At 69.0% G+C, this 54,979-nt stretch carries 56 protein-coding genes and 1 riboswitch (1 of these 57 only partly in view); of the genes, 25 read left to right on the top strand and 31 right to left on the bottom strand.

Going from position 1 to position 54,979, the window contains the following annotated elements; translation table 11 throughout:
* Together ACFOY2_RS32065 and ACFOY2_RS32060 are read right to left on the bottom strand one after the other, a co-directional pair.
* Positions 1–325, bottom strand: partial view of an NAD-dependent epimerase/dehydratase family protein gene (locus tag ACFOY2_RS32065; RefSeq protein WP_379531833.1) — the 5' portion only. Its footprint begins 725 nt before the window's first position; the window shows 325 of its 1,050 coding nt (coding positions 1–325); the start codon lies at positions 323–325; the stop codon falls past the left edge of the window.
* 52 nt (positions 326–377) lie between these two features.
* Entirely contained in the window at positions 378–1,559 is a 1,182-nt protein-coding gene (locus ACFOY2_RS32060; RefSeq protein ID WP_379531832.1) for a zinc-dependent alcohol dehydrogenase, read from the bottom strand.
* A 213-nt stretch (positions 1,560–1,772) separates the two neighbouring features.
* On the opposite strand from ACFOY2_RS32060, the gene ACFOY2_RS32055 reads away from it, so the two are divergent.
* The 4 genes from ACFOY2_RS32055 (at position 1,773) to ACFOY2_RS32040 (ending at position 7,481) form a co-directional block, all read left to right on the top strand.
* Positions 1,773–2,816, top strand: coding sequence for a polyprenyl synthetase family protein (locus ACFOY2_RS32055; protein WP_379531831.1), 1,044 nt, complete (start codon positions 1,773–1,775; stop codon positions 2,814–2,816).
* 12 nt (positions 2,817–2,828) lie between these two features.
* Positions 2,829–3,770 (top strand): 4-hydroxy-3-methylbut-2-enyl diphosphate reductase, encoded by a 942-nt coding sequence (locus ACFOY2_RS32050; protein WP_379531830.1) that lies wholly within the window; start codon positions 2,829–2,831, stop codon positions 3,768–3,770.
* A 30-nt stretch (positions 3,771–3,800) separates the two neighbouring features.
* Positions 3,801–5,210, top strand: coding sequence for a family 2B encapsulin nanocompartment shell protein (locus ACFOY2_RS32045; protein WP_379531829.1), 1,410 nt, complete (start codon positions 3,801–3,803; stop codon positions 5,208–5,210).
* Positions 5,211–5,306: 96 nt separating this feature from the next.
* Positions 5,307–7,481 carry a terpene synthase family protein gene (locus ACFOY2_RS32040; RefSeq protein ID WP_379531828.1) on the top strand — a complete coding sequence of 725 codons (2,175 nt, stop codon included), beginning with the start codon at positions 5,307–5,309 and terminating at the stop codon, positions 7,479–7,481.
* Here ACFOY2_RS32040 and ACFOY2_RS32035 read toward each other — a convergent pair.
* On the bottom strand, positions 7,466–7,810 hold the full coding sequence (locus ACFOY2_RS32035) for an STAS domain-containing protein (RefSeq protein ID WP_379531827.1): 345 nt from the start codon (positions 7,808–7,810) through the stop codon (positions 7,466–7,468). The genes ACFOY2_RS32040 and ACFOY2_RS32035 overlap by 16 nt on opposite strands.
* A 335-nt stretch (positions 7,811–8,145) precedes the next feature.
* The gene (locus ACFOY2_RS32030) at positions 8,146–8,412 is read right to left on the bottom strand and encodes a hypothetical protein (protein ID WP_379531826.1); all 267 of its coding nucleotides are present in this window, start codon (positions 8,410–8,412) and stop codon (positions 8,146–8,148) included.
* A 429-nt stretch (positions 8,413–8,841) separates the two neighbouring features.
* Here ACFOY2_RS32030 and ACFOY2_RS32025 point away from each other — a divergent pair, with 429 nt between their 5' ends.
* Positions 8,842–9,321, top strand: coding sequence for a C40 family peptidase (locus ACFOY2_RS32025; RefSeq protein WP_379531825.1), 480 nt, complete (start codon positions 8,842–8,844; stop codon positions 9,319–9,321).
* 188 nt (positions 9,322–9,509) lie between these two features.
* On the opposite strand, the gene ACFOY2_RS32020 is transcribed toward ACFOY2_RS32025, so the two are convergent.
* The gene (locus tag ACFOY2_RS32020; RefSeq protein WP_357806894.1) at positions 9,510–9,776 is read right to left on the bottom strand and encodes a hypothetical protein; all 267 of its coding nucleotides are present in this window, start codon (positions 9,774–9,776) and stop codon (positions 9,510–9,512) included.
* Positions 9,777–10,177: 401 nt separating this feature from the next.
* On the opposite strand from ACFOY2_RS32020, the gene ACFOY2_RS32015 reads away from it, so the two are divergent.
* On the top strand, positions 10,178–10,681 hold the full coding sequence (locus tag ACFOY2_RS32015; protein WP_379531824.1) for a hypothetical protein: 504 nt from the start codon (positions 10,178–10,180) through the stop codon (positions 10,679–10,681).
* A 128-nt stretch (positions 10,682–10,809) separates the two neighbouring features.
* Here ACFOY2_RS32015 and ACFOY2_RS32010 read toward each other — a convergent pair whose 3' ends face one another.
* Positions 10,810–11,253, bottom strand: a complete 444-nt coding sequence (locus ACFOY2_RS32010; RefSeq protein ID WP_379531823.1) for a MarR family winged helix-turn-helix transcriptional regulator — start codon at positions 11,251–11,253, stop codon at positions 10,810–10,812.
* Positions 11,250–11,867 (bottom strand): DJ-1/PfpI family protein, encoded by a 618-nt coding sequence (locus ACFOY2_RS32005; RefSeq protein ID WP_379531822.1) that lies wholly within the window; start codon positions 11,865–11,867, stop codon positions 11,250–11,252. The genes ACFOY2_RS32010 and ACFOY2_RS32005 overlap by 4 nt, the downstream gene beginning before the upstream one ends.
* Positions 11,868–11,927: 60 nt before the next feature.
* On the opposite strand from ACFOY2_RS32005, the gene mads6 reads away from it, so the two are divergent.
* Together mads6 and ACFOY2_RS31995 are read left to right on the top strand one after the other, a co-directional pair.
* A complete protein-coding gene (mads6, locus tag ACFOY2_RS32000) occupies positions 11,928–13,274 on the top strand; it encodes a methylation-associated defense system protein kinase MAD6 (protein ID WP_379531821.1) in 1,347 nt (448 codons plus the stop codon).
* Entirely contained in the window at positions 13,271–13,789 is a 519-nt protein-coding gene (locus ACFOY2_RS31995; RefSeq protein WP_379531820.1) for a GNAT family N-acetyltransferase, read from the top strand. Before mads6 ends, ACFOY2_RS31995 begins: the two co-directional genes overlap by 4 nt.
* Positions 13,790–13,791: 2 nt before the next feature.
* On the opposite strand, the gene ACFOY2_RS31990 is transcribed toward ACFOY2_RS31995, so the two are convergent.
* The gene (locus ACFOY2_RS31990; protein ID WP_379531819.1) at positions 13,792–16,470 is read right to left on the bottom strand and encodes an AfsR/SARP family transcriptional regulator; all 2,679 of its coding nucleotides are present in this window, start codon (positions 16,468–16,470) and stop codon (positions 13,792–13,794) included.
* 110 nt (positions 16,471–16,580) lie between these two features.
* Between ACFOY2_RS31990 and ACFOY2_RS31985 the strand changes: the two genes are divergently transcribed.
* On the top strand, positions 16,581–17,489 hold the full coding sequence (locus tag ACFOY2_RS31985; RefSeq protein ID WP_379531818.1) for a M23 family metallopeptidase: 909 nt from the start codon (positions 16,581–16,583) through the stop codon (positions 17,487–17,489).
* 21 nt (positions 17,490–17,510) lie between these two features.
* Here the strand turns inward: ACFOY2_RS31985 and ACFOY2_RS31980 are convergent, their stop codons facing one another.
* On the bottom strand, positions 17,511–18,317 hold the full coding sequence (locus ACFOY2_RS31980; protein WP_379531817.1) for an FKBP-type peptidyl-prolyl cis-trans isomerase: 807 nt from the start codon (positions 18,315–18,317) through the stop codon (positions 17,511–17,513).
* Positions 18,318–18,433: 116 nt separating this feature from the next.
* Between ACFOY2_RS31980 and ACFOY2_RS31975 the strand changes: the two genes are divergently transcribed.
* Positions 18,434–19,483 carry a DUF2293 domain-containing protein gene (locus ACFOY2_RS31975; RefSeq protein ID WP_379531816.1) on the top strand — a complete coding sequence of 350 codons (1,050 nt, stop codon included), beginning with the start codon at positions 18,434–18,436 and terminating at the stop codon, positions 19,481–19,483.
* Here ACFOY2_RS31975 and kynU read toward each other — a convergent pair.
* The 3 genes from kynU to ACFOY2_RS31960 form a co-directional block, all read right to left on the bottom strand.
* Positions 19,476–20,669: a kynureninase gene (gene kynU / locus ACFOY2_RS31970; protein WP_379531815.1), complete on the bottom strand. Its 1,194-nt coding sequence runs from the start codon at positions 20,667–20,669 to the stop codon at positions 19,476–19,478. The two genes, ACFOY2_RS31975 and kynU, sit on opposite strands and share 8 nt — an antisense overlap.
* A gap of 78 nt (positions 20,670–20,747) precedes the next feature.
* On the bottom strand, positions 20,748–21,560 hold the full coding sequence (locus tag ACFOY2_RS31965; RefSeq protein ID WP_379531814.1) for a 2-keto-4-pentenoate hydratase: 813 nt from the start codon (positions 21,558–21,560) through the stop codon (positions 20,748–20,750).
* Positions 21,553–22,962 (bottom strand): aldehyde dehydrogenase family protein, encoded by a 1,410-nt coding sequence (locus tag ACFOY2_RS31960; protein ID WP_379531813.1) that lies wholly within the window; start codon positions 22,960–22,962, stop codon positions 21,553–21,555. The genes ACFOY2_RS31965 and ACFOY2_RS31960 overlap by 8 nt, the downstream gene beginning before the upstream one ends.
* A 110-nt stretch (positions 22,963–23,072) precedes the next feature.
* Between ACFOY2_RS31960 and ACFOY2_RS31955 the strand changes: the two genes are divergently transcribed.
* The 4 genes from ACFOY2_RS31955 (at position 23,073) to ACFOY2_RS31940 (ending at position 25,671) form a co-directional block, all read left to right on the top strand.
* A complete protein-coding gene (locus ACFOY2_RS31955; RefSeq protein ID WP_379531812.1) occupies positions 23,073–23,777 on the top strand; it encodes a dienelactone hydrolase family protein in 705 nt (234 codons plus the stop codon).
* A gap of 74 nt (positions 23,778–23,851) precedes the next feature.
* A complete protein-coding gene (locus ACFOY2_RS31950; protein ID WP_379531811.1) occupies positions 23,852–24,394 on the top strand; it encodes a VanZ family protein in 543 nt (180 codons plus the stop codon).
* Positions 24,395–24,546: 152 nt separating this feature from the next.
* Positions 24,547–25,299: a GntR family transcriptional regulator gene (locus tag ACFOY2_RS31945; RefSeq protein WP_379531810.1), complete on the top strand. Its 753-nt coding sequence runs from the start codon at positions 24,547–24,549 to the stop codon at positions 25,297–25,299.
* Positions 25,300–25,428: 129 nt separating this feature from the next.
* Positions 25,429–25,671 carry a hypothetical protein gene (locus ACFOY2_RS31940; protein ID WP_357806850.1) on the top strand — a complete coding sequence of 81 codons (243 nt, stop codon included), beginning with the start codon at positions 25,429–25,431 and terminating at the stop codon, positions 25,669–25,671.
* A 168-nt stretch (positions 25,672–25,839) separates the two neighbouring features.
* On the opposite strand, the gene ACFOY2_RS31935 is transcribed toward ACFOY2_RS31940, so the two are convergent.
* The gene (locus ACFOY2_RS31935; RefSeq protein WP_379531809.1) at positions 25,840–26,802 is read right to left on the bottom strand and encodes a hypothetical protein; all 963 of its coding nucleotides are present in this window, start codon (positions 26,800–26,802) and stop codon (positions 25,840–25,842) included.
* A 150-nt stretch (positions 26,803–26,952) separates the two neighbouring features.
* Between ACFOY2_RS31935 and ACFOY2_RS31930 the strand changes: the two genes are divergently transcribed.
* A complete protein-coding gene (locus ACFOY2_RS31930; protein WP_379531808.1) occupies positions 26,953–27,474 on the top strand; it encodes a gamma carbonic anhydrase family protein in 522 nt (173 codons plus the stop codon).
* Here ACFOY2_RS31930 and ACFOY2_RS31925 read toward each other — a convergent pair.
* Entirely contained in the window at positions 27,446–28,351 is a 906-nt protein-coding gene (locus ACFOY2_RS31925; protein ID WP_379531807.1) for a hypothetical protein, read from the bottom strand. The genes ACFOY2_RS31930 and ACFOY2_RS31925 overlap by 29 nt on opposite strands.
* Before the next feature lie 53 nt (positions 28,352–28,404).
* Between ACFOY2_RS31925 and ACFOY2_RS31920 the strand changes: the two genes are divergently transcribed.
* Complete coding sequence (locus tag ACFOY2_RS31920; protein WP_379531806.1) at positions 28,405–29,721, top strand: hypothetical protein; 1,317 nt, start codon at positions 28,405–28,407, stop codon at positions 29,719–29,721.
* Positions 29,722–30,205: 484 nt separating this feature from the next.
* Here the strand turns inward: ACFOY2_RS31920 and ACFOY2_RS31915 are convergent, their stop codons facing one another.
* The 7 genes from ACFOY2_RS31915 to ACFOY2_RS31885 form a co-directional block, all read right to left on the bottom strand.
* Positions 30,206–30,487, bottom strand: coding sequence for a metal-sensitive transcriptional regulator (locus tag ACFOY2_RS31915; RefSeq protein WP_043615428.1), 282 nt, complete (start codon positions 30,485–30,487; stop codon positions 30,206–30,208).
* A gap of 25 nt (positions 30,488–30,512) precedes the next feature.
* On the bottom strand, positions 30,513–31,580 hold the full coding sequence (locus tag ACFOY2_RS31910; RefSeq protein WP_379531805.1) for a glycosyltransferase: 1,068 nt from the start codon (positions 31,578–31,580) through the stop codon (positions 30,513–30,515).
* Positions 31,577–32,380, bottom strand: a complete 804-nt coding sequence (locus tag ACFOY2_RS31905) for a hypothetical protein (protein WP_379531804.1) — start codon at positions 32,378–32,380, stop codon at positions 31,577–31,579. Before ACFOY2_RS31905 ends, ACFOY2_RS31910 begins: the two co-directional genes overlap by 4 nt.
* A gap of 148 nt (positions 32,381–32,528) precedes the next feature.
* Positions 32,529–34,634, bottom strand: a complete 2,106-nt coding sequence (locus ACFOY2_RS31900) for a (Fe-S)-binding protein (protein ID WP_379531803.1) — start codon at positions 34,632–34,634, stop codon at positions 32,529–32,531.
* Between the two features lie 106 nt (positions 34,635–34,740).
* A complete protein-coding gene (locus ACFOY2_RS31895) occupies positions 34,741–35,322 on the bottom strand; it encodes a TetR/AcrR family transcriptional regulator (RefSeq protein ID WP_379531802.1) in 582 nt (193 codons plus the stop codon).
* A 3-nt stretch (positions 35,323–35,325) separates the two neighbouring features.
* On the bottom strand, positions 35,326–36,096 hold the full coding sequence (locus tag ACFOY2_RS31890; RefSeq protein WP_379531801.1) for a class I SAM-dependent methyltransferase: 771 nt from the start codon (positions 36,094–36,096) through the stop codon (positions 35,326–35,328).
* The gene (locus ACFOY2_RS31885; protein ID WP_379531800.1) at positions 36,093–36,902 is read right to left on the bottom strand and encodes a sugar phosphate isomerase/epimerase family protein; all 810 of its coding nucleotides are present in this window, start codon (positions 36,900–36,902) and stop codon (positions 36,093–36,095) included. Before ACFOY2_RS31885 ends, ACFOY2_RS31890 begins: the two co-directional genes overlap by 4 nt.
* Positions 36,903–36,983: 81 nt before the next feature.
* Between ACFOY2_RS31885 and ACFOY2_RS31880 the strand changes: the two genes are divergently transcribed.
* From ACFOY2_RS31880 to disA, 5 genes are read left to right on the top strand one after another with little or no spacing between them, the layout of a single operon-like run.
* Complete coding sequence (locus tag ACFOY2_RS31880; RefSeq protein WP_379531799.1) at positions 36,984–37,682, top strand: class I SAM-dependent methyltransferase; 699 nt, start codon at positions 36,984–36,986, stop codon at positions 37,680–37,682.
* 41 nt (positions 37,683–37,723) lie between these two features.
* Positions 37,724–38,092 (top strand): MerR family transcriptional regulator, encoded by a 369-nt coding sequence (locus tag ACFOY2_RS31875; RefSeq protein ID WP_379531798.1) that lies wholly within the window; start codon positions 37,724–37,726, stop codon positions 38,090–38,092.
* A gap of 2 nt (positions 38,093–38,094) precedes the next feature.
* Positions 38,095–38,400, top strand: a complete 306-nt coding sequence (trxA, locus tag ACFOY2_RS31870) for a thioredoxin (RefSeq protein WP_379531797.1) — start codon at positions 38,095–38,097, stop codon at positions 38,398–38,400.
* 47 nt (positions 38,401–38,447) lie between these two features.
* Entirely contained in the window at positions 38,448–39,854 is a 1,407-nt protein-coding gene (gene radA, locus ACFOY2_RS31865; RefSeq protein ID WP_379531796.1) for a DNA repair protein RadA, read from the top strand.
* A gap of 40 nt (positions 39,855–39,894) precedes the next feature.
* Positions 39,895–40,971, top strand: a complete 1,077-nt coding sequence (disA, locus tag ACFOY2_RS31860; protein WP_379531795.1) for a DNA integrity scanning diadenylate cyclase DisA — start codon at positions 39,895–39,897, stop codon at positions 40,969–40,971.
* A gap of 7 nt (positions 40,972–40,978) precedes the next feature.
* Here the strand turns inward: disA and ACFOY2_RS31855 are convergent, their stop codons facing one another.
* Together ACFOY2_RS31855 and ACFOY2_RS31850 are read right to left on the bottom strand one after the other, a co-directional pair.
* Entirely contained in the window at positions 40,979–41,485 is a 507-nt protein-coding gene (locus ACFOY2_RS31855; protein WP_379531794.1) for a hypothetical protein, read from the bottom strand.
* Positions 41,486–41,567: 82 nt separating this feature from the next.
* Entirely contained in the window at positions 41,568–42,254 is a 687-nt protein-coding gene (locus ACFOY2_RS31850) for a hypothetical protein (protein WP_379531793.1), read from the bottom strand.
* A gap of 196 nt (positions 42,255–42,450) precedes the next feature.
* Here ACFOY2_RS31850 and ACFOY2_RS31845 point away from each other — a divergent pair, with 196 nt between their 5' ends.
* Positions 42,451–43,206, top strand: a complete 756-nt coding sequence (locus tag ACFOY2_RS31845; protein WP_379531904.1) for an A/G-specific adenine glycosylase — start codon at positions 42,451–42,453, stop codon at positions 43,204–43,206.
* Positions 43,207–43,383: 177 nt separating this feature from the next.
* On the opposite strand, the gene ACFOY2_RS31840 is transcribed toward ACFOY2_RS31845, so the two are convergent.
* The gene (locus ACFOY2_RS31840) at positions 43,384–43,704 is read right to left on the bottom strand and encodes a cupin domain-containing protein (protein ID WP_379531792.1); all 321 of its coding nucleotides are present in this window, start codon (positions 43,702–43,704) and stop codon (positions 43,384–43,386) included.
* Positions 43,705–43,818: 114 nt separating this feature from the next.
* Here ACFOY2_RS31840 and ACFOY2_RS31835 point away from each other — a divergent pair, with 114 nt between their 5' ends.
* On the top strand, positions 43,819–44,289 hold the full coding sequence (locus tag ACFOY2_RS31835) for a MarR family winged helix-turn-helix transcriptional regulator (RefSeq protein WP_379531791.1): 471 nt from the start codon (positions 43,819–43,821) through the stop codon (positions 44,287–44,289).
* Between the two features lie 166 nt (positions 44,290–44,455).
* Here the strand turns inward: ACFOY2_RS31835 and ACFOY2_RS31830 are convergent, their stop codons facing one another.
* The 5 genes from ACFOY2_RS31830 to ACFOY2_RS31810 form a co-directional block, all read right to left on the bottom strand.
* Positions 44,456–45,394 (bottom strand): TIM barrel protein, encoded by a 939-nt coding sequence (locus ACFOY2_RS31830; RefSeq protein ID WP_379531790.1) that lies wholly within the window; start codon positions 45,392–45,394, stop codon positions 44,456–44,458.
* A gap of 481 nt (positions 45,395–45,875) precedes the next feature.
* Positions 45,876–48,377: an ATP-dependent Clp protease ATP-binding subunit gene (locus tag ACFOY2_RS31825; protein ID WP_379531789.1), complete on the bottom strand. Its 2,502-nt coding sequence runs from the start codon at positions 48,375–48,377 to the stop codon at positions 45,876–45,878.
* A gap of 1,195 nt (positions 48,378–49,572) precedes the next feature.
* Complete coding sequence (locus ACFOY2_RS31820) at positions 49,573–49,905, bottom strand: histone-like nucleoid-structuring protein Lsr2 (RefSeq protein WP_379531788.1); 333 nt, start codon at positions 49,903–49,905, stop codon at positions 49,573–49,575.
* Between the two features lie 515 nt (positions 49,906–50,420).
* On the bottom strand, positions 50,421–50,909 hold the full coding sequence (locus ACFOY2_RS31815) for an RDD family protein (protein ID WP_357806799.1): 489 nt from the start codon (positions 50,907–50,909) through the stop codon (positions 50,421–50,423).
* Positions 50,910–51,025: 116 nt separating this feature from the next.
* Complete coding sequence (locus tag ACFOY2_RS31810) at positions 51,026–51,553, bottom strand: RDD family protein (protein WP_379531787.1); 528 nt, start codon at positions 51,551–51,553, stop codon at positions 51,026–51,028.
* A 120-nt stretch (positions 51,554–51,673) separates the two neighbouring features.
* Here ACFOY2_RS31810 and ACFOY2_RS31805 point away from each other — a divergent pair, with 120 nt between their 5' ends.
* On the top strand, positions 51,674–52,534 hold the full coding sequence (locus tag ACFOY2_RS31805; RefSeq protein WP_379531786.1) for a hypothetical protein: 861 nt from the start codon (positions 51,674–51,676) through the stop codon (positions 52,532–52,534).
* A 22-nt stretch (positions 52,535–52,556) separates the two neighbouring features.
* Here the strand turns inward: ACFOY2_RS31805 and ACFOY2_RS31800 are convergent, their stop codons facing one another.
* The gene (locus ACFOY2_RS31800) at positions 52,557–53,114 is read right to left on the bottom strand and encodes an amino-acid N-acetyltransferase (RefSeq protein WP_379531903.1); all 558 of its coding nucleotides are present in this window, start codon (positions 53,112–53,114) and stop codon (positions 52,557–52,559) included.
* A gap of 276 nt (positions 53,115–53,390) precedes the next feature.
* Positions 53,391–53,542: riboswitch (cyclic di-AMP (ydaO/yuaA leader) on the top strand.
* Positions 53,543–53,634: 92 nt separating this feature from the next.
* Between ACFOY2_RS31800 and ACFOY2_RS31795 the strand changes: the two genes are divergently transcribed.
* Positions 53,635–54,591, top strand: coding sequence for a C40 family peptidase (locus tag ACFOY2_RS31795; RefSeq protein WP_379531785.1), 957 nt, complete (start codon positions 53,635–53,637; stop codon positions 54,589–54,591).
* 50 nt (positions 54,592–54,641) lie between these two features.
* Here ACFOY2_RS31795 and ACFOY2_RS31790 read toward each other — a convergent pair whose 3' ends face one another.
* Positions 54,642–54,854, bottom strand: a complete 213-nt coding sequence (locus ACFOY2_RS31790; protein ID WP_358108373.1) for a LuxR C-terminal-related transcriptional regulator — start codon at positions 54,852–54,854, stop codon at positions 54,642–54,644.
* Positions 54,855–54,979 lie beyond the last annotated feature (125 nt).

Raw genomic sequence — 54,979 nt, 5'->3', positions numbered from 1 at the left:
AGGCGTGGACCAACGCGGGCACCCCCGCCTCCGCGACCGCGCGGAAGACACGCATGCTGCCCAGCACGTTGGCCCGCCACGTCGTCGCCGGATCCCTGGTCGGCTGGAACAGCCAGGCCAGGTGCACCACGACGTCCGCGCCGTCGAAGATCCGCGTCAGGTCGGCGCTCGCCACGTCGGCCTGACGCCAGTCGGTGCGGTCGATCCGCCATCCGGGAAGTCTCCTGGCCACCCCCACGATCGAGGTCACGCCGTCGTCCGCGGCCAGCGCGCGTACCACGCTGGTCCCGACGTTCCCGGTAGCCCCCACCACAACGACTCTCATGAGGGCTCCGCTGCCCGTCACCGGGGCCGCGAAACCCTCCTGAGCTGCTGTCTTACGGCTGGAGCAGGATCTTCACCGCGCCATTGGCCTTTTTCTGGAACATCTCGTACGCCATCGGCGCCTGCTCCAGCGGCAGGTGGTGGGTGGCCAGGTCCATCACCCCGAGCGGGTCGCTGCCCTCGGTCACCAGCGGCATCAGGGCGCCGATCCACCGCCTGACGTGAGCCTGCCCCATGCGCATCGAGATCCCCTTGTCGAACATGCGCAACATGGGCATCGGATCCCGCATGCCGCCGTACGTGCCGACGACGGAGATCACGCCGCCGCGGCGCACGCAGTCGACGGCTTCGTTGAGCGCGGCCAGGCGGTCGACGCCCGCCGTCGACATCAGCGGCGCGGCCACCGCGTCGGGCAGCAGCCCCGTGATCGTCTGCGCGATCTTGGCGGCGGGCGAGCCGTGGGCCTCCATGCCGACCGCGTCGATCACCGAGTCGGTGCCGCGCCCCGCGGTCCTGTTGCGGATCTCTCCCGGCACGTCGGCGACCTCGCTGGCGTCGATGACCTCGATGCCGTGGCGGTGGGCCATCTCCAGGCGCGAGACGACGCCGTCCACGCCGATCACGCGGTGGCCGAGATGGCGGGCGATGCGGGCGCTCATCTGCCCGATGGGCCCGAGGCCGAGGACGGTGACGCTGCCGCCCTCGGGGATGTGCGCGTACGCGACGGCCTGCCAGGCGGTCGGCAGCACGTCCGACAGGAACACGAACCGTTCGTCCGGCGGCCCCTCCGGCACCTTGATCGGCCCGAACTGCGCCTCGGGCACGCGCAGATACTCGGCCTGGCCGCCGGGCACCTGGCCGTAGAGCTTGGTGTAGCCGAACAGCGCCGCGCCCGTGCCCTGCTCGCGCACCTGGGTGGTCTCGCACTGCGCGTACAGCTCCATCCCGCACATGTGGCAGTGGCCGCAGGAGATGGAGCACGGGATGACCACGCGGTCGCCCGGTTTGAGGTTGTCGATGGCGGGCCCGATCTCCTCGACGATCCCCATGGCCTCGTGCCCGAGGATGTCGCCTTCGGCCATGAACGGGCCGAGCACCTCGTACAGGTGCAGGTCGGCGCCGCAGATCCCGGTGCTGGTCACCTTGATGACCACGTCGTTGGGCTCCTTGATGGCCGGGTCGGGGACTTCTTCTACACGAATGTCGCGCTTGCCGTGCCAGGTGACCGCCTTCATGGTGTCTCCTCACTGCAGTGCCACAAATGCCGCATACCCCCACATAAAGGCTCAAACAATCCGCAATCAACCGAAGGGGCTTCACGGCATCCCCGAGCGTGGGACTCCTGTGGCAAAACCAATCCCGAGCAACAAAAGACGCTTTACACACTCCGTATTGAGTGAGTAACTATTGGTAGCTGACACCTGACAGAAGGAGCCGCGCGTATGCCGGTGAGCTTCACTCAGCACCACGTGGGGTCACGCGTCGAAAAACGCCTGGCCGGCTTTCTCGAAACCTGGCGGGCACCCGTTTCCGATCCTGACGTCGAGGCCGCGTACGCGCTGCTGGGCGACTTCATCCTCGGCGGCGGCAAACGGGTACGGCCCCAGTTGTGCTACTGGGGCTGGCGCGGCGCCGGAGGCGAGGACAGCGAGGAGATCATCACCGCCGCCGCGGCCCTGGAGCTGTGCCACGCCGGGCTGCTGGTCCACGACGACATCATGGACGGCAGCGAGCTGCGCAGGGGGAAGGCCACCGTGCACAGGAGCTTGGCCCTGCTGCACCGGGGGCCGGGCTCTGAGGCGTTCGGCCAGGCCGGCGGCATCCTGCTCGGCACACTCAGCCTGGCCTGGTCCGACACGATGTTGTCGTCCTGTCAGGTGGAGCCGAAACGGCTCCGGGCCGCGCACCACATCTTCGACGCCATGCGCACCGAGGTCATCAGCGGACAGTACCTCGACGTGCTGACCCAGCTCCGCTCGGGCGCGAACGTCGAGGAGGCGCTCACCGTGATCCGGTTCAAGAGCGCCAAGTACACCGTCGAGCGGCCCTTGCAGATCGGCGGCGCGCTGGCCGGCGCCTCGATGGGGCTGCTGGAGTCGTACTCCCGCTTCGGCGTGCCGCTCGGCGAGGCCTTCCAGCTCCGTGACGACGTGCTGGGCACGTTCGGCGTGGCGTCGGAGACCGGCAAGTCGGCGCTCGACGACCTGCGGGAGGGCAAGCGGACGGTGATGTTCGCCCACGCCGTGCGGCGGGCCTCACCCGCCCAGCTCGACCACCTCAAGAGCTGGCACGGCAACCCGGAGCTGACCGAGGAGCGCGCCGCCGAGCTGCGGCAGATCCTGTGTGACACCGGCGCGCTGGCCAAGGTCGAGGAAATGATCGAAGAACGCGTGCGCGAGGCGGTGACGGCTCTGGCGACGGCGCCGGTCGAGCACGAGGCCGCCACGGCGCTGGCCGTACTCGCCGATCAGCTCGCGCACCGTACCAAGTGAAGGGCTTTCACGATGGGACGTGTACTTCTCGCGGCCCCGCGCGGCTACTGCGCGGGCGTCGAACGCGCCATCAGCACCGTCGAAGAGGCGCTGAGACGCTTCGGACCACCCGTCTACGTACGCAAGCAGATCGTCCACAACACCTATGTGGTGGGTGACCTGACCGAGCGCGGCGCCGTCTTCGTCGACGAGCTCGACGAGGTCCCCGACGGGGCGCTGGTCGTCTTCTCCGCCCACGGCGTCTCGCCGGCCGTCAAGGGTGAGGCAGAGCGGCGCGACCTGCGGACGATCGACGCGACCTGCCCGCTGGTCACCAAGGTCCACAAGGAGGCCGTCCGGATGGCGCGGGCGGGCTACGAGATCGTGCTGATCGGCCACGCCGAGCACGAGGAGGTCGAGGGCACGGTCGGCGAGGCCCCCGGCAACATCCACGTGGTCGACCCGGCCCGCCCCGAGGAGGTGACGGCGAACGGCTCGGGGCCGATGAGCTGGCTGTCGCAGACGACGCTGGCCGTGGACGAGGCCATGGGCGCCGTCTCCCGCCTGCGCGAACGCTTCCCGCACCTGGCCGACCCGCCCAGCGACGACATCTGCTACGCCAGCCAGAACCGCCAGGAGGCGATCACCAGGATCGCCCCGGAATGCGATCTGGTCATCGTCGTCGGCTCGGCCAACTCCTCCAACTCCCAGCGCCTGGTGGAGGTCGCGCTGAACGCCGGCGCGGACGCCGCCTACCTGGTCGACCGGGCCGCCGACGCCGACGAGCGGTGGCTGGCCGGGGTGGAGACCATCGGGGTCAGCTCCGGCGCCTCCGCCCCGGAACTGCTGGTCGGGCAGTTACTCGACTGGCTGGCCGAGCGGGGCTACGCCGACGTCGAGCCGGTGACCCTGACCGAGGAAACCCTGACGTTCTCCCTGCCCCCCGAACTTCGCGCCACTCGCAACTCCGGCTAGACCCCTGACCGAGATAGGCGGTGCAGCACGATGACAGAAACCACCGACTCGACCGTTCCCGTGAACGGCGAAGGACAGCTCAGCCTCAGTACCGAGGCCGCCAAACAGCTCGCGACCACGACCAAGACGCAGCCGCAGATGCAGGAGATCACCTCCCGCTGGCTGCTGAAGCTGCTGCCGTGGGTGCAGTGCTCCGGCGGCGTGTACCGGGTCAACCGCCGGTTGACCTACACGCTCGGCGACGGGCGCATCACCTTCAGCACGACCGGCGCGGAGGTGCGGGTCATCCCCGCCGAGCTCACCGAACTGCCCATGCTGCGCGGCTACGACGACGCGGAGGTGCTCCAGGCGCTGGCCGACCGCTTCACCCAGCGCGAGATCGAGGCCGAGGACTCCATCGTCTCCGAGGGCGACCCCGTCGACCAGCTCGTGCTCATCGCCCACGGCCGCGTCCGCAAGCTCGGCCACGGCTCCTACGGCGACGACCAGGTCCTCGGCACCCTGGCCGACGGCGACTACCTGGGCGAGCAGGCGCTGGTCGGCGGCGGCCAGTTCGCGTACACCGCGCGGGCCAAGACCGCCACCACCGTGCTGACGCTCTCCCGGCGGGACTTCGAGGAGATCGCCGACCAGGCGCCCAGCCTGCGCGAGCACATCGACCACTGGCGCACGGCCGGAGACCACGCCCAGAACGACTACGGCGAGGCCGCCATCGACATGGCCTCGGGCCACGTCGGCGAGGCCGTGCTGCCCGGCACGTTCGTGGACTACGAGCAGAGCCCGCGCGAGTACGAACTGAGCGTCGCGCAGACCGTCCTGCGCGTGCACAGCCGGGTCTCCGACCTGTACAACCAGCCGATGAGCCAGCTCGACCAGCAATTGCGCCTGACCATCGAGGCGCTGCGCGAACGCCAGGAGCACGAGCTGATCAACAACAGGGAGTTCGGCCTGCTCCACAACGCCGATTTCGGCCAGCGCATCCGCACCCGCTCAGGCCCGCCCACCCCCGACGACCTCGACGACCTGCTGTCGGTCGTGTGGAAGGAGCCGGCGTTCTTCCTGGCGCACCCGCAGGCCATCGCGGCCTTCGGCAGGGAGTGCAGCAAGCGCGGCGTCTATCCGCAGTCGAGCGAGGTCAGCGGGCACCGGGTGCCGGCCTGGCGGGGCGTGCCGATCTTCCCCTGTAACAAGATCCCGGTCTCCGGCACGCGGACGACGTCGTTCCTGGTCATGCGGACCGGCCAGGAGAACCAGGGCGTCGTCGGCCTGCACCAGACCGGCATCCCCGACGAGTACCAGCCGAGCCTTTCCGTGCGCTTCATGAACATCAATGAGAAGGCCGTCATCTCCTACCTGGTGAGCGCCTACTACTCGGCCGCCGTCCTGGTGCCCGACGCGCTCGGCGTGCTGGAGGACGTCGAGCTCGGCAGGAACGGCTGACCCAGCCCATCGGCGTCCGGATCCGGGCGGTCCCGCCGCGTTCGGCGGGACCGGCCGGTCCGGACGGCTCGCCGTTGATCGCTCAAGGAGGGTTGCATGAACGAGCCGTTCGAACTGCCGGACTTCTACATGCCGTACCCGGCACGCCTCAACCCGCATCTGGAGCAGGCCCGCCTGCACTCCAAACAGTGGGCGTACGGGCTGGGCATGCTGGAAGGCTCGGGTGTCTGGGAGGAGGACGACCTCGACGCCCACGACTACGCGCTCATGTGCGCCTATACCCATCCTGACTGCGACGGCGCCGAGCTCTGTTTGATCACTGACTGGTACGTGTGGGTCTTCTTCTTCGACGACCACTTCCTGGAGGCGTTCAAGCGCGCCGGCGACCTGGAGGGCAGCCGCGGGTACCTGCGCAGGCTGGCCGCTTTCATGCCGATGGGCGAGGACCTGTCCATGCCGGAGCCGACCAACCCGGTGGAGGCGGGGCTGGCCGACCTGTGGGTGCGCACGGTGCCCGGCATGTCCGGCGAGTGGCGCGCGCGTTTCGCCGAGAGCACCCGCAACCTGCTCAACGAGTCGCTGTGGGAGCTGGCCAACATCAACAGGGGCCGGGTCGCCAACCCGGTCGAGTACATCGAGATGCGGCGCAAGGTCGGCGGCGCCCCCTGGTCGGCCGGGCTCGTCGAACACGCGGTGGGCGCGGAGGTGCCTGCGCGGCTGGCCGCCACCCGGCCGCTGCGGGTGCTGAAGGACGCCTTCGCCGACGCCGTCCACCTGCGCAACGACCTGTTCTCCTACCAGCGCGAGGTGAGCGAAGAGGGCGAGCTGAGCAACGGCGTGCTGGTGCTGGAGACGTTCCTCGGCTGCGGCACGCAGGAGGCCGCCAACGCGGTCAACGACCTGCTGACCTCGCGCCTGCAGCAGTTCGAGCACACCGCCGTGGCCGAGCTGGGCCCGCTGTTCGTCGAGCACGCGGTCGACCCGCTCACGGCCGCCGGCGTGCTGAGCTACGTCAAGGGCCTGCAGGACTGGCAGTCGGGCGGGCACGAGTGGCACCTGCGCTCCAGCCGGTACATGAACGCGCGGGCCAGGGCGAGCAAGCCGCTGGGCATGTCGTCGATCGTGGACCTGCTCGGGGCCAAGCGGGTGCGCAACTTCACGCACGTGCCCTACCAGCGGGTGGGGCCCTCGCGCATCCCCGACCTGTACGTGCCCTTCCCGCTCAGGCTCTCCCCCCACCTCGACCGCGCCCGCCGCGACACCGTGGACTGGTGCCGGGCGATGGGGATCCTCGAAGGCCAGCCCGGGGTGGCGGGCTCGGCCGTGTGGGACGAGGAGAAGCTGAAGGACTACGACTTTCCGCTCTGCGCCGCGGGCCTGCATCCGGACGCCACCCCCGAGGAGCTGGACCTGGCCTCCTGCTGGCTGGCCTGGGGCACCTACGGCGACGACTACTTCCCCGTCGCCTTCGGCAGGCCACGCAACTTCGTGGCCGCCAAGCTCGCCGTCGACCGCTTCTCGGCGTTCATGCCGGTGGACGGCTCGCCGGCGCCGCCGCCCGCCAACGCGCTGGAGCGCGGGCTGGCCGACATCTGGGCGCGTACGGCGGGGCCGATGTCGCGGGAGCACCGCGCCAGGCTGCGCGCGTCGGTGGAGAAGATGGGCGAGGCGTGGCTGTGGGAGCTGGCCAACGAGCTGGCCCACCACATCCCCGACCCCGTCGACTACATGGAGATGCGGCGGCTGACCTTCGGCTCCGAGCTGACCATGAACCTGGCCCGGCTGCGCCAATCCAAGACGCTCCCCGAGGCGTTCCACGCCAGCGGCCCGATGCGCTCGCTGGAGAACGCGATGATGGACGCCGGCATGCTCGTCAACGACCTCTTCTCCTACCAGAAGGAGATCGAGTTCCAGGGCGAGGTGCACAACAGCCTGCTGGTGGTCCAGAACTTCTTCGACTGCGACTACGCGGCGGCGCTCACCATCGTCAACGACCTGCTGGCGGGCCGGGTCAAGGAGTTCGAGCACATCGTGGAGCACGAGCTGCCGATTCTGTGCGACGAATTCGACCTCGACGACGAGGCGCGCGCGGCGCTGGACGCGTTCGTGGAGGAAATGCGCGACTGGCTGGCCGGAATCCGGAACTGGCACCAGCATTGCCACCGCTACGACGAGGTCTCACTGCGCCGCCACCACCAGCAACCACACTGGCGCCTGGGCGGCCCGACGGGGCTCGGGACGTCCGCGGGCGTGATCTATATGGGCAGGTGATGCGCGTGGGACTCGTAGTACCAGCCCATCATGCGCAGCAGTCGGAGCTGGTACGGCGTGACGTTGTGCAGCCTGATCCACCGCTGCGACGGCGGCAGCATGGGCAGGGCGAGCACCCGTAGCCCCGAGACGTCGATGAAGGTCAGCGCGCCGGTGTCGACGACGACATGGTTGCCCTGCCGGCAACTCTCCAGGGCATCAGCCAGCGCGCAACTGTTGGAGGCGTCGATCTCGCCGACCAGCGTGACGGCCGGTGCCTCCGGCGCCGTGCGCACCGTGATCCTCAACTGCTCGTCCTGATAGAGCAGCCGCTCTTCGACGCCGCTCACGCTCCTCGCACCCCCCAACGCGGACTCCTGGGGGTTGTCTGCCGGGCCTCGCATTACAGGGCGCATCACCATCGCGCCCGACATGTCCGGACTCGGTGGTGATTAACCCGAATCCAGGCTACACGAGGTAAGTAGCGCGATGTATTTTTCACCGGAAAGTTACTGAATTACGGGCAAATTATGACGGGATTAGCAACGCCGACAGGCCGGTCGAGCCCGCGCCGGCTGCGGGCTCGACCGGTGATCAAACTGCGTGGCGCGTGGCCTGGGGGCGCCCCGGCAAGGTGCCGCCACGTCGTGGTTGCCGGAGCGTCTTCATGCCATGCGCGTGCGGCTCAGTTGTTGTCGCCCACGTTCTGCTGGTTGCCGAGCACGTTGAGGTCGAGGTCCTGCAGGTGCCCCACCGTCGCGACGTCGATGTACTTGAGCGAGTCGTTGAGGACGTCGTTGGCCACGGTGGCGTCATTGAGAAGGCTGAACTGGCTGAGAATCTGCTGCTTCTTGTTGAACGCGTTGGGGCCGACATCGGCCGAGGCGGCCGTGGCCATGAACCCGAACAGGCAGCCCGTGATTGCTGCACCGGCGAGGATGCGACGCATCATTTTCTCGTTCTCCTTTGTCGGAATCGACGCGAAATGCGCGTCATCGTAAATTACTCGCACAGGGCTGCGAGTTTCCAGCGCCAACAATCTCGTGCCCGTTCGGCTCGCCGCAACCTGGCCGCGTTAAGTCGAAGTCAAATACCCGCCGCATTCTCTTGATCAGCGATAACCACAATTACCGACATGTCGGCATGTGCATGGGTTTGACCGGATGACTTGGGGGCGAATTTTCAGCTTATCGCCATACGCGACTCTGCTATCGCCAAAGTCCGTTTTATCGGCATACAGAAGGAGGAATGTAAGCGACAGATCGACCGGCGCACGCCGGGCGCCGCCTCGGCGCGGACGAGTCACGGGAGCGCTGAATATGCCATGAAAGGACTACGGCCACCGCTGCGGATTATTGTCGGCGCCGCACTGTGCGCGGCTATGTCGGCGGCGCATTCTCCACCGGCCTCGGCCGCCGCCGGCGGCTCCATCGCGGTGCGGGCGGCGATAGAGATGATCGGGATCCCGTACTCGTGGGGCGGCGGCGGGCCCGGCGGACCCGGATTCGGGATCGGAAAGGGCGCCAAGACCTGGGGATTCGACTGCTCCGGGCTCACCGAGTACGCGTGGGCGCGGGCCGGGGTGTCGATCGGCTCCACCACCCAGGAACAGTGGCGCTCGGGGATCCGGATCTCCAAGGAGGAAGTGGAACCCGGGGACCTGATTTTCTTCGACAACGACCCCGGCAGTCCCGGGCCGGAACACGTCGGCCTGGCTGTTGACGCGACACGAATGGTGCACGCGCCCTACACCGGCCAGCTCGTCCGGATCGACTCCCAGGACAGACGGACCTTCATGGGGGTGGTCCGGCCCAGCGACGTGTCGGCGAATCGCCACGCGGCCCAGGTCGTCCTGCAGTGATCGACCTGGGCCGCGTGTACTCAGAAGCTTGGTGCGCACCAAGCCCGGCGCCGCGGCTTCGCGAATTTCCACGGCCCGTTCTACCGGTTCACCTCGAGGCCACCAGGAAGAAGACCTTGGCCGGACGGGCTCCCTTCACGGAACGGGAGTCGCCGATCAGCTTCCTGCTTACGCCGTGCGAGGAACCCTCAGTTGTTGTCGCCGGTCTTCTCCTGGTTGTTCAGGATGTTGGCGTCGATGTCGTTCAGGTGCAGCAGCGTGAGGATGTCGATGTACTTCACGGAGTCGTTGAGGACGTCGTTCAGCGCGGTCAGGTCGTCGAGAATGCTGAACTGGCTCAGGATGCTCTGCCCGCCGTTGTGCGGGTTGGGGCCGACGTCGGCGGAGGCTCCGGTGGCGGAGAAGCCGAACGCGGCCATGGCGATTGCTGCACCGGCCAGAATACGACGGATCATGTGTGGTTTCCTCCATGGATCGGCGCGGAATTCTCGCGCCATAGTCGTTTGTGCAGGGCTGCGAGGTGCCGCCAATAACGATCGCGGCAGGCGGCCTGAACCGCAACCCAGAATGCTCACTTCACGACCGCGGGAGCATCCCGTTTTCTTGGCGCTGGGTTTTCACGTCCGTCGACTTGGGACGGACATAAGCGCCCGAAGGAGGCTGGGAAACGACATTTATTTTGGCTGGCCACGGCGTCGGCAGGCGAACCGTTCACCGGCGTTTAGGCAACGATCACCTGAAACTTGAGAATCGCGGGTACACCGATCGGCGTACCCGCGGGGCCATCCACAGGGGGACGTCACGAGCGCGCGAAGCGGCGACGATGGCGACGACTTCCCGAAAGCAGGTGAGAGCCATGCGGCCACGTATCCGCAAGTCGGTCACGGTTATCCACGTCATCGTCTCGGTCGCGCTCCTGGGCGAGGTGTGGGGGCTGGTCGTGCTGAATACGGCGGCCCTGACAATGGACCCCGAGCCGGCGCACGCCGCCTATCGGCTGATGCCGCTGCTGGTGTTCGCCGGTGGGATACCGCTCAGCCTCACGGCATTGACCACCGGCGTCACACTGGCCCTGACCAGCCACTGGGGGCTGTTCCGGCATTACTGGGTGATGGCCAAGCTGGTGCTGCTGGTGGCCGTGATCTGCGTCGGCATGCTCCTGTTCGACCCCGAGGGAATGGCCGCCGCCACCGAAGGCGCCACCGCCGCCCCGGCCGCCCGCCAGTGGGGCCAGGTGACCGCGCTGGGGGCCCAGATCGTGATGCTGATGACGGCCACGGCGCTGTCGGTGTTCAAACCCCGTCGCAAACTCCCGACGGTGGGGCGGGACAGAAATGACCATGAAATTCGAACCGCCTGAGAGCCGGCCGCTGCCGAACGATTTCCCTCCGCCCGCGACCCCACTGCGACGGGCGGGAAGCCGAGGAGGTGGCGGGCGAGTGGAGCACGCACGCGGGCGACGTATGCCAGGGCGAGGCGGAGAGGGGCTTATGGGGGGTTGAGGCGGTCGAGGGCGGTGCTGAGGTGGGTGAGGGCGTCGAGGCAGGCGCGGGCACGCTCGGGGCCCAGTTCGGCCACGAGGCGATCGGCGAACGCCTGGTGGCCGGGGACGATCTTGGCCACCGCCTCCCGTCCCGCCGGCGTGGGCTGCAGGAGTTTGGCGCGCCGATGGGCCGGGTTGGGCTGGTATTCGGCCAGCCCCCGTTCCACCAGCAGGTCCGCGATCCGCTGCACTCCCTGCCTGGACATCCCCATGACCCTGGCGATCCCGGCGGCGGGGAGGGGTTCACGCAGGACGGCGCCGAGGACCTTCCACCAGGCGACGGTCATGCCGGCGGGCCGGGCCAGCTCTTCGGCGACCTCCATGAACTGCCCGTTGAGCTGGAACGTCCCCAGCGCCAGCCCCGAGAGCAGGTCGGCCGACTCGCTCATGCCGCCATCAGCACCTCGAAGGCGGTGGGGTCGCTGCGCTCGAAGAGCCGGAACCAGGCGTCGAGCACCTCGGGGCGGAAGACGTCGAGGCGGCGGAAGACCTCGCGGGCGAAGGCCACCGGCTCGGTCGGCCCGGCGGTGATGAGGTCGCCCCCGAGGACGGCGTCCCGGTCGAGGTAGCGCCGGGCGCCCGCGTAACCGGCCTGGGCCTCCAGGTACGGCAGCACCGCGCTGGTGTGGTCGCGGTCGTCCAGCAGCCCTTCGCGGGCCAGCCCCGCCGTGGCGCCGCAGATCGCCGCCACCGGCACGCCCGCGTCCAGGAACTCGCGGGCCTTGCGCGCGAACGGCGCCAGCGTGTCGCCCGAGTCCCAAAGGTCGGCCCCGGGCAGGATGAGCAGCGCGCTGCCGGCCGGGTCGAGCCGGTCGAGCGTGAGGTCGGGGGTGAGGCGGAGCCCTCCCATCGTGACGACGGGTTCGGCGCCGAGCCCGACCGTGGCGATCTCGAAGCCGCCCGGCTCGCGCCGGTAGCGCCCGTTGCGCAGATGCGCGGTCAGATGACCGGTCTCCCAGTCGGCGAACGTCGGGTATATGGCGTGGTGAACGATGCGCTTCATGACAAGATGCTGTCATTTCGACAGTGTGTTGTCAATGAATTCCCGTGCGAGGATAGTTCCATGGCAGAGATCGTCGGCGGAGGACAGCCAGTCAACGACGCCGAGCGGCGCGTGATCACTTATCTACGCGATCATGCGCCCGCCGACTGGTTGCTGCTGCACAACGTCGAGGTTCCGCGCGGCCACGACGTGTTCGAGGTCGACCTGCTCGTGCTGACCGGCCATTCGCTGGTGGTCGTCGACGTCAAGGGCACCAGGGGCCGCATCGAGGTGTCGGGCACGCGGTGGTTCCCGCCGCGCAGGGAGGCGTTCGGCTCGCCGGTCTCCAAGCTCCGGGGCACGGCCAAGGCGCTCAAGGGCCTGCTGGTCTCCAGGGCCACGCAGCTCGAACGCGTCTACGTCGACAGCCTGGTCGTGCTCACCTCGCCCGACGCCGAGCTGGTCGATCCCGCGGGGCGCGACGCGGTCAACGTCACCGACATGCCCGGCCTGCTGGCCACGCTGAACGACGTCTCGCGGGTCAGGCGCGGATGCAGCCCCCACGTCAAGCCGTACATGACCGCGATCCTCGACGCACTCAACCAGACGGTACGCCGCAGCACCGCGCCGCCCAGGTTCGGCAACTGGGAGGTCGAGGAGCAGCTCGGCGGCGACGCCAAGGTCACCGAGTACCGCGCGTTCAACGTGACGCTGCCGGGCAGCGAGACCGTGCTGCTGCGGGTCTACCAGGCCGATCCGCTGGCCGACCACGAGTCGCGGGCGGCCGAGCGGCAGCGCATCGCCAACGCCTACCAGACGCTGGCCCGCATCCCGCCGCACCCGTGCGTGGTGCGCTCGCGCGACTTCTTCGCCATCGACGACGAGAGCCGGTTCGTGCTGGTGCTCGACGACGTGCACGGCCAGGCGCTGCACCTGTCGCTGGGCAAGGGCGCCCGGCTGGGCGTGATCCAGGACCTGCTGCGCGGGCTGGGCCACGCGCACGCCAACGGCGTCGTGCACCGGGCGCTGACCCCCGCGTCGGTGCTGGTCACCGACGACGGGCACGCGGTGCTGACGGGGTTCGACTACGCCAAGCCGGGGCCGCGCAACTACACCGTGGCCCACGAGCTGGGCAACGTGCTCGACGCCCATTACGTGGCGCCCGAGTCCCAGGAGCGGCCCGACCGGATGACGACCTCCTCCGATGTGTACGCGGCAGGCGCGATCGCCTACCACCTGCTCACCGGGGAGCTCCCGACGAGCGCCGACGCCCACGGCCCCGACGTGCCCGACGTGGTGCGCAGGATGCTCGACCACTCCCCCGCCAAGCGGCCGACCGCCGCCGAGGCGCTCGCCGCCCTGGAGGCGGTCCCGCCCGAGCCGTCTCTGCTCAGGCGGCTCGTCCGCCGCATAGTCTCCCGGCCATGACCATCAGTCTCCGCCCGGTCGAAGAGGTTGATCTGCCCTTCCTCAACCGGCTCACCAGCGACCCCGACAGCACGGGCGACTTCCAGTGGTACGGCTGGCTGAACCCCCACCGCCTGCGCAGGCTTTGGGAGGACGACGGTCTGCTCGGCGACGACAAGAGCTACCTGATCATCGTGGCCGGCGACGACGACGTCGGTTTCCTGGCGTGGACCAAGGTCCCCACCACCAAAGTCAGTTACTGCTGGTCGATCGGGTTGATCGTGGCGCCCGAGCATCGCGGCAAGGGCTACGGCACGCAGGCGCAGAAGCTGATCGTGCGCTACCTGTTCGACCATTCGACGGCCAACAGGGTCGAGGCGTCCACCGAGATCACCAACGTGGCCGAGCAGCGCGCGCTGGAGAAGGCCGGTTTCACCCGCGAAGGCGTCCTGCGCGGCGTCGGGTTCCGCGCCGGGCAGTGGCGCGACGGCGTGCTCTACAGCGTGATCCGCAGCGACCTCGACCGCGAGCTCTGAGCTCACACGGGCAGGCTGCGCCGTAGTGCGCTCGCGTGCCTGAGGTAGTCGAGCGCCAGCCCGGTCCGTCCCGCCGACCGGTGCAACTCGCCCAGGAGCTCGGTGGTCGAGGCCTCGCCGCTGCGGTCGCCGAGCTCCTGGAAGATCTCCAGCGACCGTTCGAGCCGGGTGGAGGCCGGCGCCAGTTCGCCGCGTGCCACCTGCATGCGGGCCAGGCTCTGCAGCGCGTACGCCCCGCAGTGCCGGTCCCCCAGCGACTCGAAGATCTCCAGCGCGTGCTGGTGGAAGGACATCGCCTGGTGCAGGTGGCCCATCTGCAGGCACACGCAGCCTTCGCGGTGGGCGTCCCCGAGCTCCAGGGCCAGCCGCATCGCCTGGCCGAGCGACTCCGAGGCCCGCTCCAGGTCGCCCGACCGCAGCAGGACCCGGCCGATCGACTGGCGGGCGAACGCCTCCCCGTGCCGGTCGCCGGTGGCCAGGAAGATGGCCAGCGCCTGCCTGAGATGTCCGAGCGCCTGCGCCTGCCTGCCGGTGAACTGGCTCACCGCCCCGAGGCCGCAGATGGAGGTGGCCTCGGCCCGCCTGTCCCCAAAGTCGTGAAATATCTGGCGGGATCGGATGAAGCCGTCCGCGGCCTCCTCGTACCTGTCCTGGTACAGGCTCACCTGGGCCAGCCCCCTGAGCATGGCGGCCTCGCCGTACCGGTCCCCGGCCGCGCGGGCGGCGGCCAGCGCGGCGGTGTGCGTGCCGCGCCACGTGTCGAGGTGGCAGTGCAGATCGAGGTACGGGACCATGGCGGCGGCCAGCCCCCACGCGGACTCGGCCAGCCCCAGCTCGGCCGCCACGCCCACCGCCCCTGCCAGCGCCTCGTGCTCGGCCTCGAACCAGCCGGCAGGATCGGAGGTCAGCCGCTCCAGCGTGCGCTCCGGCAGCCGCCAGCGCGGCGCCCTGGCCGCGGTCAGACTGAAGACCGTGGTCGGCAGCCGGGCCATGGCGTGCTCGGAGGTCGCGGTCCAGGCGGCCAGCACCCGCGTCACGGCCTCCGCCTCCAGGTGGGGACGGCCGCGTTCCATGGCGTGGCGGCCGATCAGGTCGGGCACGCGGTAGCGGGGCTGCCCCACCCGATCGGTCCCCACCACGTCCAGCAGGTTGCCGTCGACCAGCAGGTCCATGACGTCGTCCGCGCCGTGCCTGCCGAGCGCGGCGTCCACCACCCATCCCGGCAGCGCGGAGGCCCCGAAGAGCCCCAGCGCCCCCAGGGTGCGGGCGGCCTCGCCGGGCAGGCGCACGTACCCCCGGTCGAGGGTGGCGCGCACGTCCTTGAGCTCGCCCAGCCAGTCGTCCTCCAGCCGCTGCCGGAGCACGGCCAGCGACCAGCCGGGCCGTCCCGCCAGGCGGGCGCCCGCGTTCCTGACGGCCAGCGGCAGCCGCCCGCAGGCCGCCACGATGGCCAGGGCGTCCGCGCGCTCGCGGGCCACCCTGTCGGGTCCCGCGATGCCGCCGAGCAGCGACAGCGCCTCCTGCGGCGTCAGCGCGCCGAGCTGGACGCGTACCGCGCCGGGCAACTCGGTGATCCTGCGCCGGCTGGTGACGATCACCGCGCTGCCGCCGCCGGGCAGCAGCGGCCGCACCTGGGCGGCGTCGCGGGCGTCGTCGAGCAGCACCAGCATGGCCCGTTCCGCGAGCAGCGACCTGAACAGGGCCGAACGTTCGCGCAGCGTCGGCGGCGCGGCGTCCACGCCGAGCGCCCGCAGCGCCTCCGCCAGCAGATCGTCCGGCTCCCTGTCGTCCAGCTCCAGGTAGAGCTGGCCGGCGGGGAAGGCCCCGCGCAGCGCGTACGCGGCGTGCACGGCCAGCGCCGTCTTGCCCGCCCCCGGCGGCCCCGAGATCACCGCGACGTCGAAGGGCCCGCTCAGCGCGGCCATGGCCGCCGCCCTGCCGGTGAAGTCGGGCAGGTCGGGCGGGAGCTGGCGGGGCACGGCGGGCAGCGCGTCGTCCGCCAGGATCAGCTCGTACGCTCCACGCAGCTCGACCCCGGGCTCCACGCCGAGCTCGTCGACCAGCCGCGCCCTGATGGCGGCGAACGCGCGCAGGGCCTCCGCCTTCCTGCCGTCCCGATGCAGGGTCAGCACCAGGCGGCCCCACAGGTCCTCGCGGTAGGGGTGCTCGGCCAGCAGCCCGCGCAGCTCGGAGATCGCCCCGTCGTGGTCGCCCCGTTCGATCCTGCGGCTGATCAGCGCTTCCGCGGCGTGCAGGCGTACCTGGTGGAGGGGTTCGAGCCTGCGGTCCCAGACCGGGCTGCCCGGCAGATCGGCCAGCGGCGCGCCGCGCCAGAGCGCCAGCGCCCGCTCGAACTCGCCCCGATCGACGAGCTCCTCGAAGACCAGCAGGTCGAGCGCCCCGCCGGGGACATCGATCGCGTAGCAGGAGCCGTCGAAGCGCACGTGCCCGGAGCCGAGCTCCGAGCGCAGGGAGCTGACGTAGGTGCGCAGGTTGGACTGGGCGGAACGCGGCGGGCGGTGCGGCCAGAGCACCTCGACGAGCTGGTCGGCGCTGACCGGGTGACCGGCGTGAAGCAGCAGCGTGGCCAGCAACAGGCGGGGCTTCCTGCCGGAGATCCGGACGGGGCGCCCATCGGAGCGGACCTCCAGGGGCCCGAGCACGTGGAAGGTGACCGTCACGACAAGCTCCTCTTGCGGAGACCTGACAACGTTCTGTATCGGGTCTGGACGATTCTTGTGCGGCCTGCGCCGACTCTGGGATCAGAGGTCCCACGGGAAAGGATCACCCCATGAAGCTCACTGGAGCAATGGTCGCGGGCCTGGCATTGTTATTCAGCATCGGCACAGTCACCCCCGCCTCGGCCGACCCGGTACCGGAGTCGGAGCAGGCGCAGATCCTCGCAACGAACTTCCAGATGCCCTTCCCCTGCGGGCAGTCCTGGACGGGCAACTCCAGCGGGAGCAGCGCGCACCAGTCATGGGAGATCGACTTCAACCGGGGCAGCACCCCGGACGCCGACCTCGGCGACCCGGTCGTGGCCGCCGCGTCGGGCACCGTGGTGATCTCCTCGCACCAGGGCTCCGTGAACCGCTACGGCAACCTGGTCAAGATCGACCACGGTGGCGGCTACGCGACGTACTACGCCCACCTGAACACCCGCTCGGTCAGCGTCGGCCAGTCGGTGTCGCAGGGCCAGCAGATCGGCACGGTCGGCAACACCAGCGCGCCGGGCAACAACATCTCGCCCCACCTGCACTACGAGGTGCGCCTGGGCAACAGCTACCCGTCGAACATCCAGAAGGCCGTCTTCAACGGCGTCACCTTCGGCTACCCGAACCAGACGCTGACGTCCAGGAACTGCGGCGGGTCCAGCAACCCGTACACGCCGCAGGAGGTCTGCGGCGCGGGCTACGACGTGATCGACTCGGCCGCGCTCGGTGCCGACGGCACGGTCTACCTGCTCTACAACAGCGGCAACGGCAACAACTGCGTGACCACGCTCAAGGCGAAGTCACTCGGCACGGCCACGGCCACCAGCGCCTACCTGGAGGTGCAGGGAAGCGCGAGAAAGACGGACTCGGGCAACTTCGGCTACTACGCCGGGCCCGTCGTCGCGTCGGCCGCGAACAAGTGCGTCAAGTGGGGCGGCAAGGCCGGCTCCTCGACGTACGACAGCCCCTTGGAACACTGCGACTAGCGACAGCAGCGGGCGGCGGGCCTATGCCTGGGTGATCGTGTCGAGGACGTCGATCACGTACAGGCGGGGCTCGTCGCCCGGCGCCGGTACGGCGACGCGGCTGCCGACCCGGCGGCCGGCGAGCGCCTCCAGCCAGGCCGGCGGCATCGACCCCTGCTTCAGCGTGAACGCGCTCGGCCCGCCCCGCCGGTACGAGGAGTCCACGACCACCCGCGACGGCCAGGTGGCGGCCACGTACTGGACCACCACCTTCGAGCCCGCCACGATCTCCCTGCCCGAGCCGTCGATGAGCGTGCGGGGCGGCGAGGCCGGCGTGAGGTCGGCCGGGACGACCGGCAGGGTGCGGCCGACGAGGCGGGCGTCGGGCGGGTAGCCGCCCAGGATGTCGAAGACCAGCACCAGCGTGTCGGCCGGCGAGACGCCGCTCAGCGGCACGTTGGGCCCCAGGGCCTCGGCCGCGGGGCTGACCAGCATCACCCGGCTGCCCGCCGGCCGGCCGATGAGCGACTGCCGCCAGGTCTCCGACACCTTCCTGCCGTCGAAGACGACCGTGGTGGGCTGGTTGCCGTCGTAGGTGCTCATGTACGGCTGGTTTCCGGACCAGCGCCGGATGTCGACGTCGGCGAGCACCACGTCGCCGGGGATCGTGCGCCGCCCGCTGCCCACCGACAACACGGTGATCCGCGGCACGCGTCCCGGTTTGCCCTCGGGTATGGCGACGACCGGCTTGCTGCCGAACGCGCCTGTGACGACGGGTTGTGTGCCGTCCTCGCTCAGGCTGCCGCACGAGGTGGCGAGCATGAGCACGGCGGGCCAGAGCAGGCGCACGTTTCCTCCAATGACGGATCAGGCTTCCTCAGGTGCCGGATCCGAGAGGGTTACTTGCCGCAATGGCCAAAAGGAACGCATCGGGGCTCGCCATCTCACGGCAAAGGCGCGGGAGGATGGGGGGCGTGAGCAAGCCGAACCTGGCCCGCAGGGTCGCAGAGGCAGCCGAGATCGCGCTGGCCAACCGTAAGTACGTGACGTTCATCGATGTGGTGACGGGCCTGCGGTGGCTGCATTCCAGGCACGTGGACACCTGGCGGCAGGGCAGAACGGCCACGCTGGCCGAGCTGGCGGCGGTCGACGAGGACCGCCTGCGAACCACGGCCGCGCTGCTGCGGGACTGGGCGCAGGCCAAGGGGCTGCGCCCGGTGGAGACGCCCTACCTGGCCGGCACCCGCGACCGCCGCGAGCTGCGCTTCACCTCGCGCGACGGGCAGGAGGCGTTCCGGGTGCACTGGCTCTCGCCCGACCTCAGCGAGGCCAGGGTGCGGCGGCTCACGGAGGCGCAGAGCAAGGCGCCCGACCTGGTGGCGGTGGCCCCGCTGAACGCCTGGACGTGCGCGGGCTGCGGCGACACCGGCCCCTACCTGATCATGGAGGAGGAGCGGCCGCACTGCCTGACGTGCGCCGACCTCGACCACCTGGTGCTGCTGCCGTCGGGCAACGCGGCGCTCAGCCGCCGGGCCAAGCAGGAGAGCGGCCTGTCGACGGTGGTGGTGCGCTTCAACCAGCGGCGTAAGGTCTACCAGCGCATCGGGCTGCTGGTCGAGCAGGAGGCGCTGGACGCGGCCGAGGAGCGGTGCCTGGCGGATGAGGAGGTGCGCCTGCGCCGCCGCGAGCGCGACCAGGTGCGCAGGGCCGAGCAGGACGTGGAGTTCCAGGCGCGGATGGCGGCGGAGATCGCCCGGTTGTTCCCCGGCTGCCCCGAGGGCAGAGCCAAGGAGATCGCCGAGCACGCGGGCCAGCGCGGCAGCGGCCGGGTCGGCAGGACGGCCGCGGCCAAGGCGCTCGACGAGAACGCGATCACCCTGGCCGTGATCGCCTCGATCCGGCACCTCGACACCGACTACGACAGGATGCTGATGTCGGGTGTGCCCAGGATGGAGGCGCGCGAGCTGATCAAGGAGCGCATCGAGGCCAAGCTGGCGGAGTTCCGGCTCAGGTGACCGCGAGGCGCCGCGCGTACCTCTCCTCCCGCCACAGCCCCTTGTCCAGCACCTCCAGCAGGGTCGTCGCGGCGTCGTGGACGTCGGCGTAGCCGATGTACAGCGGCGCGAAGCCGAACCTGAGGACGTCGGGCGCCCTGAAGTCGCCGTGCACGCCCCGGTCGATCAGCGCCCGCATGACCGGGTAGCCGTCGGGGTGCAGGTAGCTCACCTGGCTGCCGCGCGCGGCCGGGTCGGCGGGCGAGGCGAGTTCCAGCGCGTCGCCGACCAGGTCGACGAAGAGCGAGGTCAGCGCGATGCTCTTGGCCCGCACGGCGTCCATGGGCACCCGCTCCCACACATCCAGCGCCGCTTCCAGCGCGGCGAACGACAACACGTGTGGCGTGCCCACCGCGAACCGCCTGACGCCCTCGGCCGGGCGGTAGCCGGGCTCGAACGCGAACGGCTCGGCGTGGCCGTTCCAGCCGGACAGGACGTTCTCGGCGGCGGCGTGGTGGCGCGGGTTGACGTACAGGAAGGCCGGGGCGCCTGGGCCGGCGTTGAGGTACTTGTAGGTGCAGCCGACGGCGAAGTCCGCCTGGGAGACGTCCACCTCCATGGCCCCGACGCTGTGGCACACGTCCCACACCATGAGCGCGCCGGCCGCCTGGACCTGCGAGGTGATCGACGGGACGTCGAGGCGGGCGCCGGTACGGTAGTCGACCTCGGCCAGCAGCACCACGGCCGCGTCCTCGAAGCCGCCCTCCGAGACGTCGCGCACCTCGTAGTCGCCGAGCAGCCCGGCCAGCCCCTGGATCATGTAGTGGTCGGTGGGGAAGTTGCGCACGTCGGAGACGATCACCCGGCGGTCCTGACGCAGCCTGAGCGCCGCGGCCACGGCCTGGTAGACCGCGATCGAGGTGGTGTTGCCCACCACGACCTGGCCGGGGCCGGCGCCGATCAGCGGGGCCAGCCGGTCGCCCGCCGTCAGCGGCTGGGCGTACCAGCCGGAGTGGTTCCAGCCGCCGACGAGCTCCTTGCCCCATTCGTCCTCGACGGTCTGCCGCACCCGCTCCGCGGTGCGCCTGGGCAGCGCGCCGAGCGAGTTGCCGACGAGGTAGACCACGCCCTTCGGCAGCACGAACTCGTCCTTGAACGCCCGCAGCGGATCGGCGGCGTCGAGGGCCAGGCAGCGGTCTCTGTTCACGGGTCACCCCTTACGTGATTCACCCCGTTCCGGTACTCACGGACCTACCAGTTCTGCACCGGGTTATGCGCGGCCAGGTTAGAGGGCGCCGAACACCGCTCGTACCGAGCCGAGCCCGTCGATACGCGCCTCGAACACCGCCCCCGGGCTCACGGGCACCACTGGGCCGAGCGCGCCGGTCAGCACCACGTCTCCGGCGCGCAGCGCGCGGTCGGTGCGGCCGAGCGTGGAGGCCAGCCAGACGGCGGCGTTGAGCGGGTTGCCCAGGCACAGGGCGCCCGAGCCGGTCGAGACCTCCTGATTGTCGCGCGTCCCCGTCAGCAGCATCGTCATCGCCGCCGCCCGCAGGTCGAGCCCCATCAGCGAGACGGGCGTGCTGCCCAGCACGAACGCCCCGGCCGAGGCGTTGTCGGCGATCGTGTCGGCCGGCGTGATGTCCCAGTCGGCGATGCGCGAGTCGGCGATCTCGATGGCGGGCAGCGCGAACTCCACCGCCCTGAGCACGTCGGCCACCGTGAAAGGCCCGCCGGCCAGGTCCTCGCCGAGCACCAGGGCGACCTCGGCCTCGGCCCTCGGCTGCAGGAAACGCTCCAGCGGGACGGGCAGCCCGTCGCCGTAGGACATGTCGGCGAAGAGCATGCCGTAGTCGGGCTGGTCGATGCCGAACTGCCGCTGCAGCAGCGCGTTGGTCACGCCGACCTTCCTGCCGACCAGCCGCCGTCCCTCGCCGAGCGCCCGTCGCGTGTTGATCTCCTGGACGGCGTACCCGTCGGCCGCCGTGCTGACCAGGTCCCTGATCGGCGCACACGGTTTGCCGGAACGCGCGGCCTCGGCCAGCCGGTCGGCGGCCTGGGTGCGCGCGTCCACGGCCTGGGACCATTCGTCATGCATCGGGCTGCTCCAGTTTGATGGTGATCGTGGTGGGTTCGGAGTAGAAGTCGAGTGACTGGGTGCCGCCCTGCCTGCCGATGCCCGACAGCCGCACGCCGCCGAACGGGGTCCGCAGGTCGCGTACGTACCAGGTGTTGACCCAGACGAGCCCGGCCTCCAGGCGCTGCGCCACCCGGTGGGCGCGGTCGAGGCTCGTGGTCCAGAGGGTGGCGGCCAGGCCGTACTCGCTGCCGTTGGCCAGGTCGACGGCCTCGGCCTCGCTGTCGAAGGGGGCGACGTGGCACACGGGACCGAAGATCTCCTCCCGATTGAATCTCGACCATTCCGATAAGCCTGTCACTACCGTCGGTTCCACGAAATATCCGGAATCGCGGTGGTCGCCGAACGCGGGGACGCCGCCCCCTGTCAGCACCTTGGCTCCCTCCGAGCGGGCCAGGGTGTAGTAAGAGAGCACCTTCTCACGGTGCTCCGCCGAGATCATCGGCTGGGGCTCGACCTCCTGGGCCCGGGCCGCGAGCCGCTCGCAGAACTCCTCGAAGATCGGCCGCTGCACGTAGAGCCGCTCGGTGCACAGGCAGACCTGGCCGCCGTTGGTGAAGACCGACTTCACGCTGCCCTCGATCGCCCGGTCGAGATCACAGTCCTCGAAGACCAGGCCGGCGTTCTTGCCGCCCAGCTCGAACGAGATCGGCTTGACCCGGTCGGCCACCGACCTCATGATCGACGTTCCGGTTCTGGTGGATCCCGTGAACGTGACCCCGTCCACGCCGGGGTGCTCGACCAGGAGGCGGCCGGCGGAGCCGTCCCCGAAGATGATGTTGACGACGCCCGGGGGCAGACCGGCGGCGGCGCAGATCTCGGCGAAGATCGCCGCCGAGCTCGGCGTGTGCTCCGACGGCTTGACCACCACGGTGTTGCCCGAGACCAGCGCGGGGGCGAGCTTCCACGTCATGAGCAGGAACGGCAGGTTCCACGGGACGATCACCCCGATCACGCCGAGCGGCCTGCGCACGGTGTAGCTGAGCACCCCCGACAGGTGGAAGGCGTCGTCGGGGCGCTGGGCGGCGATCTCGGCGAAGGCGCGGAAGTTGGCGATGCCGCGCGGGACGTCGAGCGTGCGGGTCTGGTCGAGTGGTTTGCCCGTGTCGGCGATCTCCGCCACCACCAGGTCGTCGAAGCGCTCCTCGATGCCCTCGGCCAGGCGGCGCATCCAGCCGGCGCGTTCGCCGACGGGCAGCGCCGCCCAGTCGCGGGCCGCCTCCCTGGCCGCGCGCACGGCCCGGTCGACGATCTCCGGATCGGCCTCGTTGACCTGCCTGACCACCGCGCCCGTCACCGGGTCATGGACGGGGAACGCTTTTCCCGCGACCACCGGCTCGCCACCGATGAAATGCGTCAGCACAACACCCTCCTCCTGTCTCTCCTGTATAGATCGTTAGGCGGACAACGGGAAACCCTCGATCGCATCGTCTCCCTCGAACGCGGTGCGCGCCATGCGCGATGCTGTAGCACATGAAGACCCGCATTGATCAGATAGCCGCCCATGACGGCACATTCGACGTCCACGTCTGGCTGCCCGACAACCCCGGACCCGGCATCCTGCTGGTCCAGGAGATCTACGGCGTCGGCCCCTACATCGAGAAGGTCGCGGCCGACCTGGCCGCGCGCGGATACGTGGTGGCCGCGCCCGACCTGTTCTGGCGCCTGCAGCCCCACTGGCAGGGCGAGCACACTCCGGAGGGCACGCAGGCGTCGATCGAGCTGTCGTCCGGCTTCGACTTCGCGCAGGGTGTGAGCGACTGCGCGCTCACCGTCGCCCATCTGCGCTCGATGCCCGAGGTGCGCGACGGGGTCGGCGCGGTCGGGTTCTGCCTGGGCGGCTCGATCGACTACACGCTGGCCACCCAGGTCGAACTGGACGCGGTCCTGTCCTTCTACGGCTCGGCCGTGCCCGACACGACCGGTCTCATGGACCAGATCACCGCGCCGCTCCTGTTCGTCTTCGGCGGCAGCGACCCCTACATCACCCGCGACCGGGTGGCCGTGGTGGAGGAGGCCGCGAAGGGCAGGCCGAACGTGGTCATGCACATCGAGGAGGAGGCCGGGCACGCCTTCCACAACAGCGAGTCGCCGATGTTCCACAACCCGGGGGCGGCGGAGCGTGCATGGGAGGTGGCCACGGCGTTCCTGACCGAGCACCTGCCGGTCCGTACGTGACCGCACGGCCCCCGTCGGGACCTGTCCGAACGGACATCTTCCGGTACCCCTAGATCATCCCCCATGATGGTGCGGTGGCGCGGACGTGGGAATTGTGGGGAAACGTCGTAATTGCTGGTACCTTTGCGCTTCCCCTGGCTCTGCCGGCGATCCTGCTCCTTTCGCGCCGCCGCACCCGAGCCGGCCACCCAGCGCCCCTGCGCACGTCGATCGCCGACGTCGGGATCGTGGTCGGCACCGCGCCGTGGGTGTGGATGATCCTCACCCCGTCCGGCGGCGAGGCGGGGGTCGGCCTCGTCCCGTTCGGCGATCTCGCAGAGCTGCACAAAGCGCCGTGGGAGACGGTGTTGGTGCAGGTCGGAGGCAATCTGCTGGTGTTCGCGGCGCTCGGGGCGCTGCTACCCGTACGCAGTGAGCGGATGTCCTCGACCGCCCGCGTTGCGGCCATCGCCGCGGCCTTTTCGGTCACCGTGGAGGTCCTCCAGTATGCCCTGCGACTCGGCCGTTTCTCCTCCGTCGACGACGTCATCCTCAACACGGCGGGCGCGGCGCTCGCATCTCTGGTTACTCGCCGCTGGTGGGCCCGCCGAGTACCGGCCAGGACCGTTCCACGGTAACGGCCCGCTAAAACACAGCGGAATTCACCACTTAGGCACGATCCGCTCAAAATCTGACCGCGACCAGCCCTCACTTCTGTGCGATCGTGGACAAGACGGGGCAAGTTCTCTGGAGACGCCACTACCTGGTTGGTGACAGAGGGTGATCATACGTGTCTGAATCCCCGGTACCCCACGAGCCCCCTATCTATCGCCGCATCGCCGACGGCCTGCGCGCCCGGATTCTGTCCGGCGAACTGCGCGACGGGGACCGACTGCCGGGCGAGAACGCACTCATGGCCGAATACGCGATCGCGCGCGCCACCGCAAGACAGGCGCTCGCCGTACTGATCAATGAAGGGCTGGCGGTACCGAAACGAGGTTCGGGGGTTTATGTGCGGCTGTTCAAACCGATACGCAGGCACGGCTCACGCCGCCTGTCACGAGAGCAGTGGGGTCAGGGGCATGCCATCTGGGATGCCGACACTCACGGCAGGCCTTTCGCGGTGGACCGGTTGGAGGTGGTGCTGGAGCGGGCCACGGAGGAGGTGGCCGGCATTCTCGACAGCGGCGAGGTATGGGTGCGTCGGCGCCGCTACTCGGTCGATGCCAGGCCCGTGCAACTGGCCACCTCCTACTTCCCCGCCCACCTGGTGGAAGGCAGCGCGATCACCCTCACCGAGACCGGCCCTGGCGGCGTCTACGCCAGGCTGGGCGACCTGGGCCTGCCACCGGCCCACTTCACCGAGGAGGTGCGGGCCCGCATGCCGGGGCCGCGCGAGAGCGCGCTGCTCGACCTGCCCGGAGGAACGCCGGTGATCGTGATCGCCAGGACGGCGTACACGGCGGGTGGAGTGCCTGTCGAAGTCAACGAGATGGTGCTGGACTCCGCGGCGTACATACTCCAGTACGACTTCGACGCGTAGTTCAACCCGATCTGTCAAACGATAGGTCAGGTTGACCTGTCCTTCACGATCATTGTCTTCTCTAGAGAAGTACCGCATCGTCGAAGGAGATGGAAACCTCGCCTGGGGGCCCGGGAAAGGTGGACAGCAATGTCCTTTGATCGGCACCTTGCCGAGATCGCCCGGGAGTACTCCCAGTGGACCATCTGGCGGAGCGACGCGGGCCGCTGGTGGGCCACGAGACACCATCCGATCAGCGCGGCGCAGCGCGATGCCGGATGTGCGATGACCATCGACGCGGACGACCCGGACGGCCTGCGCGACCAGCTCCGGGACCAGGAGAGAAGGGCCGGTGGGCAACAACCGCGGCGGACCGGCCCCGCACCTCCTTGAACGACGCCGGCCGTGGCTCCCCTGGCACGGCGTCCACGAGCAGCCCGGTGCCGGGTCCAGCGTCTCGGCGGCCCCGGTACCGGGCCCCCAAACCAGGAGGGGCCATAAACGCGGAAGCCTCCGACCCTATCGGGGGCGGAGGCTTCCGCTCAGCGGTCTGCGCCGATGTTACTTGTGCGCCTCGGACAGCCGGACGATGTGCACGTCGGTGTCGTCGGAGATGCTCTGCTGCTGCGGCTCCTCCTGCGGCTCGTCCGCCTCGTCGACGATGACCCGCACCTCATCCTGCGGCGAGGCGGGCGGCGTGGCCGCGTCGGGGATCAGCGGCCCGGCCGACGACTCGGTGCGCATGAGGTCGCTGAGCACCGAGCTGACCTCCGTCAACCGCCGTACGACCTCGGTGTGGGTGTTGGTCAGGTAGTCGACCCTGCGGCCCGCCTGCTCGTCGATGCTCGCGGCGCGCTGCTGCGCCTCCGTGAGCGTCGATTCGGACTCTCTGCGCGCCTCGGCCACGATCTGCTCGGCCTGCTCGGTGGCGGACTGCACCTGCTGCTCCGACTCCGTCTTGGCCGAGTTGAGCACCCGCTCGGCCTCGGCGCGCGACTCGCGCAGGGTCTCCTCGGCCTCGGTGCGGGCGGAGGTGAGCTGCTCCTCCGCGTCCGCGCCCGCCTGGGCCAGCATGCCCTCCGCCGCCTGAGTCGCCTCGCCCACCCTCCGCTCGGCCTCCGCCTGGGCGGAGGTGAGAATCTTGTCGGCGGTCTCACGGGACGTCGTCACGAGCCTGTCGGCCTCCGACTTCGACGCGTCGCGAACGCTGGACGCCTCGGCCTCGGCCTCCTCCCGTTTGGCCGCGGCCTCCTCCTCGCCGAGCCGCAGGATCTGGGCGAGCCTGGGGCTGAGGTCCTCATAGCTCTGGGGTGTCTCGACCATGCGGCGCCTGGCCTCGGCCAGCTCGATGCGACCCTGTTCCGCCTGGTCGATCGCCCGTGCCAGCCGCTCTTCCAGATCTCTCACTTGGTTACGGGTCCGGATCATGTAGTCGTGGACCTGGCGGCGGTTGTAGCCGCGCATCACGACCTCGAAGGTGTCCTCTTGCATCAGATCGGGAATGCTCTCGTGCTGGTTTGTCATGGGGGTTACCTAAGGGTGGTTTGCGTGCGGCGGGGGAAAACTGCGGGTTGTGATGGTCTGACGACGAGACGTCAGGAAACGACTTTCCTGCCAACTGCCCACGTCCGCAACCCGAACGCCATACCTGAACCGGGAATTACGATGTGACGGATGTACATAGCAGCGTTGGGCGACGGAGCTGTCCCGGACATACACCCAGAAGCCTACATAGCACCTAGTGCGACCGTGGTGGGCAAGGTGCGCATCGGCCGGGCATCCAGCATCTGGTACGGCTCCGTTCTCCGGGGGGATGACGAGCGGATCGAGATCGGCGAAGAGTGCAACGTACAGGATCTTTGCTGCCTCCACTCCGACCCTGGTGAGCCCGCGATCCTGGAAGATCGCGTCAGCCTGGGACACAAGGCCATGGTGCACGGCGCCCACGTGGAGGCGGGCGCGCTGATCGGCATCGGCGCCATCGTGCTCGGCGGCGCCCGCATCGGCGCGGGCACGCTGGTGGCGGCGGGCGCGCTCGTCGGCCCGGGCAAGAAGATCCCGTCCGGGGTGCTGGTCGCCGGGGTGCCCGGCAAGATCGTGCGCGAGCTGACCGACGACGACCGGGCTTCCTTCGCCCGTACGCCGGACAACTACATGGCCAAGGCGCTCAGGCACCGGCAGGCGTCATCGCTTTGATCAGGACGTCGTCCGGCACCGAGGCGCTGTTGAGCGGATCGGCGTACTCGGGCAGCTCCGGCCGCAGGAAGCGGACGAAGTCCACGGTCACCTTGAGGTCGGGCCGGCCCTTGACCTGTTTGGCGTTGCCCTTGGCGGCGTCTTTCTTGAGCGTGCTGTAGCTGTCCCAGTCGGTGGAGGCGCTCACGCCCCACTGCAGCACGTCGGGAAGGGTCGAGGGCCAGCGCCGGCCGACCTTCCACGCGCCGCCCTCCTCCTTGTACAGCGCGATGAAGGCGCGGCCCACCCGGCCCAGGGCCAGCTCCACCCAGCCGTCGCCGACGGGCAGCTCGCTGGGCTTGGAGCTGCCGTCCTTGGTGTACTTGACCTCGACCTGGCCGCTCTTGTCGCCGGTGCCGGTGGTGACCGACACCCAGTTGGGGTTGGCGTACGAGCCGGGCTGCCTGGCCATCAGCCCGCCCAGCGAGAACTTCCGTTTGGGCTTGCCGCCCTTCTCGCCCTCGACCTTGACCCTGGCGTGCATGAGGATGTCGCCGGCCAGCTCCTGGTACACGAAAGGGCCGCGGAAGCCGTCGAACCAGGCCGAGGTGTTGGGCTCCAGGTACATCGAGCCTTTCGCGGTCTTGTTCACGTCGTACTTGGTGAGCCTGTCGACGTCCTTCTCGGTCTGGCTGAGTTTGGTCCACATCGACAGGTCCGCCGCGTCGGCGAACTCCGTCGAGGCCTCGCCCACCTCTCCGCCGGACGCCGGCGGCGTGGCCCTGTCCAGCGTGAGCACACCCGGCCCTGTAGGTGACGGCTGCTGCGCCGTGGTGACCGCGCCGCAACCGGAGAGCACGCCGACAACCGCCAAGGCTCCTGCTACCTTCGCCCTCATAGCGGACATTCTGCCGTGAATTACCAATGGATGATCCGAACCGGCCCAGTACGATGACGGCCGTGCGACCCTGGGATGCGTTCACCGCCACGGAGGCGGAGGTCCGGACGATGGTCGCGGACCCGCGCTGGCAGGGGCTCTCCGTGGCCGATCGCGCCCATGTGCTGGCCGCCAGGGTGCTGGTGACCCCCGACGGCGACAGGTGGCTGTTCGGCGCGCACGCGCGCTGGCACCTGCACGACCCCGCCGACGGCCGCTGGCATCTCGCGCCGCCGCCGAGAAGCGTCAGGGCGCGCCAGGTCGGCCATCCCTCGGCCGTGCTGCCCGAGGCCGTGATCCCGCACGGTTACGACTTCCACGCCGAGCCTGGCTCCACGCAGGCGTTCGTCGGGCCCGACGTCTCGGAGTCGCTCACCGAGCGGCTCAGGGTGCTGCTGCGGGCCGGCGGGCGCAAGTCGGAGCTGGACTATCCGCTGACGGCCTTCGACGAGATCTTCGCCTCCGACGTGCCGGGCACGGTGGCCGCGGTGTGGGGGACGATCATGTGGTGCGCGTACGCGCCTGCCTTCGACGGCAACGAGCGGTTGATCACCGTGTTCGGCGAGTACCTGCGCCGTTCGCTGCCCGGCGACGAGTGGGTGCGCTGGCTGCCCGCGCCGCCGCTGCGCGACCTCGTCACGCTGGTGGCCGAGCGCCTGCGGGCCGGCCGGTCGCGCGAGGCGCTGCGACTGGCCGCCACGATGGCCGACGCCGCCCAGATCCTCATGTCCGACACCCGGTTCAGGCCCCGGGCGCTGGCGCTGCTGACGATGGTCGAGCCCATGCTGCGCCGCCCCGGCCTCGACGCCGCCCACGAGGACGACGAGGCGATGCGCCGGGCCTGGCTTGAGCGCTGTCCGTCGCGGCTGTGCCGGGCGCTGCTGCCCGAGAACGATCCCGGGGCGCACTTCTCCCACACCGTCTACGACCTGGTCGAGGCGCTGGCCTTCATGCCCGATCCGCAACGGGCGGCGGCCGCGTTCCTGGCCGACCTGTCCGACTCCAAGGGCGTGCTGCCCGGCCGGCTGGACCACCGGCTCAGGCTGGCCTACGGGGAGCTGGAGCGGGCCGGGCTCACCGGCACCTCCGCCAACGAGGCGACCCAGCCGGACGGCTTTCCCGTCCAGGCGGCTCTCGCGCCGCCCGTGCTGGAGGTGATGCCGCCGGATCGGGACGGAGCGGCGGCGGTACTGGGGGCCGCCTACGCCACGGGTCTCGCGTGGGGGCGGCTGACGGGTGCCAAGGTGCCACAAAGCGGGCTCGCCGGGCAGGTGGCACTTGTACGGAAGATGGTCCACGAACGCGACGACAGCCACACAAGGCACACGTAAACCACAAATACCGTTATTTCACTCTATCCCCTCGTATAACGCCCCACACTCCAGCGATAGGAAATTCGCTGAATTGTGATCTCGGAATCGGGAAATGATCCCACCGGGGCCCCGAGACGCGGAAAGGAATGGCCCCGATGGGCCATGTCGCCGGGAGGGACTGCGCCGTAACCTCGTAGAGGGTGTGGGCTGCGGAAGGAAGGACGACGCGGTGGGGCACGATGACCTGGACTCTCGGGTCCACGACCGTGTCGCGTTGGACGAGATTGCGCTCTACGCCGAGGTGCTCACGGCCGTGGCTGTCAGCGAGCGGCGGCTGACCTTGGACGAACTCGACGACGCGCTCGGATTGCGGACTTCGGCGAGTCGCTGAAGACCAACAACGATTACTAGCCCCGGGAACCTAGTTCCCGACTCCGGTAAGGGGTCAGGGACCACGGTTTCCGGGGTTTCACATAACTAGTCAATCGCGCCGCGCGCACTCCTACGAACGGACGAGGCGCGCGATCGCCGCGGACGCCTCCTTGACCTTCGCCTCGGCCTCGGGGCCCCCGCTGTTGATGGCGTCGGCCACGCAGTGGGAGATGTGCTCCTCCAGCAGCCCCAGAGCGACCGCCTGAAGGGCCCGCGTGGCGGCGGAGACCTGGGTGAGCACGTCGATGCAGTAGGCATCGTCGTCGACCATGCGCTGCAGGCCCCTGATCTGTCCTTCGATACGCCTGAGGCGCGTCAGATAGGCCTGCTTGTCTCCGCTGTACCCATGCATGCTTCTACGGTACCCGTAACCCGTATCAGCGGAGGTCGGCGATCAATTTCTCCCACTGCACGGCCACCTCGTCGGCCGAGTGACGCGCGGCGGTGTCACGCGCGCCGGCCGCGAGCGAGCGCCGCCTGCGCTCGTCGTCGATCAGCGCCAGCAGCGCCGCCGCGAAGAACTGGAGATCGCTCTCCGTCTCCGGCACCAGCACCCCGTTGTAGCCCGTCGCCACGAACTCCTTGGGCCCCCTGGCACCCTCGAAGGCCACCACGGGCACCCCGCAGCCCATGGCCTCCAGGACCGCCATCCCCAGGTCCTCGACGCGCGAGGTGCTGGCCACGATCGACGCCTTGGCGAACTCGCCCGCCAGGTCAGGCGTCGTGCCCATGAAGTAGACGTGGTTGTGCAGGTTGAGGTCGCGTACCAGCGCGCGCAGCCGCCGCTCCTCGGGGCCGCCGCCGTACAGGCGCAGCCGCCAGTCGGGACGTTTGTCCGCCACGATCGCGAACGCCCTGATCAGCCGGTCGTACGACTTGGCCGGCACCCATCGCCCGCCCGCGGCCACGATCCTGTTGTCCATCCGCGAGCGCGGCCACGGGCCGCTCGGCAGCGCGTCCAGCAGGGAGTGCACGGCGGGCGCGCCGCCCAGGAGCAGGTCCCATTCCTCCTGGGCCGACTCGGTGGCCGTCACGACGGCGTCCAGGCGCGGATAGAAACGTTTGACGGGCGTGGGCACGGCCGGCCGCCCCCACTCCCTGGCGATCTTCATGGTGTCGCGCGGCGCGTGCCTGGCGGCCTGGACACCAAGCCCCGGCCTGGTGGTGATGAGAACGTCACTCTTGAGATTGCGCAGCAGCCGCCAGAGCGCGACCTCGGCGCGCACCTGGCCGCGCGGCAGCAGATGCCTGACCCCGGGCCTGGCGTCGATCACGCTGCGCATGGCCACGTCGGGGCCGATGGGGAAGAACGGCTTCTCCTTCTGCCGCCTGACGCTGATCACCTCGACGTCGTGCCGCCGCGACAGGGCGGTGGCCAGGTTGAGCGTGGCCCGTACGTCGCCGCGCATGGCGTAGGCGGAGGCGAGGACGAGGCTGACCTTCATCCCCCCACCTCGATCCGCAGCTCGTCGTCGGCGGTGTAGCAGGGCCTGATGGGCACGCCGTCCACCTTGAAGGAGGGGTAGTGCAGCCGGCGGCGCTTGCCGTCGACGTCGTCGAGCCGCGAGCCCAGCTTGAGCGGCGTGGACACGCCCTCGACCCGCAGCGCGGGCTCCCAGGTGCCGGAGCCCGCGGCGGCCTCGGGGTCGGCGGCGACCACGTCGACGAGCGAGACGGCCGCGTGGAAACGCACCCCCTGGACGGTGGCCGTGGCCGACACCCTGGCGCTGGTCTGCCTGCGGTCGAGGGTCAGCATGGCCTCGTGGCGCGAGTCGTCGTCATCGAGCCCGGTGTAGGCCAGCAGGCCCATCACCTCGAAGCGGCCCTCCCTGAACCAGATCGCCCGCACCTCGGCCACCGGCTCGGCGTCGGAGATCTTCAGCGCGAGGAAGCCGTTGCGCGTGCGGTAGGAGCGGTAGGCGAGGGTGCGCCTGCACAGGGCGTAGGCGTCGAGGTGGTCGAGCGAGAAGCCGGGATCGACGCTGCGCAGCCGGCTGCGTTTGCCGTCGCGGCGCAGGTAGGCGTCCCAGCGTCCGGCGGTGAGCTCCAGCGGCGCCAGCGAGACCGCCAGCGTGGCCTCGCGCGCCCTGGCCCCCGGCGTGCCGAGCAGCACGTCGCGTTCGACCCCCGTGGTGCGATGCCTCAGCACGAGCTCCGTGCCGTCCTGCAGGGGTTCGTCAATGGCGAGTCGAAGGGAGAGCACGTCGGCCAGGGTGACTTCGGCGTCCGTGACGACGACGCCCATCACGAGCCCCCTCCCCGTCGAATAAGGCCATGCGACGTTGAGGTTACCGTGATTTTCCCGTTATGTGGATGCCGGATTTCGGGTCACCACCCCCGATGACGTGCGAAACTCCTCCACAAAGCCTGTGGAGGAGTCCGACAATCAGCGGTCAGGAAGCGCCTTTTACCGACTTGATCAAGAGCTGGGCCACGTCCACGACTTCGAGCGACTCCTTGGCCCCGCCGTTGTTCTTCTTCTCGTTGATCGCGTCGCCGAGCATCACCATGCAGAATGGGCAGGCCGTGGAGACGGTGTCGGGATCGGTGGTCAGCGCCTCCTCCACCCGCTCGGTGTTGATGCGCTTGCCGATGCGCTCCTCCATCCACATGCGCGCGCCGCCGGCGCCGCAGCAGAAGCCGCGGTCCTTGTGGCGGTGCATCTCCTGCGTCCGCACACCGGGCACCTTGGCCATGATGTCGCGGGGCTGGGAGTAAACCTTGTTGTGGCGGCCGAGGAAGCACGGGTCGTGGTAGGTGATCTTCTCCTCGATCGGGGTGATCGGGGTGAGCAGACCCTCGTCGACCAGCTTCGCCAGCAGTTGCGTGTGGTGCACGACCTCGTAGGTGCCGCCGAGTTGCGGATACTCGTTGGCCAGGGTGTTGAAGCAGTGGGGGCAGGTGGCGACGATCTTCTTGACCCCGGCCTCGTTGAGCGTCTCGATGTTCTGCTGGGCGAGCATGTTGAACAGGTACTCCATGCCCAGGCGGCGGGCCGGGTCGCCGGTGCACGCCTCCATCGGGCCGAGCACCGCGAACTTCACGCCCGCGATGTGCAGCAACTCCGCCACGGCCTTGGTGGTCTTCTTGGCGCGGTCCTCCAGCGCGCCCGCGCAGCCCACCCAGAACAGGTATTCGGCGTCCTGGGGCATCTTCTCCTCGACCACCTCGACCTCGAAATCGAGTTCGGTGATCCAGTCGGCCCGCTTCATCTCGGACATGCCCCACGGGTTGCCCTTGTTCTCCAAGTTCTTGACCATCACCCCCGCCTCGGACGGGAACGACGACTCCACCATCACCTGGTAGCGGCGCATGTCGAGGATGTGGTCGATGTGCTCGATGTCCACCGGGCACTGCTCGACGCAGGCGCCGCAGTTGGTGCACGACCACAACACGTCTGGGTGAATGACGCCGTCCTCGCCCACGAGGGGCTTCTCCAGCAGCGCCAGCACGTCCGTGTCCTTGTGCTCGACGCCGTTCTGGGCCGCCATCAGGTACGGGGCCACCTGGAAGGCGTGGTCGCGCTGGTCGAGGATGAGCATCTTCGGCGACAGCGGCTTGTCGGTGTTCCAGGCCGGGCACTGCGACTGGCAGCGGCCGCACTCCGTGCAGGAGTAGAAGTCGAGGAAGCCCTTCCACGTCGTGTCGGCGATCTTGCCTCGGCCGAGCCGCTCGGGGTCGAGGTCCTCGTCCTCGAAGTCGACGACCTTGCCGTCCACCCGCATCTCCTGCGCGGCCCCCATGCCGTCGGGGCGGCGGGAGAAGAGCACGTTCAGCGGCGCGGTGAAGATGTGCAGGTGCTTGGAGTTCACCACGATGACCAGGAACACCAGCATGAAGCCGATGTGCAGGAGCAGCGCGATCTCCTCCAGCAGCGGGCTGGCGGGCAGCGCGTCGCCCAGCGCGAGCGAGACGAACGCGCCGGAGGAGTAGGGGAAGTTGCCGGTCGCCGCCGCCGCGCCGCGGGCCAGGAACAGCGTCCAGATGATGTTGAAGATCATGAACAGGACGAGCCAGGCGCCGCCCAGGTGGGAGCCCGAGAAACGGGACTCGCGGCCCAGCGTCTTGGGTGAGTTCTTGATCCGGATCGCGGCGAAGGCGATCAGGCCGAGCACGCAGGCGACCGCGATGAAGTCCTGCAGGAAGCCGAGCACGCCCCAGGTGCCGATGAGCGGGATGTGGAAGTCGGGGCGCCCGGTGATCGCCCCTTGGATGATCGCGCCGTACGCCTCGATGTAGACGGTCAGCAGGATGAAGAACGCCCACATGACGAAGAAGTGAGCGGTGCCCGACGGCGTCCACTTGAGCAGCTTCTTCTGCCCGAACACCTCGACGAGCTGCGCTTTCGCCTCAGCGGCCGCGTTCGTTTTGGCGTATTCGATCCGCTCGGGCGCGGGTGGCCCCACGGTCGCGAGCTTGTACAGAAACAGCGCCCTGCGACCGGCCACGGCCACCGCCGCGACCGTCATGACCAGCCCGATGATCGCTACCCAGAGCACGGGTCCTCCCACAGACGACGTTCACCCACTTGCGATACTACTAATCAGTAACATCACCGGCGTACGCGACATACCCTATGGTCACCGCCATGTCCAGAACAATGCTCTATCCGCCCATGTACCTCTGGATCGTCGGCGCGAGCAACTCGACCAGTTCCTCCTCGCTCGCGCTCGCCAGGGGCTCCAGCTTCAGCACGTAGCGTCCCATGATCACGCCGAACATCTGCGAGAACGCGGCCTCGATCCGCAGATGCGGCACCCCGAGCCGGCCCGCCACCTGGAAGAGCAGCGCGTTGGTGATGAACTCGCGGAACATGCCGACCGCCTGCTCGTTGGTCATGGCAGAGCGGATCAGCGCGATCATCGGCTCGCGGGTCTCGGGGGCGGCGGTCGCCCGCAGGAGCAGGCGCACGAGCCGCTCCCCGATCTCTTCTCGCGGCCCCTCCACCAGCAGCTGGATGACCTCGTCAGGGCTGATCGGCAGCTTCATCGCCGCCGCGAACATGCCCTCCTTGGTGTCGAAATAGTGGTGCACGAGCGCCGGATCGACCTTGGCCTCCCTGGCGATGCCGCGCACGGTGGCCTTGTCGAACCCCTTCTCCGCGAACACCCGCCTGGCCGCCGTGAGGATCTCACCGCGCGTGTCGGCCGACCCGGGCCGGCGACCCGGACGCCTAGGAGCGGTCATACCTCACCTGCCCACCGCCAGGTAGACCCGCATCGGCACCGACAGCACTCCTTCGGGGAACTCCCTGCGCAGCTCCGCCCGCTGCCGTTCGACCAGCTCGTCGGCCGCGTCCGGCGGCAGGGCCGCCATGTAGGAGTAGGAGCGCAGGCCGAGCAGGAAGTCCTCGACGCCGACCAGCCGCGTCCAGGGGATCCAGCGCTCCTCGATCACCTCGAACGCCGAGGCGATGGGCGGCGCCGACCACTGCTCCACCGCGGGCCCGCAGTACGCGGGGACCCTGTCGGCCAGCCGGGCCTCATAGGCGGCCAGCCACTCGGCCTGCGCGGCGTGGGCGAAGTTCCAGCAGCCCGCGATCGCGCCCCTCGGCCGCAGCACCCGCCTGGCCTCCGCGATCGAGGCCACGGGGTCGAGCCAGTGCCACGACTGGGCGTACGTCACCAGGTCGGCCGCGCCGTCGGCCAGCGGCAGCGCGTTGCCGTCGCCCAGCACGGCGGCCACGGCGGGCGGCCCGTCCTCTGAGCGGGAGACCAGGCGGGCCAGCATCTCCGCCCCGGGATCGAGGGCGACGACCCGCGATCCACGCGCCCGCAGCGCCCGCGTGTGGATGCCCGTGCCCGCGCCGACGTCGACCGTCGTGGCGCCGTCGAGGTCTACGCCGGAGATCTCCGCCAGAGCGCGATACATCTCGTCGGGGTAGCTGGGCCGGCCCGCGTCATAGGCGTCGGCCACCCGGTCGAACCCCCGGCCCAGAGCCTTCATCGGTCCCGCGCTCATGTGGAGGCCGCCATGTGGAGCCGGGCGAAGGCGAGCGCTTCCGCCAGGTCGTCGATCCGCTCGGAGCGGCTGGCCGCCTTGCGGGTGTTGATCTCCAGCACGACCAGCCCCGTGTAGCCGGTGTTGGCCAGGCGCTCCAGCATCGGGGCGCACGGCTGGTTACCCCTGCCCGGCACCAGGTGCTCGTCCTTGTTGGTCACCCCGAGGCCGTCGGCCAGGTGCAGGTGGGAGAGCCGGTCGCCGAGCTTGACGGCCATCTCCATGGCGTCGGAGCCCGACACCGCCGTGTGCGACAGGTCCAGCGTGACGTGCGGGAACTCATAGTCGATCGGGTTCCAGTCGGGCGAGTAGGGCACGACGTCGTTGCCCCTGGCCCGCAGCGGGAACATGTTCTCGACCGCGAACGTGACATCCGTCTCATCGCGCATCCTGGCCAGCCCCGTCTCGAAGTCGCGGGCGTAGTCGCGCTGCCAGCGGAACGGCGGATGGACCACGACCGTCGAGGCGCCGAGCCGCTCGGCCGCCTTCTGCGCCTTGACCAGTTTGGCCCAGGGGTCGCGGCCCCAGACCCGCTGCGTGACGAGCAGACAGGGGGCGTGGATGGCCAGCACGGGGAGCTGGTAATGGTCGGACAGCCGCTCGATCACGTCGATGTCCTGGCTCACCGGATCGGCGCCCACCATGATCTCCACACCGTCATAGCCCAGGCGCGCGGCCAGCTCGAACGCGTCAGGGGTGCGTTCCGGATATACGGAGGCGGTGGACAATGCGATCTTCGCATTGGGCACGCGGATGACATCAGCCACGTTGCCAGCCTAAGCCGGTGAACCGGATATGGCGCGCGACCCCCGGCGATGAGCCCTTTTGGTGAGCCCTACCGTTGGGGCATGCCCCGCATAGCCAAAGGCGCGATCCCGAGCCCGAACATCTGGAGCTCCCCCCAGATCTACGAGCTGGAGAACCGCGCGGTCGACCAGGAAGGCGCGGCGGACGCGGCCATGCGCGCCCTGCGCCCCTGGGACGGCGCCACCGTGCTCGACATCGGCTGCGGCACCGGCTACCACCTGCCCGCGCTGGCCGCCGACGCCCTGCGGGTGATCGGCGTCGAGCCGCACGGCGATCTGGCCACACTGGCCCGCCGCCGCTGCGCCGACCTGGCCAACGTGAGCGTGCACGCGGCATCGGCCCAGCAGCTGCCGCTGCCCGACGCGAGCGTGGACGTGGCGATCGCGCGCTGGGCGTACTTCTTCGGCCCCGGCTGCGAGCCGGGGCTGCGGGAGCTGTCACGGGTGGTACGCCGGGGCGGCGCGGCCTTCGTCGTCGACCTCGACGCCGAGCGGGGCTCCTTCGGCCGCTGGTTCTCGCGCACCGTGCCGACGTACTCCGCCAAGCGCGTGGAGGAGTTCTGGGTCCGCCAGGGCTGGCGGCGGCGCCCGCTCGACCTGCGCATGGCCTTCGAGCGGCGGGCCGACCTGGAGGCCGTGCTGCGCATCGAGTTCGCGCCCGAGGTGGCCGAGCAGGCCATCGCCGAGACGCCGGGCCTGGAGATCGCCTACCCGAACGTGCTGCGCTGGCGCCATTTCTGAGGCTTGACCTTGACGTCAGTGTCAAGGCATACCGTGGGGTCATGCGCATCGGAGAGCTGGCGGAACGCACCGGGGTGAGCACCCGCTCCATCCGCTACTACGAGCAGCACGGGCTGCTCAGCGCCCGGCGCGGGACCAACGGCTACCGGGTCTACAGCGAGGACGACGTCAGGCTGGTGTCCGAGATCCGGGCGCTGCTGAACGTCGGGTTCAAGCTGGAGGACACCCGGCCGTTCGTCGACTGCCTGCGCAGGGGGCACAGCACGGGCGGGTCGTGCGCCGAGTCGGTCGAGGTCTACCAGCGCAAGCTCAAGGAGATCGACGAGGAGATCCATCTCCTGCTCGCCCGCCGCGCCGAAGTGACCGCCCAGCTCGCGCAGTCGTGCCCGGGATGTTTCGTAAGGGGGTAGTGATGATCACATTGACCACGGCGAACTATGAGGAGCAGGTGCTCAAGAGCGACAAGCCGGTGCTGGTCGAGTTCTGGGCCGAGTGGTGCGGGCCGTGCCGGATGGTGGCGCCCGTGCTGGAGCAGATCGAGGCCGAACACGGGCTGACCGTCGGCAAGCTCAACATCGACGATCATCCTGAGGTCATGGCCAGGTACGGCGTCATGGGCGTGCCGACGATCCTGCTGTTCGAGAACGGGGAGCCGGTCAAGCAGATCGTGGGGGCCAAGCCCAAGCGCATGCTCGTCTCGGAGCTCGGCCTGGCGTAGCCCGCGGAGCTTCAAGATTGTCGGCCGCAACCGCTAGCCTGCTCAGCATGGCCAAGTCTGCCCAGAAGCCCGGATACCGCTGCGCCGAATGCGGCTGGCGCACCACCAAATGGGTGGGCAGGTGCGGCGAGTGCCAGGCGTGGGGCACGGTCGACGAAGAGGGCGCGCGCGCCGGCGCCACCGTCGTCCAGGCGGGCGCCACCACCGCCCCCGCCGTCCCGATCGGCCAGGTCAAGGCCGAGGTGGCGACCGCCCGCACCACAGGGGTGGGCGAGCTCGACCGGGTGCTCGGCGGCGGCCTGGTGCCCGGCGCGGTCGTGCTGCTGGCCGGCGAGCCTGGCATCGGCAAGTCCACGCTGCTGCTGGAGGCGGCGGCCCGCATCGCCGAGCGCGAGACGGTCCTGTACGTGACGGGTGAAGAGTCGGCCGCCCAGGTGCGCCTGCGGGCCGACCGCATCGGCGCGATCCAGGACCGCCTCTACCTCGCCGCGGAGACCGAGTTGTCGGCCCTGGTGACCCACGTGGAGAAGGTCCAGCCGAGCCTGCTGGTCGTCGACTCGGTGCAGACGATCGGCTCGGCGCAGGCCACGGGCGTGCCCGGCGGGGTGACACAGGTGCGCGAGGTCGCGGCCAACCTGGTTCGCCTGGCCAAAGAGCGCAACATGGCCACCGTCCTGGTCGGCCACGTCACCAAGGAAGGCTCGATCGCGGGCCCTCGCACGCTCGAACACCTCGTCGACGTGGTGCTCAGCTTCGAGGGCGACCGCCATTCCAGGCTGCGCATGGTGCGCGCGATCAAGAACAGGTTCGGCCCCACCGACGAGGTCGGCTGCTTCGACCTGCACGAACGCGGTATCGAGGGCATCGCCGACCCGAGCGGGCTGTTCGTCTCGCGGCGCAGCGAGCCGGTGCCCGGCACCTGCGTGACCGTCACGGTCGAGGGCACCCGCCCGCTGCCCGCCGAGGTCCAGGCCCTGGTGGCCCGCACCGACGCCCAGCAGCCCAGGCGCACCTCCTCGGGGCTCGACAGCTATCGCGTGCAGATGATCCTCGCGGTCCTGGAGCGCCGGCTCAACGCGCGGCTCGGCGGCTGCGACGTGTTCACCGCGACCGTCGGCGGCATCAAACTGGCCGATCCGGCCATCGACCTGTCGGTCATGCTGGCGGTGGCCAGCGCCGCCGGCGACAAGCCGCTGCCGCCCGGGCTGGTGGCGCTGGGCGAGGTCGGGCTGGCGGGCGAGTTGCGCCCGGTCAAGGACGTGCGCAGGAGGCTCACCGAGGCGGCCAGGCTCGGTTTCAAACGGGCCCTGGTGCCCGCGGGCAGCCTCGAAGAAGGTGGTCGCCGCCGCACGGGGCAGCGCGCCCTGGTGCCGGTCGGGCCGGTCGCTTTCGCGCCCGGATTCGAGGTGGTCCAGGCCGAGAACGTCTGGGACGCTCTCACACACGTCACATAGCACGGCTAAGCTGGGCGTGACCGATCGACACGGGGGTCAGGTGGATAGGAGTCTTGACGACCGCCGTCGCGACGCTCTCGCCTCTGTGGCGCCGGGCACACCTCTGCGCGACGGCTTGGAGCGGATCCTGCGCGGGCAGACCGGCGGATTGATCGTGCTCGGCTACAACGGGGTCGTCGAAGAGGTCTGCAGCGGCGGTTTCGAGCTCGACGTCGACTTCTCGGCCACCAGGCTCCGCGAGCTGGCCAAAATGGACGGCGCCATCGTGGTCAGCGGCGACCACAAGATCGTCCGCGCCGCCGTCCACCTGGTGCCCGACCCCGCGATCCCCACCGACGAGTCCGGCACCCGCCACCGCACCGCCCAGCGCGTGGCCAGGCAGACCGGCCTGCCGATCATCGCGATCAGCAAGTCGATGCGGATCATCGCCCTCTACCTCGACGGCATCCGCTACGTCCTGGAAGAGTCGGCCGCCATCCTGTCCAAGGCCAACCAGGCCCTGGCCACCCTCGAACGCTACAAACACCGCCTCGACGAGGTCTCCGGCACACTCTCCGCCCTGGAGATCGAGGATCTGGTCACCGTCAGAGACGTCTCGGCGGTCGCGCAGCGGCTGGAGATGGTCAGGCGCATCTCCGACGAGATCAAGGGCTACGTGGTCGAGCTCGGCACCGACGGCCGACTGCTGTCGCTGCAGCTCGACGAGCTGGTGGCGGGCGTCGACTCCGAGCGTGAGCTGGTCGTGCGCGACTACCTGCCCGCTCCGGCGGGCCGCCGGCAGCGGCGCCTGGCCGAAGCGCTGCACGACCTCGACAAGCTGTCGGGCAACGAACTGCTCGACCTGTCGGCCGTGGCCCGCGTCCTGGGCCACAGCGGCTCCGACAAGCTGGAGAGCCCGGTCAGCCCGCGCGGCTTCCGCCTCCTGGCCAAGGTGCCCCGCCTGCCCGCCTCGGTGGTCGACCGGCTGGTCAACCACTTCGGCGGCCTGCAGAAGCTGCTGGCGGCCAGCATCGACGACCTGCAGGAGGTCGGGGGCGTCGGCGAGTCCAGGGCCCGCAGCGTACGCGAAGGACTGTCCCGCCTGGCGGAGTCCTCCATCCTTGAGCGATACGTCTAGAACCCGGCTACTTGACGCAGTCCTGCTTGTTCAGCACGAGGCTCATGCCGGCGACCCTGTTGTTCTTGACGTCGAAGATGTAGAAGGCGCGCTTGTTGCCCGGCACGTCGGCGGCGGGGTACCCGTACGGGCCGCGCCGCAGCTTCGGGTAGGCGGCCTTGAGCTGCGTCCTGGTGGAGCCGACGCGGATGCCCTGCGGCGTCTTGACCCCGCGGGGCGCCACGATCACGGCCACGCCGTGCCGGTTCGAGACGTACATCCCCACCCGGTTGTTGCCGTACCGCTCGTCCTTGAGGTCATAGCTCGTGCAGGAGGCGGAGTCGCCGGCCTTCTTGCGCACGACCAGCCCCGTCCTCCTGGCCTGCGCGGCGGTCATCCCGAGCTTCAGCGCGCGATATCCGTTCGGGCCCAAGGTCGCGGCCCGCTCTGCGGCGTGGGCCGCGGGCGTCATGGCGAGCGGCACCATGGCGCCGGCCAGCACCGCCGCCAGCGCCATCCACGGAGTTGTCTTCATTCGCGATCCCTTCCGTGATCATTGACTCGCACACCCTAGTCAGGGTGAGGGACAATTGTGGAAGGTTCGCCGGATTCATCCGTTAGCGCAGGTGGAAGACCCCCTTGGGGGCACGAAGCCCGCCCATCCTGACCGTGGCGACGTACGTGCCCGGCAGCGCGGCGGCCGGCGTGGCCCGGCAGTCGACGCTGGAGCGGCGCCGATCCCATTCCAGCGAACGGACGTACGGCACCCCCCGCGGCAGCTGCCTGACCTCCGAGCCGGCCCCGCTGACGCAGTCGGCGGTCGACCAGATCCGATCCGCCCCCGAGGTGATGCGGATCTCCAAGGCCCGCGGCCCCACATCGGCCGTGCACATCACCGGACCGATGTTGACCAGCGTGGCGATGAAGCTCGGACGGGCACTTCCGGTGTAAATCTGTTCCCTGCCGCCCTGCATGCTGAGCACCAGGTCCTCCGCGGCGCAGGGGTCGCCGGGCCGTTTGGGGCGGACGGTCGGCGAGGGTTTGGGGGCGGTGGGGGTGGGAGACGGGCTGGCGGTGCCCATGGCGAGCGTACGCAGCCCGGCCAGCAACGGATCGGGGGCGGGCGTGGCGCTGCTCTTCGCACCTGGCGAACTCTGCGCGCTGGAGGATCGTTCAGGCCCGCTGCCCCCGCTGGAGCACGCCCACGCCACCACGGCCACCACGACGAGCACCCCTACGAGGACGCTCATCCGCCGCCGCCAGTAAACGTCCGCGCCGTCCCCACGCATCGTATCCGGGTCCATACGCTCAGCATGGTAATCGGGCGACGACTGCAAGTAACGACACGCCGAAGCCTGCCAACTCCGCACTACCCTTGACCCCGTGGTTGAGCCGACCCTCCTTCACGCATCCGTTCTCGACTGGTACGAGGACAACGCCCGAGATCTCCCGTGGCGGGCCGCCGACGCGACCCCGTGGGGCGTTCTGGTCAGCGAGATCATGCTGCAGCAGACGCCGGTCGTCCGCGTGCTGCCCGTGTGGCAGGAGTGGATGGAGCGCTGGCCCACCCCCGACACGTTGGCCGCCGAGCAGCCCGGCGAGGCCGTACGCCACTGGGGCCGCCTCGGCTACCCGCGCAGAGCGCTGCGCCTGCACGAGTGCGCCAAGGCCATCACCGAGTCACACGGCGGCGAGGTGCCCTCCGACCACACGACCCTGCTGTCCCTGCCCGGCATCGGCGAGTACACCGCCGCCGCGGTCGCCAGCTTCGCCTACGGCGGGCGGCACGCCGTCCTCGACACCAACGTCCGGAGGGTGTTCGCCAGGGCCGTACGGGCCGAGGAGTACCCTCCCACGGCCACTTCAGCGGCCGAGCGGAAGCTGGCGGAGGCCCTCCTGCCCGAGCTGGGCGCCGCCCGCTGGGGCGTGGCCGTCATGGAGCTGGGCGCCCTGGTCTGCACGGCCCGCGCGCCACGCTGCGCCGACTGCCCGATCACCCACGTGTGCGCCTGGCGCCTGGCCGGCAAGCCTCCGCACACCGGCCCCGCGCGCAAGGGCCAGACGTACGCCGGCACCGACCGGCAGTGCCGCGGCCGCCTGCTGGAGGTGCTGCGCGCGGCCCACGGCCCGGTCCCCAAGTCGGCACTCGACGTCGTCTGGGCCGACGCGGACCAGCGTGAACGCGCCCTCGACGGCCTGCTCGCCGACGGCCTGGCCGAGCAACTCGACGACGACACCTACCGCCTGCCCACCTGACCCAGGGCCGCGGTTCGCTCGGCCCCTCTAACTGCCCTCAGATCGGCAGGCCCCACTCCGCCTGACTTGGGCACCATCCAAGTCCGTTCCTCGCCCTTGGGTGCCAGATCGCACGCGTCGGGCTCTGAAACGCCGCCCGGGTTGTATAAATGGGCCCTCAGCCGCTCGCAAGAGCGCTCAGACGATCCACGGCGGAACCCCGTAGTCGGCGCCGTCCACGGCCGCGCGTACTCCGGCCGGGGCAGTGACGATGGCGCTGTATCCGCCGCCGGGCCCGGCCACCACCCGCCGCACGACCCCGGCGGGCATGACGACGGTGTCACCGGCCGCCACGGTGTACCTCTCACCCGCCAACTCGACGACCGCCGACCCACCGACCCAGCTCCACACCTGCTCACCATCGATCGTGTGCACGGGCCCCTCGGCCCCCGGCTTGGCATCGACCCGCCACAGGGACCAAGACGCCCCTCCCTGCGTCGGCGAGGCGAAGGTCGTCATGACCCCACCAGGCGTCTCCGATCGACGCGCGTCGGCACCACGTATGACAGTCACGCTCTGAACCCCCTAAAATAGGCAACCACGTTGTCGATATAGTGAACCAGGTTGTCTATCGTGTCAAGCGACGCCCCCGGCTTCGAACTACCGCTGCGCCTGCTGCTCGCGTTCAGATCACTGATCGACGAGCTCCACACCGAACTCGCCCGCCAGGGCCACCCCGACATACGCCCCATGCACGGATTCGTCATGCAGGCCATCGGCCCAGGAGGCACCACGGCCGTCGAACTGGGCCGCACACTCGGCGTCTCCAAACAGGCGGCCGGCAAGACCATCGACACCCTGGAACGCATCGGCTACATCGAACGCGCCACCGACCCCCAGGACACCCGCCGCAAGATCGTCCGCCTGACCCCGTACGGCATGGACGCCCTCACCCGCTCGGCGCACATCTTCGACACCCTGCGCGCCCGGTGGGCCACGGAACTGGGAGAAGATCGACTGCGGGCGCTGGAATCGGACCTCCGCACAATGACCCCGGCCAACCTCTGGCGCCTCGACACCCCCGGCTGGTTCGGCACCCTCTAACCCACCCCGCAGGAAACACCGCCCCCAAGCGATCCACCCCTCAGGGAGACCGCTCCGCGAAGGTGTCGAGCCTTCGTGGCCGCCGCCCCTCAACGGGTGTCAGGCAGCCACGCGGCGACTCAAGCCGGAGGGCACCGACCACGCGAAAGGCCGGGCAAATGAACGCCTAGGCGGCGAGTTGGAGACCCAGGCTCGTGAGGTTCGTGCGGGCCCAAGCCAGCTCCTCGGCCAGCAACGACACCAACGCCCCAGGCCCCTTGGCCCGCCCAGGCACGGTCAGGTTGTGCGTCTCCACCTCGATGTGAGCACTGCCGCTCACGGCCCCCGACAACATCGCCGTCAACGTGTCGTGCAACACGGCGCCCGTGCTCGACGTCTCCCCCGTGTGGCTGTGCACGTGCCCCAGCTTGACCACCGGCGCGCCGGCCTCGGCCAGCCCCTTCAGCGCCGCCCCCGCCTCCTCGGCCCCGCAGGCGAGGTGGCAGGCGTCCAGGCACACGCCCAGGTGTTCGGAGTCGATGCCGCACACCCGCTCCAGCGCCTGCTCGGTCGTCTCCAGCACGCACCCGGGCCACGGCTCGAACCCGACCCTGATCGTCTTGCCGCTCACGCTGTAGATTCCGCGCAGTTCGCGCGCCAGCCGTTCGAGGCGGCGGGTGGCGATGGCGTGCAGGTCGGCGGGCCAGTCGCGACGCCACCCGATCGGGATCGTCGAGATGCTCCCGAACCGTACGTCCTCAGGCAGCAGGAACGCCAGGATCTTGGCCAGCGCCATGGTGTAGCGGTACCGCTCGGGCTTGGCCCAGTCGGGGCCGGGCACTTCCTGGTTGCGTCCGCCGGTGCCGTTGAGGCTCACGACCTCCAGGCCGCGCTCCTCCAGGGAGCGGCGCAGCCGTACGAGCTCGATGCGGTCGGCCGTGAGGTGATCGGCGACGCTCGGCGAGAGCCACAACCCGATGCCCATCCGCTCGACGCCCAGCCGCTTGCGCACCGGAACCGCGTAGCGGGTCAGGTGCGCGATCAGGTTCTCCAGGTCCTCGGCAGGGTGCATGCCTGCGTTGTAGGCGAGGTGAACGAGCGTTCCGTCGTCGTGACGTAGGCGCATCGGTTTCCTCCACGGATTGCTTCATGTGTCCCGTCGCCCGCCCGGACGCGCGAACCCTCCGAGCATGGCTGCTCGCGAGCGACGTGCGCGTCCGTCCTGAGTTGATTGCTCACTACTCCTCAGGGAGCAGCCCCAGCCTAGGAACACGTTCTTGTGGCTCACTTGGATCTAACTTGGCGAGCTCTACGCAGTGTAGTACTACTCATGGTGGCGCGATACCCACTCACCCAACAATTACGCAACGACCGCTTTGTCCCATACGTCCTACCTGGAGAAAGTCACCGAGTCACGCCTGACGCGGACACCCCGTAATCGGCCACTGGGGGTCCCTCGGCGTTTGTGGCGTGGGCATGGTTCGCTGGGCTTTGGGCTTTCGTCCCCTGGGGACGACCGTGTCCCCAGGACGCGCGGAAGCCCCCGTGTGGTCGCAACCACGCCGGGGGCTTCCGGTGAAGAACCAGGGACCCTGGAGAGGGGCCCGTCAGTTCTGGATGGGCGCGGCGATGGCCGCGGCCGAGTCGGGCACCTTGGAGGCCGACTCGCCCTTGAAGACGAACTTGGCGTTGTCGCCCTCGCCCTCGATCGTCACCTTCACGACCTGCCCCGGCCGGAGCTCACCGTAAAGGATCTTCTCCGACAGGGAGTCTTCCAGCTCGCGCTGGATCGTCCGCCGCAGCGGCCGAGCGCCCATGACGGGGTCGTAGCCCCGGTCGGCGAGCAGCTGCTTGGCCTCGGGCGAGACGTCGAGCCCCATGTCGCGGTCCTTCAGCCTGGCCTCCACCTGGGCGAGCATCAGATCGACGATCTTGATGATCTCGTTCGGCGTGAGCTGGTGGAAGACCACGATGTCATCGACACGGTTGAGGAACTCGGGCCGGAAGTGCTGCTTGAGCTCCTCCTGCACCTTCGACTTCATCCGCTCGTAGTTGGAGTCGGCGTCGTTGGACTTCGCGAACCCGACCCCGATGCCCTTGGAGATGTCGCGGGTGCCGAGGTTGGTGGTCATGATGATGACCGTGTTCTTGAAGTCGACCACCCGGCCCTGGGCGTCGGTCAGGCGACCGTCTTCCAGGATCTGCAGCAGCGAGTTGAAGATGTCGGGGTGGGCCTTCTCGATCTCGTCGAACAGGACCACGGAGAACGGCTTGCGCCGCACCTTCTCGGTGAGCTGGCCGCCCTCCTCGTAGCCGACGTAGCCGGGAGGCGAGCCGAACAGCCTGGAGACGGTGTGCTTCTCCATGAACTCCGACATGTCCAGGCTGATCAGAGCGTCTTCGTCGCCGAAGAGGAACTCCGCCAGAGCCTTGGACAGCTCGGTCTTGCCGACGCCGGAGGGGCCCGCGAAGATGAACGAGCCGCCGGGGCGGCGCGGGTCCTTCAGGCCGGCGCGAGTACGCCGGATGGACCGCGACAGACCCTTGATGGCGTCGTCCTGGCCGATGATCCGCTTGTGGAGCTCGTCCTCCATGCGGAGCAGGCGCTGCGACTCCTCCTCGGTCAGCTTGAAGACCGGGATGCCGGTGGCGGTCGCCAGGACCTCGGCGATGAGCTCCTGGGTGACCTCGGCCACGACGTCCATGTCGCCGGCCTTCCACTCCTTCTCCCGCCGCTCGCGCTTGAGCTGGAGCTGCTTCTCCTGATCGCGGAGGGCAGCGGCCTTCTCGAAGTCCTGCGCGTCGATCGCGGACTCCTTGTCGCGGCGGACGTTGGCGATCTTCTCGTCGTATTCGCGCAGGTCCGGCGGAGCGGTCATCCGGCGGATGCGCATCCGCGAGCCGGCCTCGTCGATGAGGTCGATCGCCTTGTCGGGCAGGTAGCGGTCGCTGATGTAGCGATCGGCCAGCTGGGCGGCGGCCACGAGCGCGTCATCGGTGATGGACACGCGGTGGTGCGCCTCGTAGCGGTCGCGCAGACCCTTGAGGATCTCGATCGTGTGGCTGAGCGAGGGCTCGGCCACCTGGATCGGCTGGAAGCGGCGCTCCAGCGCGGCGTCCTTCTCGAGGTACTTGCGGTACTCGTCGAGCGTGGTCGCGCCGATCGTCTGCAGTTCGCCGCGCGCCAGCATGGGCTTGAGGATGCTGGCGGCGTCGATCGCGCCCTCCGCGGCGCCCGCACCCACGAGCGTGTGCAGCTCGTCGATGAACAGGATGATGTCGCCGCGCGTGCGGATCTCCTTGAGCACCTTCTTCAGGCGCTCTTCGAAGTCACCGCGGTAGCGGGAGCCCGCGACCAGGGCGCCGAGGTCAAGCGTGTAGAGCTGCTTGTCCTTCAGCGTCTCGGGCACCTCGCCCCTGACGATCTTCTGCGACAGGCCCTCGACGACGGCGGTCTTGCCGACGCCGGGCTCGCCGATGAGAACGGGGTTGTTCTTGGTCCTCCGGGAGAGGACCTGCATGACCCGCTCGATCTCCTTCTCACGGCCGATGACCGGATCCAGCTTGCCCTCGCGGGCCGCCTGGGTCAGGTTACGGCCGAACTGGTCGAGCACCAGGGAGGTCGAAGGCGCCGACTCCTGCGGACCGCCCGCCGCGGCCGGCTCCTTGCCCTGGTAGCCGTGGAGCAACTGGATGACCTGCTGCCTGACACGGTTGAGATCGGCTCCAAGCTTGACCAGCACCTGGGCCGCCACACCTTCACCCTCACGGATGAGCCCGAGCAGGATGTGCTCGGTGCCGATGTAGTTGTGACCCAGTTGCAAAGCCTCACGGAGCGACAGCTCGAGGACCTTCTTGGCCCGCGGGGTGAACGGAATGTGCCCCGACGGAGCCGACTGGCCCTGGCCGATGATCTCCTCGACCTGCTGGCGCACACCCTCAAGGCTGATGCCCAGGCTCTCCAGAGCCTTGGCGGCTACGCCCTCACCTTCGTGGATCAAACCAAGAAGAATGTGCTCAGTGCCGATGTAGTTGTGGTTGAGCATCCTGGCCTCTTCTTGGGCCAAGACGACAACACGCCTCGCTCGGTCGGTGAACCTCTCGAACATCTCGTCGCTCCTCACAGAGCGGTCAGTCAGGCCGGTAAATCCGGTCCCGTCCTCCCGCATGTTAGCCCTGGCTCGGCGAACCGCGCGCTCTGCCGCTGACACGCTCTATAGCAAGAGACGTTCCCCGAGAGCAGGGCGTTCACCCTCCATCCAACTACTGTTCGGGGGTGACGTGTTCCCGATACGCCGCAAGCGAACGATGTTTACGACGCTTCACGGAGCGGCGGGGAAATTGCAGCTCGCGGCGTAGGCAGACCAACACGGATCGGCCGTCCCGCGCCCGAAGCGAGGGGAGCGTCCTGGCCGCCCTCTCACCCACGTATCACAGATGCCGCGCCGTATCTGTTGCTCAATCATCCTATGTCGCGACGCAATGCTTGGCCAAGTGCGCGTACTACGCCCTGAGCACAGCGCGGCACACACAGCTCACCTGGCTCTCCCTAACCCCAGGGAACTCGGAAAATCCCATCCGGTCAGCCCGGTTACCAACATCGTCCCACCTGATGAGACAGCGCTCTCCGTGACGGGCCGAGGATTGGCGACGCCCTCCGGGTACGGGGATTGGCGACAGCTCTCCGCACTTGCAAGGGCATCGCATTGTGCGCGGATGCCCGCAGAGACCACATTGTGTGACTCGGGCTCAGGTTAGCGGGTTATGCAGAGGCCCGCTCTCCCAACGAGTCCAAGGTTTTGCCCGACGCGGTAGATCCGTGCCCTACGGCTTATGCCGCGCAGCCGGGCAACCCGTCCCGGGGGCATATGCCGCCCGCACATCACGCCCCCATGCCTTATGCCGCCCGCACATCCCGGGGGCGAGAGGTTAAACCGGACGCGCCCATCCGCGCGGTCCGGTTATGCCCTCAGAGTCGGGAACCCCGTTAAGCACGAAGGATCGGAGATCGCCCAGGAGGCTTTACGGCGCCGGTGTTTTGCGCGATGGCCCGTTCCAGCGATCCGTCCGCGCCGTCGCTCCTGAGCATATGTTCACGACCACAACATACGTTGAATGAGGCATGGCATGCCGCGACCGACATTCGGCGCACGCTCAACGCGCGACCAAAACGCCCACATTTGGGCGGTTTAGAGATCATCATCCGGACGTTCGAGAACGACCAGGAAAACGATCATGCGCTTATGGCGGCCGCCGGGGTCCTAGGCGAACGGCATAAGCGCATGGTCGAGTGTCGGCTCTCTCTCAGTGAGCCGCTTCGTACTTCTCGACGACGGTGGAGGCGATACGGCCTCGCTCGCTGACCGGCAGGCCGTGGGCCTTGGCCCACTGCCGGATCTCGGAGCTCTTCTCGCGGCTCATGGCACGGCTGCCACCGCGCCCACGACGACGCGTGGACACGGCCCCGGCCCTGCGTGCGTGCTGCACGAAAGGCGTGAGGGAGTCCCTCAGCTTCTTGGCGTTAAGGTCGCTGAGGTCAATCTCATAGGAGGAGCCGTCAATAGCGAAGCTGACCGTCTCATTGGCCTCGCCCCCATCGAGGTCATCGATGAGAATCTCCTGGATCTGCTTGGCCATCTACGCAATCCTTTCCCGGAGCATTGTTTCATTCGCCAGCCCAAACATATACCCGGAAAGGCGCTGAGACAATTCAGCGTGCAGGGATTCGGCTGACTGGCCGATCAGTTCTGCTCCTCGACGGCGTCCTCGCGGTTTCGCCGGCCCCCCACAGCCTCGGACCGAACCAACTTCACTACGCCAAAGATGAAGGCTCCCCCTACCACGACCGGGGGGATGAGCGCTGACAATACGTCCGTAAGGGCTTCCATTCGTCCTCGTCTCCACGGCTAGCGGGGTTTCGGGGGCGCTTTTTGCGCAACCTGCGCGACCAGGGGGAGCACGGCGCCGCCGATGGACGTGCAAGGCCACAACCACCCGCACCCGACCATAGCGGCACACACATGCCCTACGCGTCACAGGGACACCAACATCCGGCAACCCGGACGTCCCATAGCCTAATGCCAGTCTCTCCAGGCTCCTTACCGGATCAAGGGAAAATTTTGCGAAAAGGCATCCACGCAGGTACGGATGGCTCAGCGAAGATCTTTAACGACGCGTGTTCCCGCCAGCCTGTCGTGCGGCCCCCGCTCCAGCGGCTTGTCGATCAGGATGAGCAACCCGACGGCGAACAGCAGCATTCCGGCCAGCAGATTGACCACGGGAATGCCCATCAGCATGATCGGCCCCGGATAGACCAGGGCCCGTTTGAGCAGCGCCCTGGGCGGTGACTCCGCCGGCGCCAGGCGAATCCGCATGATCGCCTTGCCGAACGTCCTGCCACGCCGGGAATGTGCCCACCAGTCGTAGCCCGCATAACCCAACCCGGCCACCAACCATGCGAACACACCGGGCAAGCGGCCGTGGAACACCTCCAACACCCCGACAGTTCGGAAGATGCCCCACAGAAGGATGAACAGAATGTAATAGAAGACCCCGAAGACGAGCGCTTCAATCGACCGGGCAGCCAACCGTTCCCACCATTCAGCGGGCAGCTCGCCCGGCCACGGCGGCGTCCCGGCCATAACCTCCACCTCACATCATCGGCGGCCCCTGCGGGGTCCTCCCATTTTGGTACGGGCCCCCACACACAAAACAGAGGCCGGCGCGAAGCCGGCCCCTGTTTTACGTCTCGCGCAGACTACTTGATCTTGACCACCACGGTGCCCGCGACCTTGTCCGCGAACGTCTGCTGCAGCGGCTTGTCCCACAACTGCGAGGCGCCGTTGACGGCCACGACCGCGTAGCCGAGCAGCGTGCTGATGATCGGGATCGGAATCGCCGTGAGGAGATAGCCGCCCCACGTCACCCCGCCCCTCTTGAGCGCGGCGTCGGTCGGCAGCCCCTTCGGAGGCATGTGCTGCCCCACCGGGACGACCTTGATCCCCATGACCATCTTGCCGACGGTCTGGCCGTTCATCTTCAGCAGGAAGAAGTCGTAGCACACCCAGAGGATCGTCGAGATGACGGTCGACAGGATGCCCACGACCACCGACGAGAACGCACCGCTGCTGCTTCCGTCCAGCGACGAGTAGCTGGCCAGGAACAGCGCGGCCATGATGACGCCGATGACGAGGTTCACGACGAACAGGATGACGCCGTCGATGAGCCTGGCCACCAGGCGCTGCCACCATTCGGCCAGCGGAGCCGGAGCACCCGGCGGCTGCATGCCGACCGGGCCGTAGCCCGGCGCCTGGCCGTAAGGGGCCTGACCGTAGGGGGCCTGCGGCTGGCCGTAGGCCTGACCGTACTGCTGCTGGTCGCCGTACTGCTGGCCGTAGCCCTGCTGTTGCCCGTAGCCCTGCTGGGCGTAGCCGGGCTGGGACTGCTGCTGCTGGCCGTAGCCCTGCTGCTGCCCATAGCCCTGCTGCCCGTAGTCGGGCTGGGACTGGGGCTGCTGCCCGTACCCGTACTGCTGCTGACCCGACTGCGGCTGCTGGCCATAGCCCTGCTGCTGCCCGTAGTCAGGCTGCTGACCATAACCCTGCTGCTGACCGTAGCCCTGCTGCCCGTAGTCAGGCTGGGATTGCGGCTGCTGGCCATAGCCGGGCTGCGACTGGGGCTGCTGGCCGTAGCCGGGCTGGGACTGCGGCTGCTGGCCGTAGTCGGGCTGCTGCCCGTAGCCCTGCTGCTGCTGACCGTACCCCTGCTGCTGACTGTAGTCAGGCTGCTGGCCGTAGCCGGGCTGCTGACCATAGTCGGGCTGCTGGCCGTAACCCTGTTGCTGCTGGCCATAGCCCTGCTGCTGCCCGTAGCCCTGCTGCCCGTAGTCGGGCTGCGACTGCGGCTGCTGGCCGTACTGGGGTTGTTGCTGGCCATAACCCTGCTGCTGACCGTAGCCCTGCTGCTGGCCTTGACCCTGTTGCTGGCCGTACTGGGGCTGCTGGCCGTAGCCCTGCTGCTGACCATATCCCTGCTGGCCGAAGGCGTCGTCCGCCCGATAGCCGATCACAGTGGCGTCAGGATCAGGCTCGTTGGGGTGGCGGCCCATGTTCTGCTGCCCATATTGGGGATTGCGGGGCGCAGAGTTCTCGCCGGATTCGTCCTGTGGATACGGCGGCTGTCCGGTGCTCACCGTGTCACCTCGCTTCGAGTGCGCGTGTGGCACGTGTCAGGACACATGCCCGTGCTGCCCAACGTATCGACATAGGTATCAACAATCACCTTTCCATCTAGCCAAGGTCCGCGTCACCCGATGTCAGATGCAGCAGCATGCGGGTGTTGCCGAGAGTGTTCGGCTTGACGTGTTCCAGGTCGAGGAACTCCGCCACACCCTCGTCGTATGAGGCCAGCAGTTCGGCGTAGACCTCGGGTGAGACCGGAGTGCCCTGGATCGGGCGGAATCCGAGTCTGGCGAAGAAGTCAACCTCAAAAGTCAGACAGAATACACGCCGTAGCCCCAAATCCTTCGCCTGCCGTATGAGTGCGGAGACGATCTGACGGCCGACGCCCAAACCCCTGCTTTCGGGATCCACGGCCACCGTGCGGACCTCGGCGAGGTCCTCCCAGAGCACGTGGAGCGCGCCGCAGCCGACGACCTGCCCGTCTCGTTCGGCCACCCAGAACTCCTGTACGTCTTCGTACAGCGTCACTGTGGCCTTCTCCAGGAGCCGCGGTCCCGCGCCCGCGTAGGTGTCCACCAAGCGCCTGACCACCCGCACATCGGGCGTGCGGGCACGCCGGATCACCACTTTGGTCTCCGGCATTGTCGGTTCGGCCACCTGCTCCATGGCTCTCCAGAGTACAGATGTCATTACGGCTCAGCCCTAACTCCCATGTCTCGGCCCATCCTGTTACATGTTGTGGCCAAGTGAGCACGGCTGCCACACGAACCCAGGTTCGGCGGAACCACGGGCAAAGAGGGCATAAAGTCACTTGTACACGGTTGATCACGAGATCCCCCTGTGACACTTCGGTTGTGAAACCTCTACAGATCCGGCGTTCTGGTTGAGCACCAACCCGGAGTGCATTAGTGTCCAGCGACGATGCCCCCTGCGTGTCGCGCGTGGGAGGACACGCCCAATTCCCGCAAGGGAAGCCGGGGAACCGCCGGTGGCGCCTTCAAAACGCCACCATCGGGGTGAATCCGAGACCTCTCGGTAGGGCTGCTCCGGCCCGAACCCGTCAGCTAACCCGGTAGGCGTTCATGAGAGGAGCTGGTTGGTGAAGCGCACGCACAGTCGCGGGGGGAAGTCGGCGGGCAAGCACGCCCGCCCTCCGGAACGCGCCCGGCGGCCACGCCGGTTCGGTGTGGCAAGTCTCACAGTCGCCGCGCTGCTGTTCGCCATCCCCGCCGGCCCGGCGTCCGCGGATCCGAAACCCTCATTAAAGGAGCTCGCCAAACAGGTGGAGGAGCTTCACACCGAGATCGAGACGCTGACCGAGCAGTACAACGGCCAGCGGGAGAAGCTCAAGACCGCGAAGACGACCTCAGAGGCCGCACAGAAGACGCTGGCGGCCAGTGAGGCCGATCTGACCGCCAAGCGTGCCAGGGCGGTTCTCCTCGCCCAGAGCGCCTATATGTCGGGCGGCCTCAGCACGGCCATGGTTTTCAGCGCGGCCGACGACCCCAAGGAGATCCTCGACCGCGCCGCGACCACGTACGCGATCCAGGAGCAGCAGGGCGAGCAGGTCAACCAGGTCACCCGGGCCATGGACGCCGCCAGCCGCGCCAGGGCCGACGCCAAGGCCAGCATCGACGAGATGGAGCGGATCGTCGCGGAGCTTGACACCAGGCGCGACAAGATCACCAAGCTCATCGGCCGGGTCGAGAGCAACCTGTACAGCCGGGCGCTGGGCGAGGCGGGCCGCCCGGGGACGCGGGCCACGCATGTGAACCTGCCCGTCATCGGCGGCGGCAAGGCGGCGCAGGCCGCACGATGGGCGCTCACGCAGCAGCTCAAGCCGTACGTCTGGGGCGCGGCGGGCCCGAGCTCCTACGACTGCTCCGGCCTGGTGATGGCCGCCTTCCAGCGCGTGGGCGTCTCGCTGCCCCACTACACCGGCGACCAGTGGACCGCGGGCAGGCACGTCTCCCGTTCTGAGCTGCGCGCGGGCGACCTGGTGTTCTTCTACAACGACCTGCACCACGTCGGCATCTACATCGGCGGAGGCATGATGGTGCACGCCCCCCAGACGGGTGACGTCGTACGCGTCGCCTCGATCGACAGGCGGCCGTGGGCCGGCGCGGTCCGCATCGCCGGCTGAAGCCGATGTAACCGGTGAAAGCCGGTCGGAGCCGATCCGAGCCCGCAGGCTCAGATCAGCTGACGGCGCGCGGCCCAGGCCACGGCCTCGATCGCGGTGGCCACGCCGATGCGGTCGCAGATGCACCGTAATCTCCTGCGTACGGTGCGTCCGCTGATATCCAGGCGTCTGCCCACTCGATCGACGGTGACCCCCTTGGCCAGCTCCGCCAGTAACGCCAAATCCGCATGGCTCAGCTCAACGCCTTCAGTGAGCACATCCATCGGGAGCCCTCCCCCCAACAGCAGAACTCGGGCCACTCCACAGGGCCAAAACCGCTCCTCGCAGACGGTAAACGCATCCTGGAAAGGTCGTCAAGCATGACAATCGTCGCTCTTGACGAGCACTA

The organism is Nonomuraea purpurea, from assembly GCF_042650645.1.
Classification (GTDB): Bacteria; Actinomycetota; Actinomycetes; order Streptosporangiales; family Streptosporangiaceae; genus Nonomuraea; species Nonomuraea purpurea.
This window is presented reverse-complemented; position numbering and strand designations above follow the sequence as displayed.

Coding starts and splice junctions, on each gene's coding strand:
- ACFOY2_RS32045 (WP_379531829.1), top strand. CDS start 3,801: ATGACAGAAACCACCGACTCGACCGTTCCCGTGAACGGCGAAGGACAG.
- radA (WP_379531796.1), top strand. CDS start 38,448: ATGGCCAAGTCTGCCCAGAAGCCCGGATACCGCTGCGCCGAATGCGGC.
- ACFOY2_RS31995 (WP_379531820.1), top strand. CDS start 13,271: ATGACCATCAGTCTCCGCCCGGTCGAAGAGGTTGATCTGCCCTTCCTC.
- ACFOY2_RS32050 (WP_379531830.1), top strand. CDS start 2,829: ATGGGACGTGTACTTCTCGCGGCCCCGCGCGGCTACTGCGCGGGCGTC.
- ACFOY2_RS31850 (WP_379531793.1), bottom strand. CDS start 42,254: ATGGACCCGGATACGATGCGTGGGGACGGCGCGGACGTTTACTGGCGG.
- ACFOY2_RS31840 (WP_379531792.1), bottom strand. CDS start 43,704: ATGACGACCTTCGCCTCGCCGACGCAGGGAGGGGCGTCTTGGTCCCTG.
- ACFOY2_RS31925 (WP_379531807.1), bottom strand. CDS start 28,351: ATGAGGGCGAAGGTAGCAGGAGCCTTGGCGGTTGTCGGCGTGCTCTCC.
- ACFOY2_RS31820 (WP_379531788.1), bottom strand. CDS start 49,905: ATGGCCAAGCAGATCCAGGAGATTCTCATCGATGACCTCGATGGGGGC.
- ACFOY2_RS31935 (WP_379531809.1), bottom strand. CDS start 26,802: ATGACAAACCAGCACGAGAGCATTCCCGATCTGATGCAAGAGGACACC.
- ACFOY2_RS31965 (WP_379531814.1), bottom strand. CDS start 21,560: ATGCATGACGAATGGTCCCAGGCCGTGGACGCGCGCACCCAGGCCGCC.
- ACFOY2_RS31810 (WP_379531787.1), bottom strand. CDS start 51,553: ATGCAGCCGCCGGGTGCTCCGGCTCCGCTGGCCGAATGGTGGCAGCGC.
- ACFOY2_RS31800 (WP_379531903.1), bottom strand. CDS start 53,114: ATGGAGCAGGTGGCCGAACCGACAATGCCGGAGACCAAAGTGGTGATC.
- ACFOY2_RS31855 (WP_379531794.1), bottom strand. CDS start 41,485: ATGAAGACAACTCCGTGGATGGCGCTGGCGGCGGTGCTGGCCGGCGCC.
- ACFOY2_RS32005 (WP_379531822.1), bottom strand. CDS start 11,867: ATGAAGCGCATCGTTCACCACGCCATATACCCGACGTTCGCCGACTGG.
- ACFOY2_RS31825 (WP_379531789.1), bottom strand. CDS start 48,377: ATGTTCGAGAGGTTCACCGACCGAGCGAGGCGTGTTGTCGTCTTGGCC.
- ACFOY2_RS31875 (WP_379531798.1), top strand. CDS start 37,724: ATGCGCATCGGAGAGCTGGCGGAACGCACCGGGGTGAGCACCCGCTCC.
- ACFOY2_RS31955 (WP_379531812.1), top strand. CDS start 23,073: ATGAAGACCCGCATTGATCAGATAGCCGCCCATGACGGCACATTCGAC.
- ACFOY2_RS31890 (WP_379531801.1), bottom strand. CDS start 36,096: ATGAGCGCGGGACCGATGAAGGCTCTGGGCCGGGGGTTCGACCGGGTG.
- ACFOY2_RS32010 (WP_379531823.1), bottom strand. CDS start 11,253: ATGAGCGAGTCGGCCGACCTGCTCTCGGGGCTGGCGCTGGGGACGTTC.
- ACFOY2_RS31845 (WP_379531904.1), top strand. CDS start 42,451: ATGCTGCAGCAGACGCCGGTCGTCCGCGTGCTGCCCGTGTGGCAGGAG.
- ACFOY2_RS31905 (WP_379531804.1), bottom strand. CDS start 32,380: ATGGGCGTCGTCGTCACGGACGCCGAAGTCACCCTGGCCGACGTGCTC.
- ACFOY2_RS32020 (WP_357806894.1), bottom strand. CDS start 9,776: ATGATCCGTCGTATTCTGGCCGGTGCAGCAATCGCCATGGCCGCGTTC.
- ACFOY2_RS32025 (WP_379531825.1), top strand. CDS start 8,842: ATGTCGGCGGCGCATTCTCCACCGGCCTCGGCCGCCGCCGGCGGCTCC.
- mads6 (WP_379531821.1), top strand. CDS start 11,928: ATGGCAGAGATCGTCGGCGGAGGACAGCCAGTCAACGACGCCGAGCGG.
- ACFOY2_RS31880 (WP_379531799.1), top strand. CDS start 36,984: ATGCCCCGCATAGCCAAAGGCGCGATCCCGAGCCCGAACATCTGGAGC.
- ACFOY2_RS31815 (WP_357806799.1), bottom strand. CDS start 50,909: ATGGCCGGGACGCCGCCGTGGCCGGGCGAGCTGCCCGCTGAATGGTGG.
- ACFOY2_RS32060 (WP_379531832.1), bottom strand. CDS start 1,559: ATGAAGGCGGTCACCTGGCACGGCAAGCGCGACATTCGTGTAGAAGAA.
- ACFOY2_RS31940 (WP_357806850.1), top strand. CDS start 25,429: ATGTCCTTTGATCGGCACCTTGCCGAGATCGCCCGGGAGTACTCCCAG.
- ACFOY2_RS32030 (WP_379531826.1), bottom strand. CDS start 8,412: ATGATGCGTCGCATCCTCGCCGGTGCAGCAATCACGGGCTGCCTGTTC.
- ACFOY2_RS31920 (WP_379531806.1), top strand. CDS start 28,405: ATGACGGCCGTGCGACCCTGGGATGCGTTCACCGCCACGGAGGCGGAG.
- ACFOY2_RS31895 (WP_379531802.1), bottom strand. CDS start 35,322: ATGACCGCTCCTAGGCGTCCGGGTCGCCGGCCCGGGTCGGCCGACACG.
- trxA (WP_379531797.1), top strand. CDS start 38,095: ATGATCACATTGACCACGGCGAACTATGAGGAGCAGGTGCTCAAGAGC.
- ACFOY2_RS32015 (WP_379531824.1), top strand. CDS start 10,178: ATGCGGCCACGTATCCGCAAGTCGGTCACGGTTATCCACGTCATCGTC.
- ACFOY2_RS31915 (WP_043615428.1), bottom strand. CDS start 30,487: ATGCATGGGTACAGCGGAGACAAGCAGGCCTATCTGACGCGCCTCAGG.
- ACFOY2_RS31790 (WP_358108373.1), bottom strand. CDS start 54,854: ATGGATGTGCTCACTGAAGGCGTTGAGCTGAGCCATGCGGATTTGGCG.
- ACFOY2_RS31930 (WP_379531808.1), top strand. CDS start 26,953: ATGTACATAGCAGCGTTGGGCGACGGAGCTGTCCCGGACATACACCCA.
- ACFOY2_RS31830 (WP_379531790.1), bottom strand. CDS start 45,394: ATGCGCCTACGTCACGACGACGGAACGCTCGTTCACCTCGCCTACAAC.
- ACFOY2_RS32040 (WP_379531828.1), top strand. CDS start 5,307: ATGAACGAGCCGTTCGAACTGCCGGACTTCTACATGCCGTACCCGGCA.
- ACFOY2_RS31910 (WP_379531805.1), bottom strand. CDS start 31,580: ATGAAGGTCAGCCTCGTCCTCGCCTCCGCCTACGCCATGCGCGGCGAC.
- ACFOY2_RS31975 (WP_379531816.1), top strand. CDS start 18,434: ATGGGGGGCGTGAGCAAGCCGAACCTGGCCCGCAGGGTCGCAGAGGCA.
- ACFOY2_RS31985 (WP_379531818.1), top strand. CDS start 16,581: ATGAAGCTCACTGGAGCAATGGTCGCGGGCCTGGCATTGTTATTCAGC.